At 73.4% G+C, this 56,008-nt stretch carries 53 protein-coding genes; 28 read left to right on the top strand and 25 right to left on the bottom strand.

Annotation, left to right across the window (positions count from 1 at the left end; translation table 11 throughout):
- Positions 1 to 33: 33 nt before the first annotated feature.
- The 4 genes from OTB16_RS25160 (at position 34) to OTB16_RS25145 (ending at position 3,645) form a co-directional block, all read left to right on the top strand.
- Positions 34 to 732 carry an ABC transporter permease gene (locus OTB16_RS25160; protein WP_267723070.1) on the top strand — a complete coding sequence of 233 codons (699 nt, stop codon included), beginning with the start codon at positions 34 to 36 and terminating at the stop codon, positions 730 to 732.
- Between the two features lie 4 nt (positions 733 to 736).
- The gene (locus tag OTB16_RS25155) at positions 737 to 1,405 is read left to right on the top strand and encodes an ABC transporter permease (RefSeq protein ID WP_267723069.1); all 669 of its coding nucleotides are present in this window, start codon (positions 737 to 739) and stop codon (positions 1,403 to 1,405) included.
- Between the two features lie 33 nt (positions 1,406 to 1,438).
- A complete protein-coding gene (locus tag OTB16_RS25150) occupies positions 1,439 to 2,425 on the top strand; it encodes an ABC transporter substrate-binding protein (RefSeq protein WP_267723068.1) in 987 nt (328 codons plus the stop codon).
- A gap of 98 nt (positions 2,426 to 2,523) precedes the next feature.
- Positions 2,524 to 3,645: a hypothetical protein gene (locus OTB16_RS25145; protein WP_267723067.1), complete on the top strand. Its 1,122-nt coding sequence runs from the start codon at positions 2,524 to 2,526 to the stop codon at positions 3,643 to 3,645.
- Between the two features lie 94 nt (positions 3,646 to 3,739).
- Here OTB16_RS25145 and OTB16_RS25140 read toward each other — a convergent pair whose 3' ends face one another.
- From OTB16_RS25140 to OTB16_RS25130, 3 genes are all read right to left on the bottom strand, one after another.
- Complete coding sequence (locus tag OTB16_RS25140; RefSeq protein WP_267723066.1) at positions 3,740 to 3,955, bottom strand: hypothetical protein; 216 nt, start codon at positions 3,953 to 3,955, stop codon at positions 3,740 to 3,742.
- 69 nt (positions 3,956 to 4,024) lie between these two features.
- On the bottom strand, positions 4,025 to 4,375 hold the full coding sequence (locus OTB16_RS25135; protein WP_267723065.1) for an arylamine N-acetyltransferase family protein: 351 nt from the start codon (positions 4,373 to 4,375) through the stop codon (positions 4,025 to 4,027).
- Between the two features lie 36 nt (positions 4,376 to 4,411).
- Complete coding sequence (locus OTB16_RS25130) at positions 4,412 to 5,554, bottom strand: NADH-quinone oxidoreductase subunit D (RefSeq protein ID WP_267723064.1); 1,143 nt, start codon at positions 5,552 to 5,554, stop codon at positions 4,412 to 4,414.
- A 77-nt stretch (positions 5,555 to 5,631) separates the two neighbouring features.
- Between OTB16_RS25130 and OTB16_RS25125 the strand changes: the two genes are divergently transcribed.
- The gene (locus OTB16_RS25125) at positions 5,632 to 6,123 is read left to right on the top strand and encodes a PH domain-containing protein (protein WP_267723063.1); all 492 of its coding nucleotides are present in this window, start codon (positions 5,632 to 5,634) and stop codon (positions 6,121 to 6,123) included.
- A gap of 26 nt (positions 6,124 to 6,149) precedes the next feature.
- On the top strand, positions 6,150 to 7,457 hold the full coding sequence (locus OTB16_RS25120; RefSeq protein WP_324290879.1) for a PH domain-containing protein: 1,308 nt from the start codon (positions 6,150 to 6,152) through the stop codon (positions 7,455 to 7,457).
- Between the two features lie 143 nt (positions 7,458 to 7,600).
- On the opposite strand, the gene OTB16_RS25115 is transcribed toward OTB16_RS25120, so the two are convergent.
- Both OTB16_RS25115 and OTB16_RS25110 read right to left on the bottom strand, forming a co-directional pair.
- Positions 7,601 to 8,278 carry a response regulator gene (locus OTB16_RS25115; protein WP_267723059.1) on the bottom strand — a complete coding sequence of 226 codons (678 nt, stop codon included), beginning with the start codon at positions 8,276 to 8,278 and terminating at the stop codon, positions 7,601 to 7,603.
- Positions 8,279 to 8,325: 47 nt separating this feature from the next.
- Positions 8,326 to 9,525: a sensor histidine kinase gene (locus OTB16_RS25110; RefSeq protein WP_267723058.1), complete on the bottom strand. Its 1,200-nt coding sequence runs from the start codon at positions 9,523 to 9,525 to the stop codon at positions 8,326 to 8,328.
- 106 nt (positions 9,526 to 9,631) lie between these two features.
- Between OTB16_RS25110 and OTB16_RS25105 the strand changes: the two genes are divergently transcribed.
- Positions 9,632 to 10,621 (top strand): SAM-dependent methyltransferase, encoded by a 990-nt coding sequence (locus OTB16_RS25105; protein WP_267723057.1) that lies wholly within the window; start codon positions 9,632 to 9,634, stop codon positions 10,619 to 10,621.
- 140 nt (positions 10,622 to 10,761) lie between these two features.
- On the opposite strand, the gene OTB16_RS25100 is transcribed toward OTB16_RS25105, so the two are convergent.
- Together OTB16_RS25100 and OTB16_RS25095 are read right to left on the bottom strand one after the other, a co-directional pair.
- Positions 10,762 to 12,315, bottom strand: a complete 1,554-nt coding sequence (locus OTB16_RS25100) for a M28 family metallopeptidase (RefSeq protein ID WP_267723055.1) — start codon at positions 12,313 to 12,315, stop codon at positions 10,762 to 10,764.
- Positions 12,316 to 12,553: 238 nt separating this feature from the next.
- On the bottom strand, positions 12,554 to 13,678 hold the full coding sequence (locus OTB16_RS25095) for a DUF5937 family protein (protein WP_267723054.1): 1,125 nt from the start codon (positions 13,676 to 13,678) through the stop codon (positions 12,554 to 12,556).
- A 199-nt stretch (positions 13,679 to 13,877) separates the two neighbouring features.
- On the opposite strand from OTB16_RS25095, the gene OTB16_RS25090 reads away from it, so the two are divergent.
- A complete protein-coding gene (locus OTB16_RS25090) occupies positions 13,878 to 14,114 on the top strand; it encodes a hypothetical protein (protein WP_267723053.1) in 237 nt (78 codons plus the stop codon).
- Between the two features lie 16 nt (positions 14,115 to 14,130).
- Here OTB16_RS25090 and OTB16_RS25085 read toward each other — a convergent pair whose 3' ends face one another.
- From OTB16_RS25085 to OTB16_RS25065, 5 genes are read right to left on the bottom strand one after another with little or no spacing between them, the layout of a single operon-like run.
- Positions 14,131 to 14,940, bottom strand: coding sequence for a type III pantothenate kinase (locus tag OTB16_RS25085; RefSeq protein ID WP_267723052.1), 810 nt, complete (start codon positions 14,938 to 14,940; stop codon positions 14,131 to 14,133).
- A 3-nt stretch (positions 14,941 to 14,943) separates the two neighbouring features.
- Entirely contained in the window at positions 14,944 to 15,921 is a 978-nt protein-coding gene (gene nadC / locus OTB16_RS25080; protein ID WP_420717794.1) for a carboxylating nicotinate-nucleotide diphosphorylase, read from the bottom strand.
- On the bottom strand, positions 15,918 to 17,672 hold the full coding sequence (locus OTB16_RS25075; RefSeq protein WP_267723050.1) for an L-aspartate oxidase: 1,755 nt from the start codon (positions 17,670 to 17,672) through the stop codon (positions 15,918 to 15,920). Before OTB16_RS25075 ends, nadC begins: the two co-directional genes overlap by 4 nt.
- On the bottom strand, positions 17,669 to 18,658 hold the full coding sequence (panC, locus tag OTB16_RS25070; RefSeq protein WP_267723049.1) for a pantoate--beta-alanine ligase: 990 nt from the start codon (positions 18,656 to 18,658) through the stop codon (positions 17,669 to 17,671). Before panC ends, OTB16_RS25075 begins: the two co-directional genes overlap by 4 nt.
- Positions 18,655 to 19,557 carry a Rossmann-like and DUF2520 domain-containing protein gene (locus OTB16_RS25065; protein WP_267723048.1) on the bottom strand — a complete coding sequence of 301 codons (903 nt, stop codon included), beginning with the start codon at positions 19,555 to 19,557 and terminating at the stop codon, positions 18,655 to 18,657. The genes panC and OTB16_RS25065 overlap by 4 nt, the downstream gene beginning before the upstream one ends.
- Before the next feature lie 99 nt (positions 19,558 to 19,656).
- On the opposite strand from OTB16_RS25065, the gene OTB16_RS25060 reads away from it, so the two are divergent.
- From OTB16_RS25060 to OTB16_RS25030, 7 genes are all read left to right on the top strand, one after another.
- Entirely contained in the window at positions 19,657 to 20,799 is a 1,143-nt protein-coding gene (locus OTB16_RS25060) for a threonine aldolase family protein (protein WP_267723047.1), read from the top strand.
- 331 nt (positions 20,800 to 21,130) lie between these two features.
- The gene (locus OTB16_RS25055; protein ID WP_267723046.1) at positions 21,131 to 21,316 is read left to right on the top strand and encodes a DUF397 domain-containing protein; all 186 of its coding nucleotides are present in this window, start codon (positions 21,131 to 21,133) and stop codon (positions 21,314 to 21,316) included.
- A gap of 79 nt (positions 21,317 to 21,395) precedes the next feature.
- Positions 21,396 to 22,019, top strand: a complete 624-nt coding sequence (locus OTB16_RS25050; protein WP_267723045.1) for a hypothetical protein — start codon at positions 21,396 to 21,398, stop codon at positions 22,017 to 22,019.
- Positions 22,020 to 22,033: 14 nt separating this feature from the next.
- Positions 22,034 to 22,201 carry a hypothetical protein gene (locus tag OTB16_RS25045; protein WP_267723044.1) on the top strand — a complete coding sequence of 56 codons (168 nt, stop codon included), beginning with the start codon at positions 22,034 to 22,036 and terminating at the stop codon, positions 22,199 to 22,201.
- A gap of 118 nt (positions 22,202 to 22,319) precedes the next feature.
- The gene (locus OTB16_RS25040) at positions 22,320 to 22,820 is read left to right on the top strand and encodes a BlaI/MecI/CopY family transcriptional regulator (RefSeq protein ID WP_267723043.1); all 501 of its coding nucleotides are present in this window, start codon (positions 22,320 to 22,322) and stop codon (positions 22,818 to 22,820) included.
- Between the two features lie 11 nt (positions 22,821 to 22,831).
- Positions 22,832 to 23,362 carry an amino-acid N-acetyltransferase gene (locus OTB16_RS25035; protein WP_267723042.1) on the top strand — a complete coding sequence of 177 codons (531 nt, stop codon included), beginning with the start codon at positions 22,832 to 22,834 and terminating at the stop codon, positions 23,360 to 23,362.
- Positions 23,363 to 23,527: 165 nt separating this feature from the next.
- Entirely contained in the window at positions 23,528 to 23,866 is a 339-nt protein-coding gene (locus tag OTB16_RS25030; RefSeq protein ID WP_267723041.1) for a histone-like nucleoid-structuring protein Lsr2, read from the top strand.
- Here OTB16_RS25030 and OTB16_RS25025 read toward each other — a convergent pair.
- Entirely contained in the window at positions 23,845 to 24,423 is a 579-nt protein-coding gene (locus OTB16_RS25025) for an SCO3374 family protein (protein ID WP_267723040.1), read from the bottom strand. The genes OTB16_RS25030 and OTB16_RS25025 overlap by 22 nt on opposite strands.
- Before the next feature lie 463 nt (positions 24,424 to 24,886).
- On the opposite strand from OTB16_RS25025, the gene OTB16_RS25020 reads away from it, so the two are divergent.
- Positions 24,887 to 27,412: an ATP-dependent Clp protease ATP-binding subunit gene (locus OTB16_RS25020; protein WP_267723039.1), complete on the top strand. Its 2,526-nt coding sequence runs from the start codon at positions 24,887 to 24,889 to the stop codon at positions 27,410 to 27,412.
- 709 nt (positions 27,413 to 28,121) lie between these two features.
- Positions 28,122 to 28,751: a M23 family metallopeptidase gene (locus tag OTB16_RS25015; protein ID WP_267723038.1), complete on the top strand. Its 630-nt coding sequence runs from the start codon at positions 28,122 to 28,124 to the stop codon at positions 28,749 to 28,751.
- A 33-nt stretch (positions 28,752 to 28,784) separates the two neighbouring features.
- On the opposite strand, the gene OTB16_RS25010 is transcribed toward OTB16_RS25015, so the two are convergent.
- From OTB16_RS25010 to OTB16_RS24980, 7 genes are all read right to left on the bottom strand, one after another.
- Positions 28,785 to 30,131: a LamG domain-containing protein gene (locus tag OTB16_RS25010; protein WP_267723037.1), complete on the bottom strand. Its 1,347-nt coding sequence runs from the start codon at positions 30,129 to 30,131 to the stop codon at positions 28,785 to 28,787.
- Between the two features lie 103 nt (positions 30,132 to 30,234).
- Positions 30,235 to 31,551, bottom strand: coding sequence for a two-component system sensor histidine kinase CseC (gene cseC, locus OTB16_RS25005; protein WP_267723036.1), 1,317 nt, complete (start codon positions 31,549 to 31,551; stop codon positions 30,235 to 30,237).
- 12 nt (positions 31,552 to 31,563) lie between these two features.
- Positions 31,564 to 32,271 (bottom strand): two-component system response regulator CseB, encoded by a 708-nt coding sequence (gene cseB, locus OTB16_RS25000; RefSeq protein ID WP_267723035.1) that lies wholly within the window; start codon positions 32,269 to 32,271, stop codon positions 31,564 to 31,566.
- Between the two features lie 86 nt (positions 32,272 to 32,357).
- The gene (locus tag OTB16_RS24995) at positions 32,358 to 32,987 is read right to left on the bottom strand and encodes a hypothetical protein (protein ID WP_267723125.1); all 630 of its coding nucleotides are present in this window, start codon (positions 32,985 to 32,987) and stop codon (positions 32,358 to 32,360) included.
- A 38-nt stretch (positions 32,988 to 33,025) separates the two neighbouring features.
- Entirely contained in the window at positions 33,026 to 33,586 is a 561-nt protein-coding gene (locus OTB16_RS24990) for a SigE family RNA polymerase sigma factor (RefSeq protein ID WP_267723034.1), read from the bottom strand.
- Between the two features lie 196 nt (positions 33,587 to 33,782).
- Positions 33,783 to 34,715, bottom strand: a complete 933-nt coding sequence (locus tag OTB16_RS24985; protein ID WP_267723033.1) for an HhH-GPD family protein — start codon at positions 34,713 to 34,715, stop codon at positions 33,783 to 33,785.
- Between the two features lie 29 nt (positions 34,716 to 34,744).
- On the bottom strand, positions 34,745 to 35,353 hold the full coding sequence (locus OTB16_RS24980) for a phosphatase PAP2 family protein (protein WP_267723032.1): 609 nt from the start codon (positions 35,351 to 35,353) through the stop codon (positions 34,745 to 34,747).
- A 170-nt stretch (positions 35,354 to 35,523) separates the two neighbouring features.
- Between OTB16_RS24980 and OTB16_RS24975 the strand changes: the two genes are divergently transcribed.
- Positions 35,524 to 36,348 carry a hypothetical protein gene (locus OTB16_RS24975; RefSeq protein ID WP_267723031.1) on the top strand — a complete coding sequence of 275 codons (825 nt, stop codon included), beginning with the start codon at positions 35,524 to 35,526 and terminating at the stop codon, positions 36,346 to 36,348.
- Between the two features lie 89 nt (positions 36,349 to 36,437).
- On the opposite strand, the gene disA is transcribed toward OTB16_RS24975, so the two are convergent.
- On the bottom strand, positions 36,438 to 37,562 hold the full coding sequence (gene disA / locus OTB16_RS24970; RefSeq protein WP_267723030.1) for a DNA integrity scanning diadenylate cyclase DisA: 1,125 nt from the start codon (positions 37,560 to 37,562) through the stop codon (positions 36,438 to 36,440).
- Between the two features lie 161 nt (positions 37,563 to 37,723).
- Positions 37,724 to 39,136: a DNA repair protein RadA gene (gene radA, locus OTB16_RS24965; RefSeq protein WP_267723029.1), complete on the bottom strand. Its 1,413-nt coding sequence runs from the start codon at positions 39,134 to 39,136 to the stop codon at positions 37,724 to 37,726.
- Positions 39,137 to 39,408: 272 nt separating this feature from the next.
- Between radA and OTB16_RS24960 the strand changes: the two genes are divergently transcribed.
- The gene (locus OTB16_RS24960; RefSeq protein ID WP_267723028.1) at positions 39,409 to 41,274 is read left to right on the top strand and encodes a BACON domain-containing protein; all 1,866 of its coding nucleotides are present in this window, start codon (positions 39,409 to 39,411) and stop codon (positions 41,272 to 41,274) included.
- 103 nt (positions 41,275 to 41,377) lie between these two features.
- Here the strand turns inward: OTB16_RS24960 and OTB16_RS24955 are convergent, their stop codons facing one another.
- Positions 41,378 to 42,208 carry a DUF3109 family protein gene (locus OTB16_RS24955; RefSeq protein ID WP_267723027.1) on the bottom strand — a complete coding sequence of 277 codons (831 nt, stop codon included), beginning with the start codon at positions 42,206 to 42,208 and terminating at the stop codon, positions 41,378 to 41,380.
- A gap of 63 nt (positions 42,209 to 42,271) precedes the next feature.
- On the opposite strand from OTB16_RS24955, the gene OTB16_RS24950 reads away from it, so the two are divergent.
- From OTB16_RS24950 to ilvD, 4 genes are all read left to right on the top strand, one after another.
- A complete protein-coding gene (locus OTB16_RS24950) occupies positions 42,272 to 43,222 on the top strand; it encodes a Ppx/GppA family phosphatase (protein WP_267723026.1) in 951 nt (316 codons plus the stop codon).
- Positions 43,223 to 43,716: 494 nt separating this feature from the next.
- Positions 43,717 to 44,595, top strand: coding sequence for a sugar phosphate isomerase/epimerase family protein (locus OTB16_RS24945; RefSeq protein WP_267723025.1), 879 nt, complete (start codon positions 43,717 to 43,719; stop codon positions 44,593 to 44,595).
- A 59-nt stretch (positions 44,596 to 44,654) separates the two neighbouring features.
- On the top strand, positions 44,655 to 45,311 hold the full coding sequence (locus OTB16_RS24940) for a TetR/AcrR family transcriptional regulator (protein WP_267723024.1): 657 nt from the start codon (positions 44,655 to 44,657) through the stop codon (positions 45,309 to 45,311).
- 126 nt (positions 45,312 to 45,437) lie between these two features.
- Positions 45,438 to 47,288 carry a dihydroxy-acid dehydratase gene (ilvD, locus tag OTB16_RS24935; protein WP_267723022.1) on the top strand — a complete coding sequence of 617 codons (1,851 nt, stop codon included), beginning with the start codon at positions 45,438 to 45,440 and terminating at the stop codon, positions 47,286 to 47,288.
- 179 nt (positions 47,289 to 47,467) lie between these two features.
- Here the strand turns inward: ilvD and OTB16_RS24930 are convergent, their stop codons facing one another.
- Positions 47,468 to 49,636 (bottom strand): protein kinase domain-containing protein, encoded by a 2,169-nt coding sequence (locus tag OTB16_RS24930; RefSeq protein ID WP_267723021.1) that lies wholly within the window; start codon positions 49,634 to 49,636, stop codon positions 47,468 to 47,470.
- Between the two features lie 106 nt (positions 49,637 to 49,742).
- On the opposite strand from OTB16_RS24930, the gene OTB16_RS24925 reads away from it, so the two are divergent.
- The 5 genes from OTB16_RS24925 (at position 49,743) to proC (ending at position 54,141) form a co-directional block, all read left to right on the top strand.
- Complete coding sequence (locus OTB16_RS24925; protein ID WP_267723020.1) at positions 49,743 to 50,069, top strand: peptidase; 327 nt, start codon at positions 49,743 to 49,745, stop codon at positions 50,067 to 50,069.
- Between the two features lie 218 nt (positions 50,070 to 50,287).
- The gene (locus tag OTB16_RS24920) at positions 50,288 to 50,824 is read left to right on the top strand and encodes a hypothetical protein (RefSeq protein ID WP_383913356.1); all 537 of its coding nucleotides are present in this window, start codon (positions 50,288 to 50,290) and stop codon (positions 50,822 to 50,824) included.
- Between the two features lie 720 nt (positions 50,825 to 51,544).
- Entirely contained in the window at positions 51,545 to 52,447 is a 903-nt protein-coding gene (locus OTB16_RS24915; protein WP_420717793.1) for an ABC transporter ATP-binding protein, read from the top strand.
- Entirely contained in the window at positions 52,444 to 53,193 is a 750-nt protein-coding gene (locus OTB16_RS24910; protein WP_267723019.1) for an ABC transporter permease, read from the top strand. The genes OTB16_RS24915 and OTB16_RS24910 overlap by 4 nt, the downstream gene beginning before the upstream one ends.
- 138 nt (positions 53,194 to 53,331) lie before the next feature.
- The gene (gene proC / locus OTB16_RS24905) at positions 53,332 to 54,141 is read left to right on the top strand and encodes a pyrroline-5-carboxylate reductase (protein WP_267723018.1); all 810 of its coding nucleotides are present in this window, start codon (positions 53,332 to 53,334) and stop codon (positions 54,139 to 54,141) included.
- 67 nt (positions 54,142 to 54,208) lie between these two features.
- Here the strand turns inward: proC and trpS are convergent, their stop codons facing one another.
- Positions 54,209 to 55,207 (bottom strand): tryptophan--tRNA ligase, encoded by a 999-nt coding sequence (gene trpS, locus OTB16_RS24900; RefSeq protein ID WP_267723017.1) that lies wholly within the window; start codon positions 55,205 to 55,207, stop codon positions 54,209 to 54,211.
- Positions 55,208 to 56,008 lie beyond the last annotated feature (801 nt).

Here is a 56,008-nt window from a genome sequence, read left to right as displayed (position 1 = left end):
GACGTGCGTTCGATAACGGGGGAGGTGAGGAGCGTGGCGGAGCGGAACTGCCTGGTGGCGAACGACTGGATCTGCTGGGACTACGTGACCTCCCGCTCCCAGGAGCTCACCGACGCCACCCTCGAACACATCTGGATCACCGGCGCCTCGGTCCTCATCGGGATCGCCCTGTCCGTCCCCCTCGCGCTGCTGGCCCGCCGCGGCCGCCGCTGGGCGGCGCCCGTACTGGGCCTGACCACCCTGCTCTACACGGTGCCCTCCCTGGCCATGTTCTCCCTGCTGCTCCCCGTCTTCGGGCTCTCGGCGACGCTGGTGGTGACCGGCCTGGTGCTGTACTCGCTGACCATCCTGGTCCGCAACGTGCTGGCCGGCCTGGAAGCCGTCCCCGCGGAGGTGAAGGAGGCCGCGCGCGGCATGGGCTACGGCTCCGCGCGGCTGCTGTGGCAGGTGGAGATGCCGCTGGCGCTGCCCGCGCTGCTGGCCGGTGTCCGGATCGCGACGGTCTCGACCGTGGCGCTCACCACCGTCGGCTCCATCGTCGGCAAGGGCGGCCTGGGCAACCTCATCGCCCCGGCCGTCAACACCTCCTTCAAGGCGCAGGTGCTCACCGCCTCCGTCCTGTGCGTGCTGCTCGCCCTGGTGGCGGACCTGCTGCTGCTCGGCGTGCAGCGCGTGCTCACCCCGTGGACCCGGGCCACCGGGCGCCCGGCCGCCTCCGGCAAGGGGGCCTGAGGCCGTGGGCGTACTCGAAGGGGCCTGGGACTGGCTGACGAACGGCGCCCACTGGTCCGGGGAGAGCGGCGTCTGGCACCGGCTCGGCGAGCACGTCTACGTCAGCGGGATCGCCCTCGCCATCGCCTGCGCGGTGGCGCTGCCGGTCGGCCTGTACCTCGGCCACCTCGGCAAGGGCGGCGCGCTCGCGGTCAACATCTCCAACATCGGCCGGGCCGTCCCCGTCTTCGCGGTGCTGGCACTGTTCATGGTCTCCCCGCTGCGCAACTCCGGCTATCTGCCGACCATCGCCGCGCTGGTGCTGTTCGCCATCCCGCCGCTGCTGACCAACGCGTACGTGGGCATGCGCGAGGTGGACCGTTCCGTGGTCGAGGCCGCCCGGGGCATGGGCATGTCCGGCGGGCAGCTCTTCCTCCGGGTGGAACTCCCGCTCGCCCGGCCGCTGGTGATGACCGGGCTGCGCTCCGGCGCGGTGCAGGTCATCGCCACCGCCACCATCGCGGCGATGGTCGGCCAGGGCGGCCTGGGCCGGATCATCACCGCCGGCTTCAACACGTACGACACCGCGCAGGTCGTCGCGGGCGCCCTGCTCGTGGCGGCGCTGGCCCTGCTGGTGGAGGGCGCTCTGATCGCGGCGGACCGGCTGCTGCCGCGGGCCGCGACGTCCCGCTGATTTCCTGTCCATCGCCTCGAACGGAGTACCCCCATGAGCAAGACCACGCGCGTCCTCGGCGCGTCCCTGGGCGCCCTCGCCCTGACGGTGTCGCTGGCCGCGTGCGGCGGCGACAGCCTGGAGAAGAGCAAGGACGGCGGCGCGGCCTCCTCCGAGCCCTCCGCGGGAGGCGGCAAGGGCACCCTGGTGATCGGCTCGGCCGGCTTCACCGAGGCCAACGTGCTGGCGGAGCTGTACGCGCAGGTCCTCAAGGACGCGGGCTACAGCACCTCGGTCAAGACGGTCAACAACCGCGAGCTGTACGAACCGTCGCTGGAGAAGGGCGAGATCGACGTCGTCCCGGAGTACGCGGCCACCCTCGCGGAGTTCCTCAACGCCAAGGTGAACGGCGCGAAGGCGCCGGAGGAGAAGCCGGTCGCCTCCAGCGACATCGCGGCGACCGTGGCGGCACTGGAGAAGCTCGCCGGCCCGCTCGGCCTGAAGGCCCTGCCGGCCGGCGGCGCCGTCGACCAGAACGCCTTCGCGGTGACGAAGGAGTTCGCCCAGAAGAACAACCTGAAGACGCTGTCCGACCTCGGCACGTCCGGGCTGAAGGTGAAGATCGCGGCGGGTGACGAATGCGCCGTCCGTCCCTTCTGCGCCCCCGGGCTGACGAAGACGTACGGGATCCAGGTGGCCGGAATCGACCCGAAGGGCGTCGGCACCCCGCAGTCCAAGCAGGCGGTCAAGGACGGCGCGGACCAGCTCGTGCTGACCACGACCACGGACGCCACCCTCGACGGCTACGGACTGGTGCTGCTGGACGACGACAAGAAGCTCCAGAACGCCGACAACGTCCTGCCCGTGGTGAACGCCAAGGACGCGGGCGCCCCGGAGGTCGCGGCCGCGCTGGACAAACTGACCAAGGCGCTCACGACGGCCGACCTGATCGACCTGAACCGCAAGGTGGACGCGGAGCGCGCCAAGCCGGCGGACGTGGCGAAGGCCTACCTGGAGTCCAAGGGCCTCGTGAAGAAGTAGCAGTTACGCGGTTGGTGGAGAAATGTGAGGTACCCGCCCGGTAAGGATTTGCCGGGCGGGCACCCCACGCGGCCTCAACGCCCTGTAAATTTCTGGCCATGCCCCGTGGACGCCACCGCAATCCCGAACCCCTGCACCGGCTGCTCACGCCGACGACCGTGGCCGGCGTCTGCGCCGTCAGCGCCGGCGCGGCCTGGCTCCTCGCGGAACCGCTGGCGCTACGGCTGCTCGTGGCCGTCACGGCCACCGCGGGGATCGCCGGCGCCGTCGTCATGCGCGCCTGGGACCAGTCGGCCGGCCGCCGGGTCGCGGAGCTGGCGCGCGAGCGGGTCAAGGACGAGTGGAAGACGGACGAGCGGATAGCCGAGCTCGAATCCGACCTCGAAGAGGCCCGCGTGCTGCGGGGCAGGCTCGACACCAAACTGCGGGCCAAGCGCGTGGAACTGGCCGGGCTGCGCGGCGAGCACGCGGCGCTCCTGCGCCGGTACGCCACCGCCGAGACCGAGCGGGCGAGCGCCCTTGAGCGCCGCCGGCTGCTGGCCATCGAGGCGGCCGCCGCCCCCGCCGCCGCGGCACCGAAGGAACTCCCCGCCGTCACCGAGGAGCGCACCGCGGCCGGCGCGCCCACCCCGGTCGGCTACGCCCGGGCCAAGGCGGCCCTGGGGGTGCTGGCCCGCAAGGCGAAGACCCCGGCCCTGCCCGCCCCGCCCAGGCCGCCGGCCGCTCCGGTTCCGGCGCCCGCGCCTTCCTCCGCCGCCCCCGCCTCAGCCGCTGCCGCCCAGGTGCCCGCCCAGGCTCCGGCGCCCGCCGCCGCACCGACCGGCCCCGGACCCGTTTCCGGCGCGGCCGCCAGCCATGCCCGTCCGGTGCCCTCCGGCGCGGCCGCGGCGCCCGCGCGCCGGCTGGCGGCGGCCGTCGCCCCGTACGCGTCCCAGCGGCGGTCGGCGTCCCGCGTCGAGGGCGGCTTCGACTTCTTCGGCACCAAGAACGCCGCCCAGGCCCGCGCGGTGATCGAGGCGGTACAGAACGAGGACCTGGCCGACGTGGTCGGCGCCGAGGTCCTCGCCGCCCACAAGGCCGAGGCCGCGCAGACCACCACCGAGCCCCGGTTCAAGCCGGCCACCGCGGAGACCCGCGCGGTGGGCCAGGTCATCGACCTGACCGCCCACGACGAGACCGAGCCGATCGACGTGGCCCGGCTGCGCACGGCGATCTCCTAGAGGTGCCCTGAGCAGAGCCGGCGACGACGCCCTGGCCCCGCTCGGCGGCGCAGGACCTGATCAGCCGGGCCGGATGGGTGCCGGTTGACGGGGATCAGAACAGCGTGAGCTGCCCCGGGTGTTCGGACAGGACGAAGCCGTCCAGGGTCGGCGCGGAGGCCCCGAGCATCACCCTGGCCCGGGAGCCGGGGCAGGACACCAGGTCGCCGCGGCCGCTCGCGCCGGGAGGGTCGTGGCGGGCGATCCGGCCCGCGGTGACGGCGCAGTCGCGGCCGCAGGCGGGGCAGGCCCGGCGAGGGGAGTGGGACATGGCCCCAAGTCTGCCCTGCCGCACCGACATCACCGGGACCGCTCCTCCCACCGGCACCGCCGGGCGGCGTCAGGTGCGCGGTGGTGTCAGGCGCCCTTGGCCCGCCGGGACAGCCACGCCTCGTGGGACCGGCACGCCGCGGCCCACAGCGCCGCCCGGTCCGCCGGGGTCAGATCGTCGAGCCGCCGTCCGAAGACGCCCTCGACCGCAGCACAGATAGCCGCCGCCCCCGGCGGCGACGCGACGCGCCGACCGCTCGGGGTCGATCCCGGGCGGCCGGCCGAGCTGGATGTCGATGTTGTCGTAGGCGACGCGTTCCAGGTGCGCCCGCTGGAGGGCGAACAGCCCCTCGGCGCAGGGCCTGCCGTGACCGGTGACACCGAGCCGCCGCAGGTAGCCCGCGGGTATGCCAGAACTCATCCGGTCACCCTAGGGGGTGTCACCGCGGAGCGGCCGCTACTTGTCGATGTCGCCGACGACGAAGAACAGTGAGCCGAGGATCGACACCATGTCCGCGACGAGTTGCCCGGGCAGCAGCACGGCGAGGGCCTGGATGTTGTTGAAGGAGGCACTGCGCAGCTTCAGCCGGTACGGGGTCTTCTCGCCCTTGGACACGAGGTAGTAGCCATTGACGCCGAGCGGGTTCTCGGTCCAGGCGTACGTGTGCCCCTCGGGCGCCTTGAGCACCTTGGGCAGGCGCTGGTTGACCGGCCCCGGCGCCAGCTCCGCCATCCGGTCCAGGCAGGCGACGGCCAGGTCCAGCGCGTTGTGGGTCTGGTCCAGCAGGACCTCGAAGCGGGACAGGCAGTCGCCCTCGGTGCGCGTGACCACCTTCAGGACGTCCTGGAGTTCGCCGTAGGCGAGGTACGGCTCGTCACGGCGCAGGTCGAAGTCGACGCCCGAGGCGCGGGCGATCGGGCCGGAGACGCCGTACGCGTGGACCGCCTCGGCGGACAGCACCCCGACGCCGCGCGTGCGGCCGCGGAAGATCTCGTTCCCGTGGACCAGTCTGTCGTAGACGTCCATCCGGGTGCGGACGTCGGCGACGGCCGCGCGGGCCCGGCCGAGCCAGCCGGCCGGGAGGTCCTCCTTGAGGCCGCCGACACGGTTGAACATGTAGTGCATGCGGCCGCCGGAGATCTCCTCCATGACGGCCTGGAGCTCCTCGCGCTCGCGGAACGCGTGGAAGATCGGGGTGATGCCGCCCAGCTCGAGCGGGTACGAGCCGAGGAACATCAGGTGGTTCAGCACCCGGTTCAGCTCGGCCAGCAGGGTGCGCATCCACACGGCCCGCTCGGGGACCTCCATGCCGAGCATCCGCTCGACCGCCATGACCACGCCCAGCTCGTTGGAGAAGGCGGACAGCCAGTCGTGGCGGTTCGCGAGCATCACGATCTGCCGGTAGTCGCGGGCCTCGAAGAGCTTCTCGGCGCCGCGGTGCATGTAGCCGACCACCGGCTCGGCACTGACGATCCGCTCCCCGTCCAGGACGAGGCGCAGCCGCAGGACGCCGTGCGTGGAAGGGTGCTGGGGGCCGATGTTGAGCACCATGTCGGTGCTCTCCGCCGCACCGCCGATGCCGACCGTGGTCTCCGTCATGCGGGGCATTGTCTCAGCAGGAAGAGCGCGGCCGTCGATCCGTCCGGATCGACGGCCCGCCCGCCTAGGGTGGACGCATGGAAACGGGGACGACGGGTGGGACGGGCGGGCCCGAATGGGTGGGGCTGCCGGGCGGGCTCCTCACGCTGAGGCGGCTGCTGCTGGTGATCTGGATGACGCTGCTCGCGGCGGTGACCGCGGTCGTACTGGGCCTCGCGGTCGGCCCGGCGTGGGCGGCGGTCGGGGGCTTCTGGCTCGCGGTGCTGGCCTGGGGGTGGGTGCTGATGGGCCGGAACTGGCGGTCGTGGCGGTACGCGGAGCGCCCCGACGACCTGCTGATCAGCCGGGGCGTGCTCTGGCGGGAGCAGACGGTGGTCCCGTACGGGCGGATGCAGCTGGTCGAGGTGACCTCGGGCCCGCTGGAGCGGCGCTTCGGACTGGCCTCCGTACAGCTGCACACGGCGGCGGCGGCGACCGATGCCAAGATCCCCGGGCTGGTGCCGGCCGAGGCGGAGCGGCTCCGCGACCGGCTCACCGCGCTCGGCGAGGCAAGGTCGGCGGGCCTGTGACCCCGGGCCGGACAGGAGACGACCCGGTGGCGGCGGAGCCGGTGGCCTCCGAGCGGCGGTTGCATCCGTTCACCCCGCTGCGCCGGGCCTGGGTGCCGATCGCCGCGACCGTCGGCGTGATCGTCCAGCAGGGCGACCGGGCGGGGGAGTGGGTCGCGGACCTGTCCGCCCTGCTGCGCGTCCTGACCCTGCTGGCACTGGTCCTCGTCTTCGGCCTGTACGGCTTCCTGAGCTGGTGGTTCACACACTTCGCGGTCACCGACACCGAACTGCGCATCCGCACCGGGCTGCTCTTCCGCCGCACCGCGCACATCCGCCTCGACCGGCTCCAGGCAGTGGACGTGACCCGGCCGCTGCTGGCCCGGCTCACCGGGGTCGCCTCTCTGCGGCTCGACGTCATCGGGACCGACGACAAGGACGAGCTCGCCTTCCTCGGGGAGAAGGAGGCCGTCGCCCTGCGCGCCGAACTCCTCGCCCGGGCGGCGGGCTTCACCCCCGAGGAGGCCGTGGCGCTGGGCCAGGCCCCGGAACGGGAGCTGCTGCGCGTCAGCCCCCGCGACATCGCCGTCTCGCTCGCGCTGAGCCTGAGCGTGCTCGCGGCGCTGGCCGGCGGGATCCTCGCGCCGGTGTTCGTGTGGTGGATCAGCTCCAGCCCGTGGGCGGCCGTCGTCACCCTGCTCCCGATGCTCGGCGCCGTCTGGGCGGGCAGCGCAGGCCGGTTCCTCACCGAGTACGACTGGACGGTCGCGGAGTCCCCCGACGGCCTGCGCCTGGACCACGGGCTGCTGGACCGGGCCCACGAGACCGTGCCGCCGGGGCGGGTGCAGACCGTACGGATCGTGGAGCCGCTGTTGTGGCGGCGGCGGAACTGGGTACGGGTGGAGCTGGCCGTGGCGGGCTCCAAGAACGACGTCCTGGTCCCGGTGGCCTCGCGGGACGCCGCGTACGCCGTGATCTCCCGGGTGCTGCCCGGGGTGGACCTCGCGGCGCTGGCCTTCGAGGGCTCCCCGCGCTCCGGGTCGCGCTGGGTGGTCCCGCTGTGGTGGAAGGGCTACGCCCTGGCCGTCTCCCCGGACGTGTTCGCCGCCCGGCACGGCCGCCTGTGCCGCCGTACGGAGATCGTCCCGCACGCCAAGGTGCAGAGCGTCCGCCTCTCCCAGGGCCCCTGGGAGAGGGCCCGGGGGCTGGCCGACGTCCAGGTCGATACCGGCGCCAACGGCACGGTGACCGCCCGGCTGCGGGCGGCGGACGAGGCCGCGGAGCTGCTGCACGCGCAGGCCGCCCGCTCGCGCACCTCCCGGGCCTCGGCCCGCCCGGACCGCTGGATGACGTGAGGCCCGGGCGGGACGGGCGGGCGGGACGGCGGGACGGGCGGGGGACCTGGCCTACGGGGTGTCGTCACCGTCGTTCCGTACGCCCGCGGGCCGGGCCGTGCGTGTCAGACACCGCACGGCAGGAACGAGTGTGGAGGCACCCCCTAGGCCGCCGGGCCGCCGCCCGCGCGGACCAGGCCCGTCTCGTACGCGAGGACGACGACCTGGACGCGGTCGCGCAGCCCGAGCTTGGTCAGGATGCGGCCCACGTGCGTCTTGACGGTCGCCTCCGAGAGGACCAGCCGGGCCGCGATCTCGCCGTTCGACAGGCCCTGGGCGACCAGCAGCATGACCTCGCGCTCGCGCTCGGTGAGCCGGTCGACCTCCTTGTTCCGCGGTTCCTCCGTGGTCGTCGGCAGCATCGGCGCGAACCGGTCCAGCAGCCGCCGCGTCGTGGACGGGGCGACGACCGCGTCGCCGCTGTGCACCGAGCGGATCGCCGCGAGCAGCTCGGCGGGCGGGACGTCCTTCAGCATGAAGCCGCTCGCGCCCGCCTTCAGGCCCGAGAAGGCGTACTCGTCCAGGTCGAAGGTGGTCAGGATGATCACCTTCGGGTGTTCGGGCGGCTCGCAGATCCGCCGGGTCGCCTCGACCCCGTCGAGCTTGGGCATGCGGACGTCCATCAGCACCACGTCCACCGTGGTGGCCCGCAGCACCTCCAGCGCCTCCAGGCCGTTGCCCGCTTCGGCGACGACCTCCATGTCCGGCTGGGCGGCGAGCACCATGCGGAAACCGGTGCGCAGCAGTACCTGGTCGTCGACGAGCATCACGCGGATGGACATCAGTTACCTCGTCCTCTTCGACTTCAAGAACTTCAAGAACTTCACGTTCAACTCTTCTTCAGGGGAAGCAGTGCGCTGATCCGGAAGCCGCCGCCCGGCCGGGGCCCGGTGTCCAGGGTTCCCCCGACCATACCGATCCGCTCGCGCATGCCGATCAGCCCGTGTCCGGCGCCGTCGGCGCCGCCGTCCTCGTACAGCTCGTGCGCGGCGCCCCGGCCGTCGTCCTCGACGAGCAGGCCCAGGCCGTCGTCGAAGTAGACCAGCCGGACGCTGGCCCGCGCCTCCGGGCCGCCGTGCTTGCGGGTGTTCGTCAGCGCCTCCTGGACGATCCGGTACGCCGTCAGCTCCACCCCGCTGGGCAGCTTGCGCGGCGCTCCCTCGACCTCGAAGTCCACCGGGAGCCCGGCCGCCCGTACCTGCTCGACCAGGACCTCGATCTGCTCGACGTCCGGCTGCGGAACGTAGTCCTCGGACTCCTGGGGCTCGCCGGTCCGCAGTACGCCCAGCAGCCGGCGCATCTCGGCGAGGGCCTGGCGGCCGGTGCCGGAGATGGTCTGGAGGGCCTCCTTGGCCTGCTCGGGGGCCACGTCCATGACGTATGCGGCGCCGTCGGCCTGGACCACCATCACCGAGACGTTGTGCGCGACGACGTCGTGCAGTTCGCGGGCGATCCGGGCGCGCTCGGCTGCCACGGCCACCTTGGCCTGGGCCTCGCGCTGGTTCTCCAGCCGCTCGTTGCGCTCGATCAGCTGGGCGTAGTAGGCCCGGCGGGTGCGCAGCGAATCGCCCGCCACCCAGGCGAGGGCGAAGGGGACGATGACGAACAGGGCGAAGAGGACGCTCTCCGGCTTGCTGAGGCCCTTGTCCACGCCGAAGCGCAGGAAGTACAGCGGCGAGGCGAGCAGCCCGACGCCCAGCGCGGTGCGCGAGATCCAGCGCGGGAGGTCGCCCGCGGCCACGGTGTAGAGGATCACGAGCATCGCGGCGTCGGCGAACTGCGCCTCGATGCCGAGGGCCAGCTGGTAGAGGCCGGCGCCGAGGGCCAGCCAGAACATCGCCTGCGTCCACTTGCGGCGCAGCGCCACCACGGCGGTCATCGCCAGGGTCACGGGGACCGCGGCGAGCCGGAGGCCGGTGCTCGCGCTCATCGACGCCACGTTCAGCATCGAGAACCCGAAGAAGAAGACGGCCCAGAAGCTGTCGACGCCCGTCGGGTGTCTGCGGAGGAATTCGTAGAGGCGCTGCACGTAACCCAGCGTAGGGAAAGGAGATAGGTGCTGGAGTCAACCACAGGTGCGACCTTGCACTGGGGGCGTACTCCCGAAGGTGGACCCTGAGCTTAGCCTTGGTGCGATGAGCACCCAGGGTGAACGCGCGATTCCGGTTCGTTGGCGGGCGGCGATGGAGACCGCGCTGTACGGCCCCGGCGGCTTCTACGTGCGTCCGGGCGGCCCGGGGCCCGCCGGGCACTTCCGGACCTCGGTGCACGCCTCCGGGCTGTACGCGGGCGCGGTGGCCCGCCTCCTGCTCCGGGTGGACGACGCCCTCGGGCACCCGCCGGAGCTGGACCTGGTCGACGTGGGCGCCGGGCGCGGGGAACTGCTGGCCGGGGTGCTCGCCGCGCTGCCGGCGCGGACGGCCGCGCGGGTGCGCCCGTACGCCGTGGAGCGGGCGCGGCGGCCGCCGGAGCTCGACCCGCGGATCGGCTGGGGCGCCGTACCGCCCGAGCGGACGAGGGGGCTTCTCTTCGCCAACGAGTGGCTGGACAACGTGCCGCTGGAGGTGGCGGAGGACGGGCGCTACGTCCTGGTCGCGCCGGACGGTACGGAGACCCCCGGCGGCCCCCTCGACGACGCGGACCGGGCCTGGCTGGAGCGGTGGTGGCCGGGCGGCGGCCGCGCGGAGGTGGGCCGCACCCGGGACGAGGCCTGGGCGGCGGCCGCGGCCACCGTGGAGCGGGGCCTGGCGGTGGCGGTGGACTACGCCCACGTACGGGAGGCGCGGCCCCCGTACGGGACGCTGACGGGCTTCCGCGCGGGCCGGGAGGTGCCGCCGGTCCCGGACGGCGGCTGCGACGTGACGGCCCACGTGGCCCTGGACGCCTGTGCGGGGCCGGGCGCGGTGCTGCTGACCCAGCGGGAGGCCCTGACCGCACTCGGCGTCTCGGGGGCCCGGCCCCCGCTGGCGCTGGCCTCCACGGATCCGGCGGCCTACGTCCGCGCCCTGGCGGCGGCCGGCGAGGCGGCGGAGCTGACGTCCCCGGCGGGCCTGGGAGCGTTCGGCTGGCTGGTCCAGCCGGTGGGCATCGCGGCGTGGCCGCCGGGCGGCGGCGCCGGGCCCTGACGGGCGGTGCGGTGTCACGGCCCCGCCGCGCCGCCGCCCCGCCCCGCCCCAGCGGCCGGGCGGCGCCGGGCACGGCGGAGGGGCCGGGACCCCCACGGGATCCCGGCCCCTCCTCACCGACCGCGGGTTACCGCGGGCGGTTACTGCTTGATCTCGTCGTGGCCCGGGTGCAGGCCACCGCCACCGCCGCTGCCGCCGGGGGTCGGCTGCGAGACGACCGGCTCGGTCAGCGGGGCCAGGTCGTGCGCGTAGTGGCCGACCGCGTCCGCGATGACGTCGACGTTGATGTCGAGCGCCTTCTGGTCGATGTTGGTGATGTCGTCACCCTTGCCGTGGTAGTTCACGTCGTAGGCGACGCCCGCCTGACCGCCGAACTTCGCGGCCTCCTCGGGCGTCTTGATGCCCTCGGCGCCGGTGAACGTACCGCCGGACGGGATGCCGACCTCGATGAACGGGCCGTAGTCCGAGCGGCCGGAGAAGTCCGTGCCCGCGTGCGGGATCCGCTTCGAGTCGAGGAAGTCGGTGATCCCCTTCTCCAGCTGGGCCGAGCCCGCCGGGCCGGGGCCCGCGCCGGTCGCGTCCGAGTCGTCGCCGTCGTAGACGAAGTACGCGGCGTTCGGCGAGCCGATCATGTCGAAGTTCAGGTAGAGCCTGATCTGCTTCTTCTCGGCGTCGGTCAGGCCGGCGACGTACGCCTCGGAGCCGAGCAGGCCGAACTCCTCGGCCGACCACCAGGCGAACTTGACCTTGTTCTTGATCTTCGTCTGGCTGCTCGCCAGGCGCTGCGCGACCTGGAGGATGCCGGCCGAGCCGGAGCCGTTGTCGTTGATGCCCGGGCCCACCGCGACCGAGTCGAGGTGCGCGCCGAGGAAGACGGTGTTGTCCGCGTCGCCGCCGCGGGTCTCGGCCACCACGTTGTACGTCTTGCGGTTCTCGCGCAGCTCGCGGATGTCGAGGGTGACCTCGACCGGGCCGGCCGCGGCGTCGGCGGTGAGCTGCTCGCCCTCGGCCTGGGTGACGCCGCCGGTCGGGACCTTGCCCGCGGCCGGGTCGCCGAGGGTGCCGTTCAGGGCGCCCGCCGTGTTGTTGAAGATGACCGCGCCGACCGCGCCGGCCGCCGCCGCGTTCTCCTGCTTGACCGCGAAGGTGCAGCCGCCGCGCTTGACCAGGGCTATCTTGCCGGTGAAGGCGCCGGCGGCGAAGTCGCCGGGCTCGCAGCCGTTGGTGCCGTCGGCGTCGACCGGGGCGACCGCGAGCTGGGCCGTGACGCCCCCCTCCGGGCCGCTCTTCGTGTACGTCATCAGGTGGATCGGGACGTCGCGCCCGTTCGAGCCGTTCACCGTGAGCGTCTCGGCGACGGCCTCGACGTACACGAAGTCGAACTCGTTCCTCGTGACCTTGTACCCGGAGGCGCGCATCACGGCCTCGACGTACTGGGCGGACTGCACGTGGCCCTTCGAGCCGGCCACGCGGGTGCCCTTGTTGTAGTCGGCTATCGCCTGGAAGACCTTCAGGTGGTTGTTGGCTCCCTTACCGGTCGCCTCCTTGACCAGCTTCCTGGCGAGCGCGTCACCCTTGGCGCGGTCGCTCTGCGGGCCGCCGGTGGCACCGGCCGGCCCGGCGAGCAGCAGGGGCGAGACAAGGGCCGCGGCCGCCAGGGCGGCGGTGGCTGCGGCTATACGGCGTGAGGGCATGTAGGTCCTTCCACGACAAAAGACGAGCAGAGCAGGTCAGGCGGAGCGGTGGGACGGAGTACCGTGCGCGTGGGTCGGCGGCAGCGGTGGTCGCACGTTAAACAGCAAGTGGCCACTCTGGCCAGAGTTTTCACTGATTCCGGTTTATGAATTCCGTATATCGGTGAATCTGTGCCGATCGAAACAGGCCATCTTCAGGCCTGGTCCGGCCACGGCCGGGCCGCACTCGGCCGGGGCCTCAGCGCAGGATGCCCTCGATGAAGTCCGACCCGATGCGGGCGACGGCGGCCAGGTCCAACTGGTGCTGGACGTAACGCCCCTGACGCCGCGTGTGCATCAGGCCGGCCTTCTTCAGGAAGGCCAGGTGCCGTGACACCTCCGGCGCGGTGATCCCGTACACGACCGCCAGCTCGCTCGTCGTGTACGGGGCCCGGGCCAGGCTCCGGCACAGCCGCATCCGCAGGGGATGCGCCAGCGCCTCCATCCGCAGCTGGAGCAGCTCCACCGACCCCGGCGCCGAGGCCGGTCCGGGCGAACCGAGCGGATAGTGGATCACCGGCAGCCAGCCCGGTGCGTGCAGCACGAGCAGGTGCGGCCAGCCGAAGTCGGTCGGTACGAGGACCAGGCCGCTGCCTATTCGGGGGTCGGTGGCGGTGGTCGAGCCGTTGGCCATCTTGTCGGCGGTGACGGTGGTCAGCGCCTCGTCGACGCTCAGCGCGGAGGAGACCTCCTTGAGCGCCGCCGGCAGGCCCTTGCGGCGCAGCACCTCCGCCTTGTGCCGGGCGTCGGCGCTCTGCCCGGGCCCGATCCGCTTCCAGGTCTCCGCGAAGAAGGCCTCGTCGCAGTCCTCCAGGAGCCGACGCATCCACACCCGGACTCCGGCGGTGTCGTCCAGCAGCCGGACCGAGAAGGCCAGCTGGCGCGGTCCGCGGGCGGCGGCCGCCTCCAGGGCCCTGGTCCGGGCCGCCGGGTCGGTGAGCGGCGAGGCCCCGCCGCCGACGTCGTAGAGGGCCAGCCAGCAGTGCTCCAGGGCGGCCATCACGAACTGCTCGTCGTCCATGCGGTCGAGCACGTCCAGCTCCCCGGCCAGGGTCGCCCCGGGCCGGCCGCTCCCGCCGGGGGTGCCGGCGAAGGCCATGAAGATGTCGGAGAACGAGCTCCGCCACATGAAGTCCGCCTCCAGCAGCCGGTCCGCGAGGTCCGGGTCGAGCGCGGCGGTGGTGGCGGTCGTCCAGGAGGTCAGCCGGGGATGGTGGGAGGGCTGCGCGAGCGCGTGCAGGGACATGCGGAGCTCCGCGAGCGGAGAGGGCGCGAAGACGATCCGCTCCGCGGGGAGGCCGGCGATGTCGATGGTGACGCTCATCAGCCCATTCTGCCGGTGCCCCCGCCACCGGCGGCGCGGGGGCGGGGCCGGACGGCCTACCGGACGGCCGGCGTCCCCGCCCCCGGGCGGTCGGCGTGCGTGACCCCCGGACGGTCCGCGTGCGGGCCCCCGGGCCCGTCGATTGACGGCGGCCGTCAGTCGACGCGCGAGGGGTCCGCGGCGGGGTCAGGGTGGATGCATGAGCGCCATCGAGCAGTACCTCATCGACACCTACCGGGCGTCCCAGCACGGCGCCCCGATGCCCCCGCCGCCCGGACGGGACGACGTCGCCACCCTCCGCGCGGTCCGGACCCACGCCCAGGCCGAAGCCGTCCTGGAGGGACGCCCGGCCGGCCACCCGTGGCTCGCCGCCCTGCTGCGGCTGCTGCGGCACCCCGGAGGGCCCGGCGGGGCCTGCGCCACCCTCCGGGGGTGACGCGGGCGACGCCCGGCTACTCGAAGTTGGGCGCGTTGCGCTCGTACACCAGCCGCAGGCCGATCAGGGTCAGCCACGGCTCGTGGTCGTCGATCACCGCGGACTCGCCGAGGACGATCGGCGCCAGGCCGCCCGTCGCGATCACCCGGACGTCGTCCGGGTCGCCGTTCGGGCCCGCCAGCTCCTTCGCCATCCGGGCGACGATTCCGTCGACCTGGCCCGCGAAGCCGTAGACCACGCCCGACTGCATCGCCTCGACCGTGGACTTGCCGATCACGTTCCGCGGCCGGGCCAGCTCGATCTTCCGCAGCTGGGCGCCCCGTACGCCGAGGGCCTCCATCGAGATCTCGATGCCCGGGGAGATCACCCCGCCCACGTACTCGCCCTTCGTGGACACCGCGTCGAACGTGGTCGCCGTGCCGAAGTCCACCACGATCGCCGGGCCCCCGTAGAGCTCGACCGCCGCGACCGCGTTGATGATGCGGTCCGCGCCGACCTCCTTCGGGTTGTCCATCAGGATCGGCACGCCCGTCTTGATCCCGGGCTCCACCAGCACCGCCGGCACGTCCCCGTAGTAGCGGCGGGTGACCTCGCGCAGCTCGTGCAGGACCGACGGCACCGTCGAGCAGATCGCGATGCCGTGGATGCCGTCGCCCAGCTCGGTGCCGAGCATCGGGTGCATGCCCATCAGGCCCTGCATCAGCACGGCCATCTCGTCGGCCGTGCGCCGCGGGTCGGTCGAGATCCGCCAGTGCTCGACGATCTCGTCACCGTCGAACAGGCCCAGGACCGTGTGGGTGTTGCCTACGTCGATGGTGAGGAGCACGGGTTACACCGCCTCGCGCAGATCGAGACCGATGTCCAGGATCGGGGAGGAGTGGGTCAGCGCGCCCACCGCCAGGTAGTCCACGCCGGTCAGGGCGTAGTCGCGGGCGGACTCCAGCGTCAGGCGGCCGGAGGACTCCAGCGTCGCGCGCCCGGCCACCAGGGCGACGGCCTCGGCGGTCCGCGTGACCGTGAAGTTGTCCAGCAGGATCAGGTCCGCCCCGGCCTCCAGGACCTCGCCGACCTGCTCCAGGGTGTCGACCTCGACCTCCACGGGCACGTCCGGGAAGGCCTCCCGCACGGCCGCGAAGGCCTGCGCGACGCCGCCCGCCGCGATCACGTGGTTGTCCTTGACCAGCGCCGCGTCCGAGAGGGACATGCGGTGGTTGACGCCGCCGCCGCAGCGCACCGCGTACTTCTCCAGCGCGCGCAGGCCCGGGGTGGTCTTGCGGGTGTCGCGGACCTTCGCCGTGGTGCCGTCCAGCACGTCCGCCCAGCGGCGGGTGGCCGTCGCGATGCCCGACAGGCGGCACAGGATGTTCAGCGCGCTGCGCTCCGCGGTCAGCAGGTCGCGGGTGCGGGCGCGGACCGACAGCAGCAGCTGCCCCGCCTTGACGGCGTCGCCGTCCTCCGCGTGCCGCTCCACCTCGAAGGCCTCGGTGCAGACGACGGAGAACACGGCCTCGGCGATGCGCAGGCCGGCCACGACGCCGTCCTCGCGCGCCACGAAGTCGGCGACGGCCTCGGCCTCCTCGGGCACGGTCGCCACGGTGGTGACGTCCACCCCGCCGTCCAGGTCCTCGGAGAGCGCCATGTGCGCGATGTCCTCGACCTCGATCGGGTCCAGGCCGGCGTCCGCCAGCAGCTGCGCCAGCGCCGGGTCGAGGCCGGTCTCCTCGCCGTCGCCGCAGCCGCAGTCGTCGCCGCAGCCGCCTTCGTTGCCGTCGATCAGGGGGAGTTCGTCGGGGGTGCTCACGGTCACTGCTCCAGGCTCTGGGTGGTGAGGGGGTGTCGTACGGACGGGAAGTCCGCGGAGTCGGTGGGGATGACGACCAGGGCCCGCTTCCGCGTCGCGGAGAGCCGGACGACGAGGTGGCGGCGCCAGTCGGCGTCGTCCCGGTCGGGGTGGTCCTCGCGCCAGTGGCAGCCGCGGGTCTCCACCCGCTGCCGGGCGGCGGCGACCAGCACGCGGGCCACGCACAGCAGGTTCGTGGCCTCCCAGGTGTCGACGCCCGGCTCGGCGGTCTTGCCGTGCGCCTCCAGCTCGTTCAGGGCGGTCGCGTACAGCCCTTCGAGGGCCTCGGCCGCGGTCCGCAGCGAGTCGGCCGAGCGGAGCACGCCCGCGCCGTCCGTCATGATCCGCTGGATCTCGTACCGCGCCCCGGAGGGCTGGAGCGGTCCGGTCGCGGGGACCGGGACGCCGGGGCCGCTGCCGGCCGGCGGGGCGGCGACGATGTCGTCGGCGATCCGCTCGGCGAAGACCAGGCCCTCCAGCAGGGAGTTGGAGGCCAGCCGGTTCGCCCCGTGCACGCCGGTGCAGGCGACCTCGCCGCACGCGTACAGGCCGGGGACCGTGGTGCGCCCCTGGAGGTCCGTGCGGACGCCGCCGGACGCGTAGTGCGCGGCGGGCGCGACCGGGATCGGCTCGGTCACCGGGTCGATGCCGTGCGCGCGGCAGGCGGCCAGGATCGTCGGGAAGCGCTGCTCCCACATCTCGGCGCCGAAGTGCCGGGCGTCCAGGTACATGTGCTGGACGCCCTGCTCCTGCATGCGGCGCATGATGCCCTTGGCGACGATGTCGCGCGGCGCCAGCTCGGCCAGCTCGTGCTGCCCGGTCATGAAGCGCACGCCGTCCGCGTCGACCAGGTAGGCGCCCTCGCCCCGCACCGCCTCCGACACCAGCGGCTGCTGCCCCTCGGCATCCGGGCCCAGGAAGAGCACCGTCGGGTGGAACTGGACGAACTCCAGGTCCGAGACCTCGGCGCCGGCCCGCAGCGCGAGCGCCACCCCGTCGCCGGTGGACACCGACGGGTTGGTGGTGGCGGAGAAGACCTGCCCCATGCCGCCGGTCGCCAGGATCACGGCGGGCGCGTGGACGGCGCCCACCCCGTCGTGCTGGCCCTCGCCCATGACGTGCAGGGTGACGCCGGCCGTACGGCCCCGCGCGTCCTGCAGCAGGTCCAGTACGAGCGCGTTCTCGACCGTCTCGATGCCCGCGGCCTGCACCGCCCCGACCAGCGCCCGGGAGATCTCGGCGCCGGTGGCGTCGCCGCCCGCGTGCGCGATCCGGCGCCGGTGGTGGCCGCCCTCCCGGGTCAGCTCGATCTCGCCGGTCTCGGCGGAGGTGTCGAAGACGGCGCCCTCGGCCATCAGCCGCCGCACCGCGCCCGGGCCCTCGGTGACGAGCAGCCGTACGGCCTCCTCGTCGCACAGGCCCGCGCCCGCGACCAGGGTGTCGTCCAGGTGCTGTTCGGGGGTGTCGCCGTCGCCAAGGGCGGCGGCGATGCCGCCCTGGGCCCAGCGGGTGGAGCCGTCGTCGAGCCGGGCCTTGGTGACCACGACGGTACGGCGGCCCCCGGCCGCGCAGCGCAGCGCGGCCGTCAGGCCCGCGACGCCGGAGCCGACGACCACGACGTCCGCGTCGAGGGACCAGCCGGGCGCCGGGGCGTGCAGCCGTATGCCGGTACCGGCGCCGGTGCCGGTGCCTTCGGTGCCTCTGCCTGGGGTGCTCACGAGTGTGCTCCGAACTCCAATGGGATGTTGTCGATCAGCCGGGTCGTGCCCACCTTCGCGGCGACGGCCAGGACGGCCGGCCCGGTGAACCCGGGGGCGGCCTCGGTGAAGTCCCGCGGGTCCACCAGCGCCAGGTAGTCCAGGACGAGCGGCGGCTCGTGGCGGCCCGCCTCCTCCAGCACGTGGCGCGCGGCGGCCCGTACGGCGTCCGGCAGCCCGGCGCCCGCCGCCGACACGGCGTGCGCGTCCGCGGAGGCGCGGATCTCGCCCAGCCTCGCCAGCGCCGAGGCCCGCTCGTCGCTGGCCGGGGAGGCCTCGGCGCGGGCCCGCAGCGCCGCCTGCGCGGCGAGCCGGTCCCGCCCGGCGAACAGGGCGCGGGACAGGGCCAGCGCGGTGCGCCGCTCGGCGGGGGAGAGGTAGCGGTTGCGGGAGGACAGCGCGAGCCCGTCCTCCTCGCGGACGGTCGGTACGCCGACCACCTCGACGGGGAAGTTCAGGTCGGTCGCCATCCGCCGGATCAGCGCCAGCTGCTGCGCGTCCTTCTGGCCGAAGAGGGCGAGGTCGGGGCGGGTGAGGTGGAGCAGCTTGGCGACGACGGTCAGCATCCCGTCGAAGTGCCCGGGGCGGGTGGCCCCTTCGAGGCGCCCGCCCATGGGCCCGGCGCTGACCCGCACCTGCGGGTCGCCGCCCGGGTACACCTCGTCGACGGCCGGGGCGAACACCGCGTCGGCGCCCGCCTCCCCGGCGAGCGCGAGATCGGCGTCGAGGGTGCGCGGGTAGCGGTCGAGGTCCTCGCCCGCCCCGAACTGAAGCGGGTTGACGAAGACGGTGACGACGACCTGGCCGCCCGGCCCGGCCTGCTCCCGCGCGGTGCGGATCAGAGTGGCGTGGCCCTCGTGCAGGGCGCCCATGGTCATCACCACGGCCCGGCGGCCGGTGCGCGGCAGCGCGTGGAGCTCGGCGGCGGTGTGCAGCAGCGGGCTCATCCGGTGCCGTCCTCGTCCGCGAGCACCCCGAGGAGGTCCTCGGCGAGTTCGGGCTTGAGCAGACCGTGCGCGAGCGCCCGGTCGGCGGTGGTACGGGCCATCGCCAGGTACCCGGCGACCGCGCCGGGCGCGTGCCGGCGCAGCTCCGAGACGTGCGCGGCGACCGTACCGGCGTCACCGCGGGCCACCGGGCCGGTCAGGGCGGCGTCGCCGGAGCGCAGGGCGTTGTCGAGGGCCGCGCCGAGCAGCGGGCCGAGCATCCGGTCGGGGCGCTCGACCCCGGCCTTGCCCAGCAGCTCCAGCGACTGGGCCACCAGGGTGACCAGGTGGTTCGCGCCGAGGGCGAGGGCCGCGTGGTAGAGCGGGCGGTTCTCCTCCGCGATCCACTCGGGCTCCCCGCCCATCTCGATGACCAGGGCCTCGGCGGCGAGGCGCAGTTCGTCGGGGGCGGTGATCCCGAAGGAGCAGCCGGCCAGCCGCTGCACGTCCACCTCGGTGCCGGTGAAGGTCATCGCGGGGTGCAGGGCCAGCGGCAGCGCGCCCGCGCGCCGCGCCGGGTCGAGCACGGCGGTCCCGTACCGCCCGGACGTGTGGACGAGGAGCTGGCCGGGCCTGACCGCGCCGGTTTCGGCGAGGCCCTCGACGAGCGAGGGCAGCGCGTCGTCGGGGACGGTGAGGAGCACCAGGTCGGCCCGCTCCAGCACCTGCGCGGGCGGGACAAGCGGTACGTCGGGCAGGAGCCGTGCGGCGCGGCGCACGGACGCGTCGGAGACTCCGGACACGGCCACGGGCACGTGCCCGGCCTGCTGGAGCGCACGGGCCAGCGCGGGGCCGACCCGCCCGGCTCCGACGACGCCGACGGCCAGCCGGGCAGGGCGGGGCTGCTGTGATGGGTTCACGCGGGGAGGGCCTTCCGTTCCAGTCCGCGGGGGGTACCGGACGTTACGCCGCCATGCTAGCCCCTGGCCCTTCTGGCCGGTCGGCGATGATCGGGAGCTATGAACGAGGACAACGGCGAGCACGACGAGGACACCGCACGCGCGAAGCGGCTGGTGGCAGCCTGGCGGGGGGCGGACCGCACCCTGTCCCGGAGCCTCCTGGAGCCGACGGTGGGGGAGCTGCTGGACCTGCTCCGGGACGCCCCGTACGCCATGGACGAGCCGGCCGACGTGTACGGCGACGGGGTGGTCGCCGAGCTGGAGCGCCGGGTCGCGGAGCTGCTGGGCACCGAGGACGCCGCGTTCTTCCCGACCGGGACGATGGCGCAGCAGGTCGCCCTGCGGTGCTGGGCGGCCCGGACCGGCAACCCGGTGGTGGCCCTGCACCCCATGTCCCACCCTGAGCGGTGGGAGGGCGGCGCGCTGTCGGCGGTCTCCGGCCTGCGGGTGGCGCACCCGACGGTCGAGCCGCGCCAGCCGACGCCCGCCGAGGTCCGGGACCTCGCGGAGCCCTTCGGCACGCTGATGCTGGAGCTGCCGCTGCGGGACGCGGGCTTCCTGCTGCCCTCGTGGGAGGAGCTGGAGGCGCTGGTGGCCGCGGCCCGGGAGCGGGACGCGGTCGTCCATTTCGACGGGGCCCGGCTGTGGGAGTCGACGGTGCACTTCGGCCGCCCCCTCGCGGAGATCGCGGCGCTGGCGGACTCGGTGTACGTGTCCTTCTACAAGTCGCTCGGCGGCCTCAGCGGCGCCTGCCTGGCGGGCCCGCGGTCCTTCGTGGAGGAGACCAGGGTCTGGCGCCATCGCTACGGCGGCCAGGTCTTCCGGCAGTTCCCCCAGGCGCTGTCGGCCCTGGCCGGGCTGGAGCGGGAGCTGCCACTCCTGCCGGAGTACGTCGCCCAGGCGCGGATGGTGGCGCGGGAACTGCGGGACGGCTTCGAGGCGGCCGGGATCCCGTGGTTCCGCGTCCACCCGGAGGTGCCGCACACCCACCAGTTCCAGGTGTGGCTCCCGTACGGGCCGGACCGGCTGACCGAGGCGGGCGCGGCGCTGGCGGAGGACACCGGCCGGGTCCTGTTCCGCCGCTGGTCCACCGACGGCCCGCCGGGCCTGTCGATGACGGAGCTGGAGGTGACGGAGCCGGGGCTGTCGTGGACGCCGCAGGAGGTCGAAGAGGCGGTCGCCGCCTTCACGGCCCGCCTGTAGCCGGCGGCCAGCGGCCGGCACCCGGGCACGGGCCGGCACCGGGCACCGGGCGGCACTGGGCACCAGCCGGCACCGGGCACCAGCCGGCACCGGGCACCGGGCGGCCCGGCGCGGCGCGCGGTACCGGCGCGCGGAGCGGGGCTGACCAGCGCGCGGCCCCGCCCGGCTCCGCGCGCCGGTCAGCCCCGGTCCGGCCGCCCGCACCTCCGGGCGTGCGACCGCCGCGCCGGGGCCGACGCACCGAATTCCGCCAATGTGACCGGCCCGAAGCCGCCGCGGCGTTACCTTCCCTTCACAGGAATGACCGGCGACCGCGCCCGGAGGAGACCCCATGACCGCTCAGCCCGTGTGGCAGAAGTCCTCGTTCTGCGACGAGGGGGACGCCTGCGTCTACGTCTCCGCGACCCCCGGTTCGCTCGTGCGCGTCGCCGACCACGCCGATCCGGCGCACCTGGTGCTCGCCACGACCCAGGCCGCCTGGGCCGACTTCCTGCGCGCCGTCAAAGAGTCCGGCTGACCGGAGGCGTCGGCGCCCCGCCGCGCCGACGCCGCTCACCGTCAGAGGATTTTGTCCGATTAGCGCGTATCTTCGGCCCATGCCCACGCCCTACGGATCCCGCGGCGGCATGGCGTTCAGCCCTGCCGAGCTGCACGTGCTCAGGCGCTCGCTCGCCCACGCCCTCCAGTCCTCCTCGGCCCCCCTGTCGGCCGCGGAGGTCCAGGACTGCCTGCGCCTCGCGCGGTCGGTGGACGACGCGGCCTCGGAGGCCGCCCGGCTCAGAGCCTTCCTCCTCGAGGACCTCGCGCGCTACCGGGGCGCTCTCCCCGGCAGCCTCTCCGGCTACCTGGTGCTGCTCCAGGACGCCCTGGCCGCCGGCTACGAGCCGGTGCCGGACGACCTCGCCGCCCTGCGTGCCCTGCGGGCCAACCCGCTCGCCGCGGCGGTGCTGGACCGGGCCCAGGCCGTCGCCGAGCGCTCCGTACGCCGACGGCTCCGGACCGCCCCCGCGCCCCGCACCCGGCTGCTGGCCCTGGCCGGCGGGCAGGGCGGCGGCCAGGGCAGCGGCCAGGGCAGCGGTCAAGGCGGGCGGCCGCCCGTCCCGGCGCCGCAGCCCAAGGACCGGCCGAAGCCGGAACGCCCCGTCCCCACCCCCGGCGAGGCGTTCCCGCCGCGCCGCAAGCCCGGCCCGCCCCCGGCGGAGGGCCGGGCCGCCGGGTAGCTAGGCTGAGGGGCATGGACTACGTTTCCGCGCTCGTGCCCCCCATCGTGATGGCCGCGTTCTTCATCGCTCTCGTCGTGACGATCGTGAAGACCCAGGGCGGCGCCAACAAGGCCAAGGAGGACGCGGCGGTCGACGCCGTGCTCGCCCGGGCCGAGGCCGCCCAGCAGCCCCGGAAGTAGCACCGCAGAGCCTTCGGGCACCACGGGCGTACGGCCACCGCGGCCGTGCGCCCGATTTGTTGCGCGTTGCCGCCGGAATGGTCGGGCAATTCACCGCAATCCGCACTATCGTGCTGGTGTGCCTCGCCCCTTGGGAGATCTCGAAGACGCCGTCATGACGCGGGTGTGGCAGTGGAACCGCCCGGTCACCGTTCGGGAAGTCCTGGAAGACCTCCAGCAGGAACGGTCCATCGCCTACACCACGGTCATGACCGTTATGGACAATCTTCACCAGAAGGGCTGGGTCCGCCGTGAGGCGGAAGGACGCGCCTATCGATATACGGCGGTCTCCACCCGCCCCGCGTACTCGGCCGCACTGATGAACGAAGCCTGGGCGACGAGCGACAACCCCGCGGCCGCCCTCGTCGCCTTCTTCGGCATGATGTCGGCGGAACAGCGAGAAGCCCTCCGGGACGCCGTCCGGATCGTCCAGCACGACGACGAGGCCGCGGGTACGGTCACTGCGGCGGCCGACGCCGTCGCCGCGGCTGCGGAATCCTCGGAAGTTCCGGCCTCCGCCCCCGCCGCGGGCGAAGGGGAAGACGGCTCCGGCGAGCGCCCCGCCGGTCCGGGGCGATAGCGTCCGGACCCATGGGAGAGTTTTCCGCTGCACCCGCAGAAACAGTGACGATCCGCCGTGCCCGCACCCGTGATGTTCCCGCGCTGCGCCGCCTGCTCGACCAGTACGTGCAGCAGCGGATCCTGCTCGACAAAGCCCCGGTGGTCCTTTATGAGGACATCCAGGAGTTCTGGGTCGCGGAACGCGACTCGGACCACGAGGTGGTCGGCTGCGGCGCTCTCCACGTGATGTGGGAAGACCTCGCCGAAGTGCGCACTCTCGCCGTGGACCGCGAGTTGAAGGGCGGCGGCGTCGGCCATCGGGTGCTGTCGCAGTTGTTGGAGACCGCGCGGGCGCTCGGGGTGAGCCGGGTTTTCTGCCTGACCTTCGAAGTGGACTTCTTCGCGAAGCACGGGTTCACCGAGATCGGCGAGACGCCGGTCGAGACCGATGTGTACATCGAGCTCCTGCGTTCCTATGACGAGGGTGTCGCGGAGTTCCTCGGTCTCGAACGAGTGAAGCCGAACACCTTGGGCAACAGTCGCATGCTTCTGCACCTCTGATCGATCACCACGGCTTTTCCCGTGTCCCACACACCCGCGGCCTATGTCCGAATCGCGTACGTTTCCCGCCCTGTTGCGGTCTCGAACCTCTCCCCGGGGGTTTGTGTTTTTCCCGCAAAAGCGGTTTCCTTTCCGCGTACTGCTTTTCGATGAAAGGAAATCCCGGTGGCACAGAAGGTTCAGGTCCTTCTTGTCGACGACCTCGACGGCGGCGAGGCGGACGAGACGGTGACGTTCGCTCTGGACGGCAAGACCTACGAGATCGACCTCACCACCGCCAACGCTGAAAAGCTCCGCGGTCTGCTCGACCCGTACGCCAAGGGCGGCCGCCGCACCGGTGGCCGCGCCAACGCCGCCCGCACCAAGGGCCGCGCCTCGGCGACGACCGGTAACCCGGATACCGCGGCGATCCGCGCGTGGGCCAAGGAGAACGGTTACAACGTGAACGACCGCGGCCGCGTCCCGGCCGAGATCCGCGAGGCCTACGAGAAGACCCAGGGCTGACGGGTCCGGTGCGTACGCCGCAATCGCGCCCGGTGGCATTCCGTCGCCGCCGCCGCGACCAGGCGTACGAGATCGGGCCCGCCCGCGGGCCCGGCGCCCTTCCCGGGAGCGGGCAGGGACGGCAGGAGCGCCTCGCACCCCTTCTCGGGGGGCCGCAGCCAGACGGCGGCCTCCCGGGGGCCCTCCCCGGAGGGAGCCCCGGGCGGCTTCGGAGCGGTGATCCGGCCACCCTCACCCAGGGCGGCGAGATCCAGGGCGACCCCGCCCCACTCCAGCCAGTCGAGCAGCCCGTCCAGTTCGTCGGCGCTCCCGGCGGCCACCAGGAACCGCATCCGGCGCCCCATCAGGGCCACCGGCCCGGTGGCGACCGGCCCGCGCAGCAGGGCGGCCCCCGCGTCGGACGGCAGTTCCAGGACGTCGAACCGGACTCCGGTGACGAGCTGGGCAGGCGGTCCGCCGGCGACGGTCCAGCCGAGCACCCGCTCGTACCAGGAGGCGTACGCGTCCTTGCCGGGCGGTACGCGGGGCGACGGGACGGTGACGCTGCTGACGGCCATGCCCGGAGCAACTCCCGAATGCCCGGGGGGTTACGGGCGGTGTGACGCACCGCACGCGGATCAATGCGGAACGTAAAGATCCGCGGTGGTGGAGTCTCACATTCGGGACGCAACCGTGTTCGCCCTTAGCGGAGTGGACCGGTGCCACCGGCATGGAGTGTCCGTCACGGCGGGTAAGACATTCCTAGTGGATCGGGGCGACACGCTGATTTGTGCGGCTCCCGTTCGCCATCGGCGTACACGCGTGACGGGTATCTGCCTGGCCTGCGGGAACATCGTCTCCCACTATCGGGTTGGAGCAGTTGTCGGCTGTTCAGGCCGGTTTTCCTCACCGACGTGGGGGTGAGCCGCGGACGGATGTCGGCAGTTGGAATGAGCTGTCCCGCCCCGCGGGACTAGCATGCGGAAGGACAGGGCGGGGACCGACCCCGAACTGCCCGACCGCTCTGAGGAGCGATAAACGATGTTCGAGAGGTTCACCGACCGCGCGCGGCGGGTTGTCGTCCTGGCTCAGGAAGAAGCCCGGATGCTCAACCACAACTACATCGGCACCGAGCACATCCTCCTGGGCTTGATCCACGAGGGTGAGGGTGTCGCCGCTAAGGCCCTGGAGAGCCTCGGGATTTCGCTCGAGGCTGTTCGCCAGCAGGTTGAGGAGATCATCGGACAGGGGCAGCAGGCCCCTTCCGGCCACATCCCCTTCACCCCGCGGGCGAAGAAGGTCCTGGAGCTGTCGCTCCGAGAGGCCCTCCAGCTCGGCCACAACTACATCGGCACCGAGCACATCCTGCTCGGCCTGATCCGCGAGGGCGAGGGCGTCGCCGCCCAGGTCCTCGTGAAGCTGGGCGCCGACCTCAACCGGGTCAGGCAGCAGGTCATCCAGCTGCTCTCCGGCTACACCGGGGGCGGCAAGGAGTCGGCCACGGCCGGCGGCCCGGCCGAGGGCACGCCCTCGACCTCGCTCGTCCTGGACCAGTTCGGCCGCAACCTCACGCAGGCCGCCCGCGAATCCAAGCTCGACCCGGTCATCGGGCGCGAGAAGGAGATCGAGCGGGTCATGCAGGTCCTGTCCCGCCGGACCAAGAACAACCCGGTCCTCATCGGCGAGCCCGGCGTCGGCAAGACCGCCGTCGTCGAGGGCCTGGCGCAGGCGATCGTCAAGGGCGAGGTCCCCGAGACCCTCAAGGACAAGCACCTCTACACGCTTGACCTCGGTGCCCTGGTCGCCGGTTCCCGCTACCGCGGTGACTTCGAGGAGCGCCTGAAGAAGGTGCTCAAGGAGATCCGCACCCGCGGCGACATCATCCTGTTCATCGACGAGCTCCACACCCTCGTGGGTGCGGGCGCCGCCGAGGGCGCGATCGACGCGGCGAGCATCCTCAAGCCCATGCTGGCCCGTGGTGAGCTCCAGACCATCGGTGCCACGACGCTGGACGAGTACCGCAAGCACCTCGAGAAGGACGCGGCCCTCGAGCGCCGCTTCCAGCCGATCCAGGTGGCGGAGCCTTCCCTCCCCCACACGATCGAGATCCTCAAGGGCCTGCGGGACCGCTACGAGGCCCACCACCGCGTCTCCATCACGGACGAGGCCCTCGTCCAGGCGGCGACGCTGGCGGACCGGTACATCTCGGACCGCTTCCTCCCGGACAAGGCGATCGATCTGATCGACGAGGCCGGATCCCGGATGCGCATCCGCCGGATGACCGCGCCGCCGGACCTCCGCGAGTTCGACGAGAAGATCGCGAACGTGCGTCGCGACAAGGAGTCGGCCATCGACTCCCAGGACTTCGAGAAGGCGGCTTCCCTCCGTGATTCGGAGAAGCAGCTGCTGGCGGGGAAGGCCAAGCGCGAGAAGGAATGGAAGGCCGGCGACATGGACGTCGTCGCCGAGGTCGACGGCGAGCTCATCGCCGAAGTCCTCGCGACCGCGACCGGCATTCCCGTCTTCAAGCTCACCGAGGAGGAGTCCTCGCGACTGCTCCGCATGGAAGACGAGCTGCACCGTCGGGTCATCGGCCAGAAGGACGCCATCAAGGCGCTCTCCCAGGCGATCCGCCGTACCCGTGCGGGTCTGAAGGACCCGAAGCGCCCGGGTGGCTCGTTCATCTTCGCCGGTCCGTCCGGTGTCGGTAAGACCGAGCTCTCGAAGACGCTCGCCGAATTCCTCTTCGGCGACGAGGACGCGCTGATCTCCCTCGACATGTCGGAGTTCAGCGAGAAGCACACGGTTTCCCGTCTCTTCGGTTCGCCCCCCGGCTACGTGGGCTACGAAGAGGGCGGCCAGCTCACCGAGAAGGTGCGCCGCAAGCCGTTCTCCGTCGTGCTCTTCGACGAGGTCGAGAAGGCCCACCCGGATATCTTCAATTCCCTTCTCCAGATCCTGGAGGACGGTCGTCTGACCGACTCCCAGGGCCGGGTCGTGGACTTCAAGAACACGGTCATCATCATGACGACCAACCTGGGTACGCGGGACATCTCGAAGGGGTTCAACCTGGGCTTCGCGGCACAGGGCGACACCAAGACCGGATACGACCGGATGAAGGCGAAGGTCAACGAAGAGCTCAAGCAGCACTTCCGGCCCGAGTTCCTCAACCGTGTCGACGACACGGTCGTCTTCCACCAGCTCACCGAGGAAGACATCATCCAGATCGTCGACCTCATGATCGCCAAGGTCGACGAGCGCCTGAAGGACCGCGACATGGGCATCGAGCTGAGCGGTGACGCGAAGCTCCTGCTCGCCAAGCGCGGCTACGACCCGATCATGGGCGCCCGCCCGCTGCGCCGGACCATCCAGCGCGAGATCGAGGACCTGCTCTCGGAGAAGATCCTCTTCGGCGAGCTGCGTTCCGGTCAGATCGTGGTCGTCGGCAAGGAGGGTGAGGGCGACGACGCCAAGTTCACCTTCCGCGGCGAGGAGAAGACGGCTCTGCCGGACCTCCCCCCGATCGAGGCCACGGGCTCCGGCCCGGACCTGTCGAAGGGCGCGTGACCGCCGCCTGGCGGCAGCGGTACGCATGAAGGGGCGGCCCCGGAACCGAACGGTTCCGGGGCCGCCCCTTTCGCGTGCGCGGGGTGGACCGGGTGCCGCGTCGCGCGTGCCGCGTCGCACACATGCCGAGCGGCACGTGCGGCCCGGGAGGCGCCGTCAGGGCCGTGCGTACGGCGTCTGGGCCGCCCTGCGGCCGCCGGTGGGGCCCCCGGGAGGTGCGGCCGCGCCCAGGGGCGGGCGTACGGCGGCCTGCGGCGGGCCGGGGGACTGAGTAAAGGCGGCCAAGGGGCGGCGACCGCGGTGGGCAAGACAAGGGCGGCCAACGGCGGTCAAGGGAAGGTCGGCCACCGCGGGCGAGGGTGGGCGAGGGGGCGCGGAAGGCGGCGCGAAGGGTCGGCCGATGGTCCCGGACCGGGCTGCCGGAGGCCCTCCGCCGGTGACAAGCCACACAGAACAAAACGGACGTACTAGCCCGATTCGTAGATCCAAAAGTGCCCAAACCGGACCTCCGCCCCAGCAGGGGGGCGGTCAACAGGGCGGAGCGCCCCGGCTCGGCTACGAGCCCGGGTAGTAACGGAGACGTTTGGGGAACGCCGGGGGCGCGGGTTACCAAGGATGAGCCAGCCCGGCACGTGCTTGATCGTGCCGGGTCACTTCATGCCCCAAGAGGGCGTGACCCGTCCTGTCCCCGGCCCCGGAGGTCTATTTCATGTTCGCGAAGCGCGTCTCTACCCGTCGTACCCGCATTGCCGTCGGCGTAACCACTCTCGGTGCGGTGCTGGCCCTCGGGGCCGGGACGGCCGCCGCGTTCGCCGACACGACGCAGACCGCCCTCACCGGCACCGCCCAGCTGGTCGCCGAGCAGGCCTCCGCCCAGGCCGCGGCCGCCAAGGGTGCGGCCGCCAAGGGCGCGAAGACCGGCCTGTGGGACAAGCCCGTCGAGAAGTACACGCTGACCGCGACCTTCGGCAAGGGCGGCAACATGTGGTCGCACAAGCACTCCGGCCAGGACTTCGCCGTCCCCGTCGGCACCCCGGTCAAGGCCGCGGGCGCCGGCACCGTCGTGAAGGCCGGCCCCAACGGCGGCGGCGACGGCCCGGCCTACGGCAACGCCATCGTGATCAAGCACGCGAACAAGACGTACTCCCAGTACGCCCACCTCTCGCGCATCCAGGTCAAGATCGGCCAGAAGGTCTCCACGGACCAGCGGATCGCCCTCTCCGGCAACACCGGAAACTCCAGCGGCCCGCACCTGCACTTCGAGATCCGCACCACCCCGAACTACGGCTCGGCCGTCAACCCGGTCGCCTTCCTGCGCAACGCCGGCGTCACCCTCTGACCAGGAGGACGACGGGCGCGTCGGCCGGCCCGCTCAGAGCAGGACCCACGCGCCGCTCGGCTTGACCGACGGGGACAGCTTGTTCTGGCGGACGGCGGCGACCTGCTCCGGCGACAGGGCCACTCCGAAGGCGCGCATGCTGTCCATGGCGCCGTTCCAGGAGCCGGTCCAGTTGCCCTCGTGGCGGGAGCGGGCCAGCTGGAGCGGGCCCGGGGCGTTGTAGACGCCCGTGACCTGCCCCTCCGAGGCCTTCTTGCCGTTCACGTACAGGGTGATCGTCTTCTTCTCGGCGTCGTAGGTACCCGTCAGCGTCGTCATCGTCTTCGCCATCTTCAGGCCCTCCGCGGCGATGGTCTGCGTCGTGGAGTCGGCCCCCTGGTCGCTCGTCTGGACCCGGAAGATCCACGCCGGCTTGCCGTTCACCTCGTCCGAGCCCAGCTCGAAGCCGAAGGTCTTGTCGTTGCCCTGGCTGACGGCTATCTGGCGCCCCTTCGGGGCGCGGTTCCAGACGCGGGCCGAGACGGTGAAGCTCTTGGACGCGTCGACGACGCGCTTCTCGGCCTCGGCGTACGACTTCTCGTTGCCCTTGGTCCGCAGCTCGTAGTGCTTGTCGATCGCGAAGACGCCCGCCTCGGTGCTCATCTTCAGGTGGTCCTTGCCGCTGTGGTCGCGGATCAGGGTCGGGTCGCTGGCGACGGTGGGGGACTTGTCGACCGGGGCCTTGCTCTTGGAGCCCTCCGGCTTGGGGGAGGCCGACCCGGTGGCCGCGGGGGCATCGTCCGCGACGTCCTCGGCCTTGTCGTCCCCGCCCAGCAGCAGGAACGTTCCGCCGCCGGCGAGCAGGGCCAGTACGGCCGCCACGCCGCCGATCGTCCACAGCCGCTTCTTGCGCCGCTCGGCAGCCGAGCGGTCGGCGAGCGCGTCCCAGTCCGGCTGACCGGACTGCTGCCGCGCGAACGGCGCGGGCTGCTGCGCACCCGCCGGCGGCCACGCCCCGCCCGGATCGGCCGGCCCGCCCGGATCGGCCGGCCCGCCCGGGTCGCCCGGTCCGCCCGGGGATGCCGGGGCGCCGCCCGGGAACTGCTGGTAGGAACCCGGCCGGTACGGTCCGGGCAGGTCCTGCTGGTACGGGTTCGGGTGGCTCTGCCCCTGCCCCTGGTCCTGCCCCTGGTCCGCCGGGTAGCCGTAGCCGCCGCCGGACTCGGGCGGCGGCGGTGCCGGGTAGCCGTAGCCCGCGCCCGGCGAGGGCCGCGGGCCCTGGTCGGCCGGGTAGCCGTAACCGCCGGACGCGGGCGGCCCCGGCGGGAACCCGTAGCCGCCGCTCCCCGGGGCGGGCTGCTCGGGCTGCGGGCTGCTGGGGGGATTCGTACCGTCGGTCATGCCACGGATGCTAAGTCACGCGCCCTGCGGGGCCTACGGCCCGGTACCGGTCCGGCCGCGCACCGGCCCCGCACCGGCCGGGCCCCGCACCGGCCGCGGCCGCTCAGGCCTGCGGCAGTTTGACGACCGGGAAGCTGCCCGTCGCCGTCGGCGCGTGTTCCGGCAGCCACAGCACCGCCACCGCGCCCGCCGCCGTGCCCTCGCGCTCGAAGCCGCCCGGGGCCGCCACGTTGCGGAACGTCAGCCGGGCGCCCAGTACCCGCGCCTGCCCCTCCGCGATCGTCAGCCCCAGCCCGTGGCCCACGCCCGCACGGTCCGTGGACCCGGTCCGGAACCGGCTCGGCCCCTCGCGCAGCAGTGCCTCGGGGAAGCCGGGCCCGTGGTCACGGACCCGTACGACCCGCCCCTCGACGTCCACCTGGATCGGCGGCTGCCCGTACCGCGTCGCGTTGGCCAGCAGGTTCCCCAGGATCCGCTCCAGGCGCCGCGGATCGGTGCTGACGATCTCGTCCGCCACGACCCGTACGGAGGCCTCCGGCATCAGCGCCCGCACCCGCCGGCTCACGAACTCGCCCAGCGCCACGTCCTGGAGCTCCGCCCGCTCGGACGCGCTGTCCAGCCGGGCCACCTCCAGTACGTCCTCCACCAGGGCGCGCATCGCCTGCGCCCGGTCGCGGACCAGCTCGGTCGGCCGCCCGGGCGGCAGCAGTTCCGCCGCCGTCAGCAGTCCCGTCACCGGCGTCCGCAGCTCGTGCGCGATGTCCGCGGTCACCCGCCGCTCGGCCTCCAGCCGCTGCTGGAGCGCGTCGGCCATGGCGTCCACGGCCCGCGCGAGGTCGTCCGTCTCGTCGCGTACGAGGCCCCCGACGGCGTCCCGGACCCGTACCTCGGGATCCCCGTGGGCCACCCGCTGCGCGGCCGCGGCGGCCTTGCGCAGCCGGCGCGAGATCTGGCCCCCGATGAGCACGCCGAGCGCCGAGCCACCGATCACGACGGCGAGCGAGCCGACGACCAGTGCCCGGTCGAGGTCCCGGACCATGTTGGCGCTCTCCCGGAACTGCGTGTGCAGCGACAGCACCTGCCCGTTGCCGAGGGGCACCGCGGCCCACACCTCGGGCGTGCCCTTGCGGGTCTCCTGCACGTACGTACCGCGCCTGCCGGAACGTGCCTTCTCGCGCAGCTCGGCGGGCAGCTCCGGGTCGTTGAGCTTCGCCACCATGGGCGGCTTGCGGCCGGCCTCGGCGACGCCGGCCATGAACTGGACCCGGTCGAGCTGCGTCTCGCGGGCGCTCTCCAGCATCGACACCCGGGCAGCGCTGTGCACCACCAGGCTCAGCGCCACCGCGGTGAGCGCGCCGACCGCGGCGATGGCGAGGGTGATCTTCCAGCGGATCCCCGTACGGAGGGTGAAGCGCCTCATGCCGTCCGGGCCTCAGGCCTTCAGCTTGTATCCGAAGCCGCGGACCGTTTCGATCCGGTCCTGGCCGATCTTGGTCCGCAGTCGCTGGACGTGGACGTCGACGACACGGGTGTCGCCGCCCCAGTCGTAGTCCCAGACCCGCTCCAGCAGGCGGTCGCGCGAGAGTACGGTGCCGGGCGCGGAGGAGAACTCCAGCAGCAGCCGCATCTCGGTCGGCGTCAGCGCCACGGCGGCGCCCGCCTTGCGGACCTCCATGCCCTCGGTGTCGACCTCCAGGTCGCCGAAGGCCAGCACCCCGCGCTCGCCGGAGTCGTCCTCGTCGCCGGACCCGCCGTTCTGCGGGCCGCCGGCGTGGCCGAAGCGGCGCAGCACGGCGCGGATGCGGGCGACCAGCACGGAGCCGTCGAAGGGCTTGGTGACGTAGTCGTCGGCGCCCGCCTCCAGGCCCAGCACCACGTCGATGGAGTCGGCGCGTGCCGACAGCATGATCACGGGGACGGTGGACTCGTCGCGGATGCGGCGGCACAGGCTCACACCGTCCATGCCGGGCACCATCACGTCGAGCAGCGCGATGTCGGGGCGGTCGGCCCGGAAGGATTCCAGACCGGACAGCCCGTCGGGCATGGCGGTGACCACGAACCCGTCGCGTTCCAGCGCCAGGGTGGTGGCCTCGCGGATGACGTCGTCGTCCTCCACGAACAGGACATGGGTCTCGGCCATGCGGGAGCCTCGCCTCGGTTCTTCTCTTCGCTCGCTACTGCGGTGGTCAGGTGGGTGGGCGGTCGGGCAGTCGGGCGGTCGGGCGGTCAGTTCTTCGGCGTGACCACCGGTGCGGGCTGGCCCCCGCCGTCGACCACGTTGCTGTACTCCGAGTGCACCCGGTCGTGCTCGACGAACTTCTCCCCGTTCCAGCGGTACGTGATCACGTCCTCGCCGGACGGATAGGCGAGCGCGTCGCTCTTTCCGTAGACCTGCTTGGTGACCACCAGGTCACCCCGGTCGATCTCCGCGTAGACGGGCGGCTGCTCGTCCGAGAACACATTCTCGTACTTTCCGCCGTCCTCCCGGTACACGAACGAGCCGCGGCCCAGGGCGTCGGCGCAGGACAGCACGTTGACGACGACGTCCACGACGGGGCTGCCGGTGACCCGGCCGTAACTGACGTCGACCGGGTACTCCTTGCCCGTGCAGGGCTTGAGGTCGCGCTTGATCGCGTTGCTGACCTTGGGGTCCGCCATGAGGAGCCGGACCGGGTCCACCTTCGCCGCCGGCTTCCCCGACGCCGTCGAGGAGGGGTCGGCCGAGGAAGGGGACGGGGCCGTCTTGGCCACGGTGTCGGTGCGCGCCGGGCCGCCGTCGCGCAGGCCGGTGCCGCCGGTGGCGCAACCGACCGCGAACACGGCTGTGCCGACGAGGACGACCGTCCCCGCCGACATCAGCACCAGCGACCCACCGCTGCTCAAACCCTGGCCTTTCAGGCCGCGCACCGCTCACGCCCCTCGTACCGCATGGTGTGGTCACCGCGTTCCAGCGCGCGCATGTCGAGGTCCCGGCTCTCCAGCTCCTGCCGGAGGCGGGCCAGTGCGCGGTGCAGGGTGCTCTTCACGGTTCCCGCCGACATCCCGAGCGCCGCGGCCGTCTCCTCGGTGCTCATCTGCTCCCAGTGTCGCAGCACCACCACGCTGCGCTGCTTGGGCGCGAGCACCTTGAGGATGTCCATCAGCAGGGCGCGGTCGGCGCGCTGGTCGGAGCCGTCCTCGACGGAGGCGTCGGGGAGCTGCTCGGTGGGGACCTCGTCGAGCTTGCGGGCGCGCCACCACTCGGTACGGGTGTTGATCATGACCCGGCGGAGGTAGGCGTCGGCCAGGGACTTGTCGGCGATGCCGTCCCAGCGGCCGTAGGTGCGGACGAGGGCGGTCTGCAGGAGGTCCTGCGCGTCGGTGGGGTCCGGGACCAGGCGCCGGGCACTGCGCAGCAGCGCGTCCTGCCGAGTGCGTACGTACTCTTCGAATTCGAGTACCTCGCCGTGCGCCATCTCAGACCGCCTCCGTTCCGTCCAACCACTCAACCGCTGCCTTACGGACCTGAAGGTACGGAGGGGTTGTCACGGGCCTGTGCGGGTCAGCCTTCGGTGGGCGCACGGACACCCATAGGTTGTGTAACAGTGCCCGTGAGCTGCGGTTTCCCGGTCCGGAAGCGGAATTGGGCAGTCAGCTCCGGACCGGTTCCCGTCAGGTCTGCGGGAGCCGGTACAGGCCGCCCTCGAGAGGCTCCACGAGCCCGTCGGAGACCAGCCCGTCCAGCGCCCGGGCGCGCTGCACCGGTTCGTCCCAGACGGTGTCGAGCACCGCCTGCGGAACCGCGCCCACCGCATCCCGGAGCACCGCCAGGAGCTTGCCGCGCACCTGCCGGTCCGTGCCGGCGTACGTCTGCCCGCGCCGCGGCGGCCCGTCGTGCGCCGGCTTCCCGGCCAGCCGCCAGGCGCACAGCCCGGCCACCGGGCAGCGGTCGCAGTCCGGGCTCTTGGCGGTGCACACGAGCGCGCCGAGCTCCATCGAGGCCGCCGCCCAGCGGGCCGCCGTGTCCTCGTCCGGCGGGAGCAGGGCCCGGGCGAGGCGCCGTTCGGCCGCGGTGGTGGCGTTCGGCGGGTACTCGACCCCGGTGGAGGCCCGCGCGAAGACCCGCCGGACGTTGGTGTCCAGCACGGCGTGCCGCTGCCCGTACGCGAACGAGGCGACGGCCGCCGCGGTGTACTCCCCGATGCCGGGCAGCGCGAGCAGCTGCGCGTGGTCCCGCGGTACGTCGCCCCCGTGCCGTTCCGTTATGGCCAGGGCCGCGCCGTGCAGCCGCAGGGCCCGCCGGGGGTAGCCGAGCCGCCCCCAGGCCCGTACGGCCTCTCCGGGGGCGTCGGCGGCGAGGTCGGCGGGCCGGGGCCACCGGGCGAGCCACTGCTCGTACACCGGCAGGACCCGGCTGACGGGGGTCTGCTGGAGCATGAACTCGCTGACCATGACCCCCCAGGGGCCGGCCTCGGGGCGGCGCCAGGGCAGGTCGCGGGCGTGCTCGTCGAACCACGCGATGACGGGGGAGTGCAGGGCGGAGGTCGCGGCGGCGTGTGACGCGGACGTCCGTGCCGCGGAGGTCTGTGATGGGGATGCAGTCATGGCAGACGGCATCCTGACACGTTTCGCCCCTACCGCGCCGGGCCCGGACCGGTGAACCAGACAGCGGCGCGGACCCCGCTCGCCCGCATGGCCGCCGTGATCGTACTGATCGGACCGGTGAGGGCCAGGACGGCGAGGGCGGCCACCGCGCCGCCCAGCAGCAGGCCGACCGCCACGTCGTGCGGGTAGTGCACGCCGACGAAGACGCGGGAGAAGGCCATCAGCAGGGCCACCGGCACGGTCAGCAGCGCCAGGCGGCGCACGGCGAGGGCGAGGGCGACGGCGGCGGCCCCGGCGATCGACGAATGGTTGCTGGGGAAGGACCAGTCCCCGACCGGGGGGCACGCGAGCAGCGAGGCGGCCGCCCCGGTGACGGCGCGGCAGGGCCGGTCCTCGTCCATCGTGGACTTCAGGGCCTCGGAGGTGACGTACGCGAGGGCGGTGGCCAACGGCGCGAGGACGGCGAGGGCGACCGTCCGGGGGCTGCGCCGGCTGCGCGAGCGCCACCAGACGGATATGAAGAGCACACCGAAGAGGAGGAGGCCGTACTCCGTCCATATCTCGAAGGCCGACTGCACCCAGCCGGGCGTCGAGCGGGCGAAGTCGGTGATGTCGCGATAGAGGTCGGAGCTGTCCATGGTCACCGACGGTACTCAAGGAAAAAGGGCACCCGCGTCAGACTCCTGGCTGATTCCGGCCGCTTGTGACCGGGTTCGCGGGGTTCGGCAGGCTGATGATCGGCAAATCAAGCCCGTCGCACGGCATGTGGGGCACGGAACGGAGCGCGGACTCTCGTAAAGTTCCGTCCGTGGGATCTCTGCGCAATCCGGTCGGGCCGCTCCCCTCCTCCATCTACTGGCGACGGAGGGCTGTGCTGGCGTCCGTTGCCGCGCTCCTCGCGATTCTCGCCGTGTGGGCCGTCAGCTCCGGCGGGAACGGGTCGAGTACGAACGGCAAGGGCCAGGGCCGCCCCGGCACCATCACGATCACCCCCGGCCCCTCGGGCACCGGGCCGGCGATCAGTCAGGCCCCGGGCGGCCGGGCCGATTCGGGCGGGGCCGGCACGACCGGCGCCGGCACGACCGGGGCCGAGGGCGGTGGCTCCGCGGGCACCGGCAAGAACGGCGAACCGGGCTCGTCCCCCGGCGCGGGCGCCGGCGGCGCCGCGGCGGCGGGTGCCGGGGGCGCAGGCGGTGGCGCGGCGCAGGTTCCGGCCGACTCCGCGCTTCCCACGTGCGCGGCGAGCGCCCTCCAGTGGGAGGTGAAGAGCGCGAAGAACGAGTACGAGGCGAACGAGAAGCCTCGGCTGGAACTGATCGCCCGCAACGTCTCCGGAACCACCTGCAAGGTCGACCTCGGCCCGAAGCAGGCGATCCTGACGATCCTTCAGGGACGCGACAGCAAGGCGGTGTGGTCCTCGGCGGACTGCCCGCCCGGCGCCGGCAACGTCTTCTTCCGCGTCTCCGCGCAGGGCGAGACGAAGCACGTCCTCGAATGGGACCGCACGTTCAGCGCTCCCAACCAGTGCCAGACGCCTCCGGCGGGCAGCGCGACCGCGGACACGTACGTGGTGGAACTCAAGTCCCCCGGCATGCCGGTGGCCAACACCTCGTTCGTCCTGAAGCAGGACTGACGGTCCGTACCCCTCCGTCCCCCTCCGGCCCCGGCCGGAGGGGGACGTTCGGCGGGACGGCCGTGCGGCCGTCCCGCGTGGAGCACGTCCTAGACGTAGCGCTCCAGGATGGACGATTCCGCAAGGCGGGACAGGCCCTCGCGGACGCTCCGCGCCCGTGCCTCGCCCACGCCGTCGACCGTCTGGAGGTCGTCCACGCTGGCCGCGAGCAGCTTCTGCAGGCCGCCGAAGTGCTCCACCAGGCGCTCGATGATGGCCCCCGGCAGCCGCGGCACCTTCGCCAGCAGCCGGTAACCGCGCGGCGACACCGCCGAGTCCAGGGTCTCCGGCGACCCGGTGTAGCCCAGGGCCTTCGCGACGATCGCCAGTTCCAGCAGCTCCGGATGCGTCAGCGCGTCCAGTTCGGCCAGGGCCTCGTCCACCGTGCGGGAACGCTTCGCCGTCGGCTCCGGCACGTAGTCCCGGATGACCAGCTCCCGCTCCTGCTCGATCCCGACCGTCAGCTCGTCCAGCTGGAGCGACAGCAGACGCCCGTCCGTGCCCAGTTCGATCACGTACTCGGCGATCTCCGTCGCGATCCGGCGCACCATTTCCAGCCGCTGGGCGACCGCCGTCACGTCACGGACCGTGACCAGGTCCTCGATCTCCAGCGCCGACAGCGTGCCCGCGACCTCGTCGAGGCGCAGTTTGTACCGCTCCAGCGTGGCGAGGGCCTGGTTCGCGCGCGACAGGATCGCCCCCGACTCCTCCAGGACCCGCCGCTCACCGTCCACGTACAGCGCGATCAGCCGCATCGACTGCGACACCGACACGACCGGGAAGCCGCACTGCTTCGAGACGCGGTCCGCCGTGCGGTGCCGCGTGCCCGTCTCCTCCGTGTGGATCGACGCGTCCGGCACCAGCTGCACGCCGGCCCGCAGGATCTTGGTGATGTCCTTGTCGAGGATGAGCGCGCCGTCGAGCTTGCACAGCTCGCGCAGCCGGGTCGCGGTGAACTCCACGTCCAGCACGAAGCCGCCCGTGCACATCGCCTCGACGCTCTTGTCCATACCGAGCACGATGAGCCCGCCGGTGTTGCCGCGGACGATCCGTTCCAGCCCGTCACGCAGCGGCTGACCAGGTGCGACCGCGCTCAGCGAAGCACGCATCATGGCTTCCTGCTTGGAGCTCGCGCCCGACTTTCCGGATGCTGCTGCCCCGTCCTTGGCTGCCACTGCACTCCTCGGGTCGCGGGTTGCGCCGCCTGCGTAGGGCCGGGCGGACCATCCGGAAGTCTACCGGCGCGCGCCACGGCCCCGCCGTTGCTTGCGCGGGTCCGCCCGGCGGGGAGCTCGTATAGACCCCCTGACCAGGGGCTCCGCCCGCTACTCGGCCGCTACTCGGCCGCCCGGTCCTTGGCCGGCGTACGGGAGCGCCCGCGCGGCAGCACGCGCAGGGCGTCACCCATGTCGGCGACCTCCACGACCTTCATCCCGGCCGGGACCTTGCCCGGATCGCACGGTACGAGGGCGTGGGTGAAGCCGAGCCGGTGCGCCTCGGCGAGCCGGCGCTGTACGCCCGTCACCCGCCGCACCTCGCCGGCCAGGCCGACCTCGCCGATGGCGACGAGGTTCTTCGGGAGCGGCACGTCGCTGGCGGCCGAGGCCAGGGCCAGCGCGATCGCCAGGTCGGCGGCCGGCTCGGTCAGCTTCACCCCGCCCACGGTCGCGGAGTAGATGTCCCGCTTGCCGAGCGCGGTGATCCGGCCGCGCTGCTCCAGCACCGCCAGCATCATCGACACCCGCGAGGTCTCCAGCCCGGAGGTCGTACGCCGGGGCGAGGGGATCTGCGAGTCCACCGTCAGCGCCTGTACCTCCGCGACCAGCGGGCGCTTGCCCTCCAGGGTCACCGTCAGGCAGGTGCCCGGAACGGCCTCCGCGCGCCGGGTCAGGAACAGCCCGCTCGGATCGGCGAGCCCGGTGATCCCCTCGTCGTGCAGCTCGAAGCAGCCGACCTCGTCGGTGGTGCCGTACCGGTTCTTGATGCCGCGCACCAGCCGAAGCCGCGCGTGCCGGTCGCCCTCGAAGCTCAGCACCACGTCGACCAGGTGCTCCAGGAGCCGGGGGCCGGCGATGGCCCCGTCCTTCGTCACGTGTCCCACGAGGAGGGTGGACATGCCCCGCTCCTTCGAGGCCCGGATCAGCGCCCCGGCCACCTCGCGCACCTGGGCCATGCCGCCGGGCGCGCCGTCGATCTCGGGGGAGGCGACGGTCTGTACGGAGTCCAGGATCAGGAGGGAGGGCTTCACGGCGTCGAGGTGCCCGAGCACCGCCGAGAGGTCGGTCTCGGCGGCGAGGTAGAGGTGGTCGCTCAACGCGTGGATCCGGTCGGCGCGCAGCCGCACCTGGCTCGCGCTCTCCTCGCCCGTGACGTACAGCGTGCGGTGCTCGTCGCTGGCCGCCTTCGCCGCCACGTCCAGCAGCAGCGTCGACTTGCCGACGCCCGGCTCCCCGGCGAGCAGCACGACGGCGCCGGGCACCAGGCCGCCGCCGAGGACGCGGTCCAGCTCGTCCACGCCGGTGCTGCGCGCGGTCGCCGTCCGGCCGTCGACCTGGGCGATCGGCACCGCGGGGGTGGAGACCCGGCCGGCGGCGGTGGTGCGCACGGCGGGCGTGCCCATCTCCTCGACGGTCCCCCACGCCTGGCACTCGGGACACCGCCCGAGCCACTTCGCGGTGGTCCACCCGCACTCGGTACAACGGTAGGACGGCCGGTCCTTGGCGGATGAACGAGCGGTGCGGGCAGCCATGCGCCCCACCGTAGCCGCCCCCACCGACAACGCCGGCGGGGCGGGTGGGACAGACCTGCTCGTCGCTCGCTGCCTGCCTTGCTGCCTTCCTTGCTGCTCCTCCCCGGCCGGCCCGGTGCTCGTTCCGGGTGCTCGTTCCCGCTCCTTCCGGAGGTGTGCCGGAACGACCGCGTCAAGGCTCGCGTCAGCGCGTCGCCGATCTGTTCACCCGTAAGGGCTAAAACTGCTGGAGGCTTCCGGGCCGTCACCGGCGCGCCGCCTACGGTCGCGAGGTGAACAGCAGCAACCAGGCACACCCTTCATCGCGCACCGGCGCACACCCGGCGCACGGGCGTACGCCCTCAGAGGGTTCGGAGGAGGGTCCCGCGGGTTCCCGGGGTTCCGGGGTTCCTGGGGGTTCCGGGGGTCTCGCGGGGGAGCGGCAGCCGCCCGAGCCGCCGCCGTTCCGGCACGAGCCCTACCTGGACGGCCTGTTCACCTACTGCCTGTCGGTGCTGTGCGACCACGACACCGCCACCGAGGTGCTCGGCGACGCCCTCGCCGCGGCCGAGCGGCACCCCGGCCGCTGCCCCGACGAGGGGGACCGGCGGGCCTGGCTGTACGCCCTCGCCCGCTGGGGCTGCCTGCGCCGGCTCGCCGAGAAGCGGCGCGACCGGCAGGGAGCGCATTCCGCCCGGCGCACGCCGGAGCACATCGACGGCACTCATGCGCCGGGGGGCGCGACCCCCGGCCCGGACGGCGGCGAGCGCGTCCCCGCCGCCCGGCGCACCCTCGACGTGAGCGCGTACCGCCGTACCGAGCTGGCCCGGCTCGCCTGGCCCGAGGCCGCCGGAACCACCCCCGAGCAGCGCGAGGCCCTCGAACTCGCCGTACGCCACCGCCTCGGCGTCACCGAACTCGCCGCCGTCCTCGGCACGCCGCCCGCCGCCGCCCGGGAACTCCTGTCCGGGGCCGCCTGCGAGGTCGAGCGCACCCGCGCCGCCCTCGCCGTCGTGGAGACCGGCGGCTGCCCCAGCGTGTCCCGGCTCACCGGCGACGGCCAGGTGCTGCTCTCCACCAGCCTGCGCGCCGAGCTCGTCCGGCACGTCGACGACTGCCCGCGCTGCCGCCGCGCCGCCGAACGCGTCGGGGCCGGCTCCCCCTGGCCAGGCTCCGGCATCGACACGGCCGCGCTCCCCCTGGTGCCCGCCCCCCGTACCGCCGTCCACGCCGCGATGCTCCGCTCCGGCCGGCGCCGCGGCGCCGGACCCGGCCCGCGCTTCGACCGCACCGGGTTCCCGATGGACCCCAAGGACCACGCCGCCCGGCGCGACCGGCTGCGCGCCCGGGCGGTGACCACCACCGTCGTCGCCACCGTCGTCGCGGCCCCGGTCCTGGCGCTGTGGGCGGCGTACCGGGGCGCCCCCAGCACCGGCGAGCCCGTCGGCGCCGACGGCACCCGCATCTCCGCCGGCGAGTCCGAGATCTCGCCGGACGCCGGGGGCCGCCCGCTCGCCGCCTACGAGAACGCCGGCAACGCCGCCAGGACCACCGGCGGCCCCGGCTTCGCCCCGGGCAGCGCCGAACCCGACGTGTTCGTCGAGGTGATCAGCACCGGCCCGCCGGCCGCCGCCGACCCGGAGCGCCCCGGCGCCCCCGGCCGCATCACCGCCGCCGCGTCCTCCCGTGGCGCCACCACGCTGCTCACCCTCACCGCCTCCGGCGGCGGGCCGGTGGACTGGCAGCTGTGGTCCGACGCCCCGTGGCTGCGGGCGAGCCGGACCGCGGGCACGCTGGCCCCCGGAGAATCGGTCACCCTGCGGATCACCGTGGACACCGGTGCCCAGCCCGTCGGCGCCTGGACGGCCCGCGTAGGGGTCGACCCGGGCGGCGCCGTCGTCGCCATCCAGGGCCGCGGCCGCCCTGCGCCGCCGCCCGCCGCGACTCCGCACCCGCCCGCGAGCCCGCGGCCCCCGTCGGCGGAGCCGACCCAGCCGCCGGCCACCCCGGCCCCGACCCCCACGCCGACCGAGCCGACGATCCCGCCGTCACCCACCCCCGCGCCGTCGGCGGAGCCTACGGACGGGACAGGAGGAACGGTTTCCCCGCCCCCGTCCCCGCCCCCGCCGGCCTCCGACCCGCCGGGCCCGGGGTCCTGAGCCTCACCTCGCGCTCCTGAGCCCGCCGGGCCCGCGTGCTCGTCCCGTCGGCCTCGGGGTCCCGCAGCCTCGGGGCGCGGCGGGCCTCGGGGCGCGGCGGGCCTCAGGGCGCGACCGGGTCCGCCGGGTGCGGGGCCATCGGCAGCAGCGAGGCGAGCCGCGCCTCGCAGAGCCGTACGAGCTCCTCGTACCCCTCCTTGCCCATCAGCTCCGTCAGCTCGGCCCGGTACGTCACGTACACCGGGTCCCCGGCGCCGTGCGCGGAGGTCGCCGACGTGCACCACCAGTGCAGTTCGTGGCCGCCCGGCCCCCAGCCACGGCGGTCGTACTCGCCGATCGACACCTGGAGGACGCGGGTGTCGTCGGGCCGGTCGATCCAGTCGTACGTCCGGCGGACGGGCAGCTGCCAGCAGACGTCGGGCTTGGTCTCCAGCGGCTCGCGCCCCTCGCGCAGCGCCAGGATGTGCAGCGAGCAGCCCGCTCCGGCGGCGAAGCCGGGCCGGTTCTGGAAGATGCACGAGCCTTCCCAGCGGCGGGTCTGCTTCTCCCCGTCGTCGTCGAGCTGGGTCCAGCCGGTTTCGCTGCCGACGTCGTGGAACTGCCACAGCTCGGGCGTCAGCCGGGCCACGTTCTCCGCGACGCGCTTCTCGTCGTCCTCGTCGGAGAAGTGCGCGCCGAGCGTGCAGCAGCCGTCGTCCGCCCGGCCCGCCTGGATGCCCTGGCAGCCGCTGCCGAAGATGCAGGTCCAGCGGGAGGTCAGCCACGTCAGGTCGCAGCGGAAGACCTGTTCCCCGTCCGCGGGATCGGGGAACTCCACCCAGGCCCGGGGGAAGTCGAGCCCCTTCTCGTCGGGTACCGCGGGCTTGCGCTTGCCCTTGGCCTTGCCCGCGTCCTTCTTCGACCGGGTCGTGTTGGCCTTCTTCGTATTTGGCACAAACCAAAGCCTAAGCGCCCCTCACGCGACCACCCGTCCTTCGCCGCAGTAGCGTTTCCCCCTATGAGACTCGGTGTCCTTGACGTGGGTTCGAACACGATCCATCTGCTGGTGGTCGACGCGCACCCCGGTGCGCGCCCCCAGCCCGCGCACTCGCACAAGGTGGACCTGCGCCTGGCGGAGCTCCTCGACGAGCACGGCGCGGTCACGCCGGCGGGCGTCGAGCTGCTGGTGTCGGTGATCGGCGAAGCGGTGCAGGCCGCCGAGGACAAGGGCTGCGAGGACCTCGTCCCCTTCGCGACCAGCGCCGTCCGCGAGGCCACGAACGCGGACGAGGTCCTGGCGCGCGTCAAGCTGGAGACGGGCATCGACCTGCCCATCCTCAGCGGTGACGACGAGGCCCGGCTGACGTTCCTCGCGGCGCGCCGCTGGTTCGGTTGGTCGGCCGGGAAGCTGCTGGTCCTCGACATCGGCGGCGGCTCGCTGGAGATCGCGTACGGGATGGACGAGGAGCCGGACCGTGCCGTCTCCCTCCCGCTCGGCGCGGGCCGGCTCACGGCGGGCTGGCTGCCGGGGGACCCGGTGGACTTGGCCGACGTCCGCGCGCTGCGGCGCCACGTACGGGCCCAGATCGCGCGCTCGGTCGGGGAGTTCAGCCGCTTCGGCGCCCCGGACCACGTGGTGGCCACGTCGAAGACCTTCAAGCAGCTGGCCCGCATCGCGGGCGCGGCCCGCTCGGCGGACGGCCTGTACGTCCAGCGGGACCTGACCCGCAAGTCCCTGGAGGAGTGGGTCCCGCGCCTGGCAGCGATGACGACGGCCCAGCGGGCGGCCCTCCCGGGGGTTTCGGAGGGGCGGGCGAACCAGATCCTGGCGGGCGCGCTGGTCGCGGAGGGCGCGATGGACCTCTTCGGCGTGGAGGAACTGGAGATCTGCCCCTGGGCCCTGCGCGAGGGCGTCATCCTGCGCAGGCTCGACCACCTGCCGCCGTTGGGGGAGCCGGACACCCCCTAACCCCCTGGGGTGCGCGCATGCCGATCGCGGCGAGGACCGTGCCGGGCACCCCCTGGCGGGCGGGCTCCGCCGCGGCCGCGGCCCGGGCGCGGGGCCCGTACCGGGTGCGGGGCCCGTACCGGGCGCGTACGAGTGGGATGCCCAGGAAGGCGGCGGCTGCGATCAGCAGTTGGACGGCAGCGGTGAAGCCGTCCACGGTGGTCCCCGTGGTCCCCTTCTCTCCGCTCTCTCCGCGCGGCCGGAGCGGCCGCGGTCCGGCCGGTCCGGCAAAGTCGGCCTGCCCGGTCCGGCGGGTGACCCTCGTGACATCCCGCACCGGGCCGCGCCCCCCTGACAGAGCGCGTCGAGCCGGCTGGCAGCCCCCGTATCCCCAGCTCGGACCGGCCGGTGCGCGGCCCGGGCCGTGAGGGCGCGCGCCGGAGCGGGGGGCCCGGCCCGGGCGCCCCTTCCCCCTGCCCGGGCCGGGCGCCGCGTCGGCCCCGTACCCTGTGTCCGTGGCAGAACCAGTCCGCGTCCCGACCGCGAAAGTCGCGCTCTCCACGGCCTCCGTGTATCCGGAGTCCACGGCGACCGCCTTCGAGATCGCCGCGCGCCTCGGTTACGACGGCGTCGAGGTGATGGTCTGGACGGACCCCGTCAGCCAGGACGTCGACGCCCTGCGCCGCCTCTCCGACCACCACCAGGTGCCGATCCTCGCCGTCCACGCGCCCTGCCTGCTCATCACCCAGCGCGTCTGGTCCACCGATCCGTGGACCAAGCTCCAGCGCGCCCAGGCCGCGGCCGAACGGCTCGGCGCCTCCACCGTCGTCGTGCACCCGCCGTTCCGCTGGCAGCGCCAGTACTCCCGGGACTTCGTCTCCGGCATCTGGCGGATGGCCGACGAGACCGACGTCCGCTTCGCCGTCGAGAACATGTACCCCTGGCGTTACCGCGACCGCGAGATGCTCGCGTACGCGCCGGAGTGGGACGTCACCAAGGACGACTACCGGCACTTCACCGTCGACCTCTCGCACACCGCGACCGCCCGTACCGACGCCACCGCGATGATCGACCGGATGGGCGACCGGCTCGCGCACATCCACCTCGCCGACGGCAACGGCTCGGCGAAGGACGAGCACCTCGTCCCCGGCCGCGGTACGCAGCCCTGCGCCGAGCTGCTGGAGAGCCTGGCCCGTACGTCCTTCGACGGCCACGTCGTCATCGAGGTCAACACCCGGCGCGCGATGTCCGCCGCCGAGCGCGAGGCCGACCTCGCCGAGGCGCTGGCCTTCACCCGGCTGCACCTCGCGACCGCGCCCGGCGCCCCCGGCGTACCCGATGCCCCCGGCGCCCCCGGCGCCCCCGCCGCCCGGCCCCGGGCCCGGCGCACGTGACGGAGCCGAAGGAGTCACCGGAGCCGGGGCCGGAGCCGTCCGGGCCCGGGGACCGGCCGGTGCCCGAGCCGACCCCGACGACCCCGCCCCCGCCCGCCCCGGCGCCCGCGCCGCGCCGCCGTCGCGGCCCCGGACGGCCGCGCCACGACGAGGCCGACGAGGGCCCCGGCACGCAGGAGCGCATCCGGCTCGCCGCCCGCTCCGAGTTCGCCGCGCGCGGCTACGACAAGACCTCCGTACGCGGCATCGCCAAGGCCGCCGGGGTGGACCCGGCCCTGGTCCACCACTACTTCGGCAGCAAGGACGACCTGTTCGCCGCCGCCATCGAGGTCAGCATGGAGCCGGCGCTGGTGATCCCGGCGATCCTCGGCGAGGGGCCCGACGGCATCGGCGAGCGCCTCGCCCGCTTCTTCCTCGGCGTCTGGGAGAACCCGGCCACCCGCGCGCCCCTCCTCGCGGTGATCCGCTCGGCCCTCACCCACGAGGCGGCGGCCGCCGTGCTGCGCCGGCTCGTCCTGCGCCGCCTGCTGGAGCGGATCGCCGCCGACCTCGACGTCCCGGACCCGACGTTCCGCGCCGAGCTCGCCGCCTCCCACATGGTCGGCATCGCGATCCTGCGCTACGTGGTCCAGGTCGAGCCCCTCGCGTCGGCGGACCCCGAGGACATCATCAGACTGGTCGCGCCCACGCTCCAGCGGTACCTGACCGAAGAATGAGCCCCGCGTCCCGGCATCCGGACAGGGTGTCCGCATCGCGGGCGAGGGGCGTAGCCTCGTAACTGCTTCATATCTACAGTCGCGGCCGAGTCCGTACGGCCGGCCACCCCATGGGGAGTGAACCCGATGCCCGAGCTGAGGTCCCGCACCGTCACCCACGGCCGCAACATGGCGGGCGCACGTGCCCTTATGCGCGCTTCGGGCGTAGCGAGCGCGGACATCGGGAAGCCGATCATCGCGGTCGCCAACTCGTTCACCGAGTTCGTCCCCGGCCACACCCACCTGGCCCCGGTCGGCCGGATCGTCTCCGACGCCATCCGCGAGGCCGGCGCGATCCCCCGCGAGTTCAACACCATCGCGGTCGACGACGGCATCGCCATGGGCCACGGAGGCATGCTGTACTCGCTGCCCTCGCGGGACCTGATCGCGGACAGCGTGGAGTACATGGTCGAGGCGCACTGCGCGGACGCCCTGATCTGCATCTCCAACTGCGACAAGATCACCCCCGGCATGCTGATGGCCGCCATGCGCCTCAACATCCCGGTCGTCTTCGTCTCCGGCGGCCCGATGGAGGCCGGCCAGGCCACCCTCGTCGACGGCACCGTCCGCAAGCTCGACCTGATCGACGCCATGGTCGACGCCGCCAACGAGAACGTCTCCGACGAGGACGTGCTGCGGATCGAGGAGAACGCCTGTCCCACGTGCGGCTCGTGTTCGGGCATGTTCACCGCCAACTCGATGAACTGCCTCGCCGAGGCCATCGGCCTCGCCCTCCCCGGCAACGGCTCGGTCCTCGCCACGCACACCGCCCGCCGCGCCCTGTACGAGGACGCCGGCCGCACGGTCGTGGAGATCACCAAGCGCCACTACGAGCAGGACGACCACTCGGTCCTGCCGCGCAACATCGCCACCCGCGAGGCCTTCGAGAACGCCATGGCCCTCGACATCGCCATGGGCGGCTCGACCAACACGATCCTGCACCTGCTGGCCGCCGCGCAGGAGGCGGGCCTGGAGTACGACCTCACCGACATCGACGAGGTCTCGCGCCGCGTCCCGTGCCTCTCCAAGGTCGCGCCCAACGTGGCGCCCGGCGGCACGTACTACATGGAGGACATCCACCGCGCCGGCGGCATCCCCGCCATCCTCGGCGAGCTGCACCGCGGCGGACTCCTGAACAAGAACGTCACCAGCGTCCACTCCGACGGCCTGGAGGACTGGCTCGCCGAGTGGGACGCCCGCTCGGGCACCGCCTCCGACACGGCGATGGAGCTGTGGCACGCGGCCCCCGGCTGCAAGCGCTCCGCCAGCGCCTTCTCCCAGTCCGAGCGCTGGGAGACCCTCGACCTCGACGCCGAGGGCGGCTGCATCCGCTCGGTGCAGCACGCGTACTCCAAGGACGGCGGCCTCGCCGTCCTGCGCGGCAACATCGCGGTCGACGGCTGCGTCGTGAAGACGGCCGGCGTCGACGAGTCGATCTGGACGTTCGAGGGCCCGGCGGTCGTCTGCGAGTCGCAGGACGAGGCCGTCGACAAGATCCTCCGCAAGGAGATCACGGCGGGCGACGTCGTCGTCATCCGCTACGAGGGCCCGCGCGGCGGCCCCGGCATGCAGGAGATGCTCTACCCGACGTCCTTCCTCAAGGGCCGCGGCCTCGGCAAGGTCTGCGCGCTGGTGACGGACGGCCGCTTCTCCGGCGGCACCTCGGGCCTGTCCATCGGCCACGCCTCCCCGGAGGCCGCCTCGGGCGGCACGATCGCGGTGGTCGAGGACGGCGACCGCATCCGGATCGACATCCCGAACCGCTCCATCGAGCTGCTCGTCGACGAGGCGACGCTCGCGGCCCGGCACGAGGTCCTCGGCGGCGTGTACGCCCCGAAGAACCGCGAGCGCAAGGTCTCGGCGGCCCTGCGCGCGTACGCCGCCATGGCCACCAGCGCCGACAAGGGCGCGGTCCGCGACGTGTCGTTGCTGGGCTGAGCCCCACCACCGCTGTGACGGGACCCCGCCGGGCGCGCCGCCCGGCGGGGTCCCGTCTTGTACGCGTGCCATCCGGCGGGCGCGGGACCCGGAACCGCCCGGTCGGCCGGAACCCGCCAGCCGGTACCGTCCGTCGGCCGGAACCGTCCGGCCAGCCGGTGGCGGCCCGGTCGGCCCGGTCAGCCCGTGTCGCCGGGGTCCCGTACCGACACCGCGAACACCGACCCGTCGGGCGCGGCCGCGTACACCCGCCCGTCGGCGACCACCGGTGCGGGCAGGGTCGCGCTGAACACGGCCTGACCCACCCCCACCCGGGGCTCGGTCTGTCCCGCGAACCGCCCGGCCGCCGCGTCGACCGTCAACAGCCGCCCGTCCTGCGCCGTCAGGTACACGCGCCCGTCGGCGGCCACCGGCCGGGAGGCGGCACCCGCGCCGGTCTCCAGCCGCCACCGCTCCTTGTCCGGTCCGACCGCCACGAGCCCGCCCCGGGCCTCGACCGCGTACACCGTGCCGTCCGCGCCCACCGACGCCTCCACCTCGTACAGCGGGGCAGCCAGCCGCACCCGGTGGACGGCGCGGGTCGCCGCGTCCACCCGTACGACGCCACCCGTCCGGGCGCCCGCGTCGTTGTCCAGCAGGTACACCGCGCCGCCCGCCACCCCGACCGGCCGCAGCCGCCCGGCGGTCCGCGTCTGCCAGCGCACGGCCCCGGTCGCCGGATCCACCTCCGCCAGCAGGGTCGACCCGGCGCCCGCGTCGGGCGTCGCCGCGTAGAGCACGGGCCCGCCCGCACCGGCGGTACCGCCGCCCCACCACACGGAACCCGCACCGCCGATCCGCTTCGTCCAGCGCTCGGCGCCGCCCGCAGCGTCCAGGGCGGTGACCGTGCCGTCGGCGGCCACCGTGAGTACGTACGGTCCTGCCGTCACCACCCGCACCCCGCCCGGCAGTTGGCGCCGCCAGCGCTCCGCGCCCGACGCCGGGTCCAGCGCCTGCAGCAGTTCGCTGCCGGGCGCCACCGCGAGGACCACCCCGCCCGCGTGCAGCGGCGTACTGTCGGTGACCGCCCCGGGGGCGGGCGCGCCCGTACGGACCGACCACAGCACCGAGCCGTCCGCGGGGTCGAGCCGTGCGGCGGCCAGCCCCCGCCCCGAGCAGTACAGGCCGCCGCCGGAAGCCTCCGCCGAACAGGACGCGGCGTGGCCGCCCAGGGACACCGCCCACGGCGAGAACGGCTTGCCCGCGGCGCCCGCGGTCCCCGGGGCCGGCGTCCCGGACGCGGGCCGCCCGGGAGCTTCGGCGCCCGTACCGGACCAGGCGTACCCGGTCACCGCCCCCGCCGCGAGCAGCAGCCCGAGCGCGGCGCCGAGCAGCACCGGCCCGCGCCGCCACCGGCGCCCGCCCGCCGCGGCGGGCGCCGCGGCGGGCGGCGCGGGCCGCTCCCGCCGGTGCGTGACCTCGTCGCCGGACGCGGGCCGCTCGGCCACCGGCAGGCGCGCCCGGGGAATGAAGGCCTGGGTGTCCTCGGCGGTCGGATAGGCGACGGCGCGCATCTCCGAGATCAGCGCGTCGGCCGTCGGCCGCCGCGCGGGGTCCTTCGCCAGGCAGCGCGCGACGATCGGGGCGAGCCGCTCCGGCAGCCCCGTCAGGTCGGGCTCGCTGTGGACGACCTGGTACGCCACCAGGTAGTGGCTGTCGGAATCGAAGGGCCCCCGCCCGGTCGCGGCGTGCACCAACAACGCCCCCAGCGCGAACACGTCCGCCGCGGTCCCCACCTCCCGGGGCCGCTGGAACTGCTCCGGCGCCATGAACGGGGGCGTCCCGATCAGCTTGCCCGTCTCGGTCCGCAGGTCGCTGTCGGCCGGGCGCGAGATGCCGAAGTCGATGACCCGCACCCCGTCGGGGGCCATCAGTACGTTGCTGGGCTTCAGGTCCCGGTGCACGACGCCCGCCCGGTGGATGTCCCGCAGGGCCTCCGCCAGGCCCGCGGCGAGCCGGGTCAGCTCGACGGGGTCCAGCACCCGCTCCCGTACCCGCTCGGACAGCGTCGGCGCGTCGATGAAGAGGGTGGCCATCCACGGCCGCTCGGCATCCGGATCGGCGTCCACGACGGGCGCGGTGAACGCCCCGCTCACCCTCCGCGCGGCCGCGACCTCCTGCCGGAACCGCGCCCGGAACTCCGGATCCACCGCGTGCTGGGCGTGCACGACCTTGACGGCGAGTTTCAGCCCCGAACTGGAATCGGCGAGGTGGACCACACCCATGCCGCCGGAGCCGAGCACGGATTGGAGCCGGTACCGCCCGGCGTACTCCGGAAACCCCGCGTAGTCCGCGCGCAGCGAATGCACGGCTCACCACCCCCGCCGGAGCCTAGTCCATCGGCCATACGCACACCCAAGGGCTTGGTACCCTGCGCGCGTTGCGCAGAGCAACACCCAAGGGGGGAGTTTCCACATGTCCATTGAGAACGATTCCAGCCAAGTCCAGGCCGCCGCCGCCGTTGTAGCCACTGCCACCACCGCCGAGGCGGGCCTGCCGACGTTCCCGCTGGCGCCCGGCAGCCGGGTCAACGTCCGCAGCGGCCCGGGCACCAACTACTCGATCATCGACGTCCTGCCGGTCGGCGGGTACGTCACGATCCGCTGCCAGTGCCCCGGGACGAACATCAGCGGCCCGTACGGCACCACCAACATCTGGGACTGCATCGGCAACGGTCGATTCGTCTCGGACGCCTACGTGAAGACGGGCACCGACGGCTACGTGGCCGGCCGCTGCGCGTAAGGCGCCCCTCTCGGATCCGGCCGGGTCCGCGCCGTCCGCCTCCGGACGGCGCGGGCCCGGCCCCATCCCCGCCCGGCGTCCGCCCCCCGAGCCCGCACGGCGCGCACGGCGCGCACGGGCCCGCGACGGCCCACACCAGTCACAGGAACCCCGGGGCCACCGTCCCGCCCCGCGAGACGCACCCGGCCCGTCCGGCCCGGCGGGGGATAATCGCCGGTGTGAGCGACGAGCAGCGAGACCAGACCCCCGCCGAGCCGGCCGCGGCCCCGGCAGCGCAGGAGCCCACCGGCCCCGAGCCCGAGCCGATCCCGTTCTTCGGCACCACCTGGGTGAAGCACGACGGCGGCTACGCCCTGCGCCGCGCCGCCATGTCCGTGGGCTCCCTGCTCACCGCCGTCGCGGCGGCCGTCCTGCTGCGCCTGTCGTACGAGGGCCTGGAGATCGGCAACGTCGGCCCCTTCCTCAGCATCTCCGTCGTCGTCCTCTTCGCCATCGCCAGCTCCATCGCCTTCGCCAAGACCTGGGACTCCTTCAGCCGCCGCGCCGCCCCGTCGTCCGACGAGACCGCGCTCAAGGGCCTCAAGACCATCGGCTTCATCGGCTCCCTCATCGCGTACTTCATCCGCTGCTTCTTCGAGGCCCCGGGGGAGAAGCTGCGCCGCGCCGAGTACGAGCGCGCCACCACCGAGTACGCCCGCCGCCGCAGCTCCCGCACGGGCAACCCGGCGGCCCGCCGCCCCAAGCGCAAGAAATGACCCCCCCCGCCCGAGGCAACGCCACCTCCGACGCCTGAGCCCCCCCCGCGCCTGAGCCCCCCCGCGCCTGAGCCCCCCCGCGCCCGCGCTGCCCGCGCCCGCGCTGCCCGCGCCCGCGCTGCCCGCGCCCGCGCTGCCCGCGCCCGCGCTGCCCGCGCCCGCACCGCCCGCGGCCACGCGGGCCCGTCCGGGACCCCGTGTGCGCCGTGCCGCTGCCCACGCGGTGCGTTCCGGGACCCGCCGCCCGCACCTGAGCCGCCCGCGCTAGTCGCTGCCTGCGGCGACGCCGCCTGCGCTGATGGGGCCCGCACCGCCCGCACCGCCCGCACCGCCCGCGGTCACGCGGCCCCGTTGCCTGCTGCCCGCGGGGAACCGCCCCCCGGCATGCGCGTTCCACCGCGGCCACCACGCCGCCCGGCACTCCGCCGGAGGTCGCCGCCGGGCCGTCGGCCCACTGCGCCCGTCCCGGGCCACCGCCCCACCGCGCCCGTCCCGGGCCACCGCCCCACCGGGCCCGTCTTGGGCCACCGGGCCACCGCCCCACCGCGCCCGTCCCGCCCCGCAGGGCCATCGGCCCACCGCGCCCGTCCGGGCCCACCGCCTCGCCCCCGCCCTCGCCCCCGCCCCGGCGGGCATCCGTACTCGCCTCCCGGGGCCCGCCGGGGCCGAATTCCGTCCCGCCGATTGACGACCGGCATCGGCGGGAGCATTATTCATCACATGATGAATAACTCGGCCGAGGGAGCCCCGGCCCGCACCCCGGCCCGCACCCCGGCCCGTACCCCGGCCGCCATCCACGCCCACGGCCTCACCGTGCGCCGCGGCACCGGCCGCACCCCCCGTACCGTCCTCGACTCCATCGCCTTCGACGTCCCCCGCGGCCGCATCACCGGCCTCCTCGGCCCCTCCGGCTGCGGGAAGTCCACCCTCATGCGCGCCGTCGTGGGCACCCAGGCCCACGTCACCGGCACCCTCGACGTCCTCGGCCGCCCCGCCGGTCACCCGGAGCTCCGCTCCCGCGTCGGCTACGTCACCCAGGCGCCCTCCGTCTACGACGACCTCACCGTCCGGCAGAACCTCGACTACTTCGCCGCCGTCCTCGACCCCGGCCGGGCCGCCGCCGACCGCCGCTCCGCAGCCGTCGCCCGCGCCATCACCGACGTGGACCTCTCCTCCCGCGCCGGAGCTCTCGCCGGAGCCCTCTCCGGCGGCCAGCGCAGCCGCGTCTCCCTCGCCGTCGCCCTGCTCGGTACGCCGGAACTCCTCGTCCTCGACGAACCCACCGTCGGGCTCGACCCCGTCCTGCGCCGCGACCTGTGGAACCTCTTCCACGACATCGCCGCCACCCGCGGCGCCACGATCCTCGTGTCCTCCCAGGTCATGGACGAGGCCGAGCGCTGCCACGACCTCCTCCTCATGCGCGAGGGCCGGATTCTCGCCCAGGACACCCCCGACGCCCTGCGCACCCGCACCGGCTCCGCCACCGTCGAGGAGGGCTTCCTCCGCCTCGTGGACGAAGCCAACGCCGCCGCGAAGACGAGCACGGCGACCACCCCTGCCGCAGGGACCCCCACCACCGCAGCACCCCCCGCCCCCACCACCGCCGGGGAGCAGAGCCGATGAACGCCGCCCTGAGTCCCGCCCGCACCGCCGCCACCGCCGCCCGCGTCCTGCGCCAGCTCCGCCACGACCCCCGCTCCATCGCCCTGATGCTGCTGGTCCCCGTACTGATGCTGACGCTGCTCCGCTTCGTCTTCGACGGGAACGCGCAGACCTTCGACGGCATCGGAGCGTCGCTCCTCGGGATCTTCCCGCTCATCACGATGTTCCTGGTGACCTCCATCGCCACCCTGCGCGAGCGCACCTCCGGCACGCTGGAACGCCTCCTCGCCATGCCGCTCGGCAAGGGCGACCTCATCGCCGGCTACGCCCTCGCCTTCGGCGCCGTGGCCGTCGTCCAGTCCCTCCTCGCCACCGGTCTCGCGCTCTGGGTGCTCGGCCTCGACGTCGTCGGCTCCCCCTGGCTGCTCCTGCTCGTGGCCCTCCTCGACGCGCTCCTCGGCACCGCGCTGGGCCTCTTCGTCTCCGCCTTCGCGGCCTCCGAGTTCCAGGCCGTCCAGTTCATGCCGGCGGTGATCTTCCCCCAGTTGCTCCTGTGCGGCCTCTTCGCCCCCCGCGACACCATGCAGCCCGTCCTCTCCGGCATCTCCGACGTCCTGCCCATGTCCTACGCCGTCGACGGCATGACCCAGGTCCTCACCCACCCCGACATGACCGCCGCCTTCGTCCGCGACGCCGTCATCGTCGCCGCCTGCGCCGTACTCGTCCTCGGCCTCGGCGCCGCCACCCTCCGCCGCCGCACTCCCTGACGCACCCCGCGACCCGGCCGGAAACCACGGACCACGGACCACGGACCGGACACCCGCCCGCCACTCCGCCCCCGGGTGCGAGGATGAGGACGTATCCCCAGCACGCGTGCAAGAGAAGTTCGGCGAGGTGAATCGGGCATGACCCAGACAGTCGCAGTCCTCGGTACCGGCAAGATCGGAGAGGCCCTCGTCAGCGGGATGATCCGCGGCGGCCGGCCCGCCTCGAAGCTCCTCGTCACGGCCCGCCGCCCGGAACGCGCCGAGGAGCTGCGGTCCCGCTACGGAGTCGAGGCCGTCTCCAACGCCGAGGCCGCCAAGCGCGCCGACACCCTCATCCTCACCGTCAAGCCGCAGGACATGGGCAGGCTCCTCGACGAGCTCGCCCCGCACGTCCCCGCCGACCGCCTGATCATCAGCGGCGCCGCCGGCATCCCGACCTCCTTCTTCGAGGAACGGCTCAGCCCCGGTACCCCCGTCGTCCGCGTCATGACGAACACCCCCGCCCTCGTCGACGAGGCCATGTCCGTCATCTCGGCAGGCAGCCACGCCACCGCCGCGCACCTCCTGCACACCGAGGAGATCTTCGGCGGCGTCGGCAAGACCCTGCGCGTCCCCGAGTCCCAGCAGGACGCGGCCACCGCCCTCTCCGGTTCGGGGCCCGCGTACTTCTACTTCCTCGTCGAGGCCATGACCGACGCCGGCATCCTCCTCGGCCTGCCCCGCGCCCAAGCCCACGACCTGATCGTGCAGGCCGCAGTCGGCGCCGCCGTGATGCTCCGCGACAGCGGCGAGCACCCAGTCAAGCTCCGCGAGGCCGTCACCTCCCCGGCCGGCACCACCATCAACGCCATCGTGGAGCTGGAGAAGCACGGCGTACGCGCCGCCCTGATCGCCGCCCTCGAAGCGGCGCGCGACCGCAGCCGCGAGCTGGCCTCCGGCAACAGCTGACCCCCGGTCCGAGCGGTACGGGCCCCCGCCCCCGGGGGCCCGTACGCCGTTTACGGGCCGTCGCCGTTCACCTGCCGAGCAGCCCGATGGCCGCGTACGCCCGGTCCACCACCGGCCGCGCCAGCTCCCGCGCCCGCCCGGCCCCGGCCCGCAGCACCCGCTCGACCTCCGCCGGATCCGCGGCCAGCTCCGCGTGCCGCTCCCGCACCGGCCGCAGCAGCTCGACCACCGCGTCGGCGACGTCCCGCTTCAGTGACCCGTACCCCTGGTACCCGCCGGCCAGCTCCCCCGGCTCACCGCCGGTGCAGGCGGCGAGGACGTCCAGCAGGTTCGCGACCCCGGGCCGCGCCTCCCGGTCGTAGACCACGCCCCCGTCCCCGCTGTCGGTGACGGCCCGCATCACCTTCTTGCGGACCACTTCCGGCTCGTCGAGCAGGTAGACGATGCCCGCCCCGCTCTCGTGGGACTTCCCCATCTTCGACGTCGGATCCTGAAGGTCCATGACCCGCGCGGCCACCGCCGGATGCGTCGCCCTGGGGACGGTGAACGTGTGCCCGTACCGCTGGTTGAACCGCACGGCCAGATCCCGGGTCAGTTCGACGTGCTGCCGCTGGTCCTCGCCCACCGGCACCTCCTGCGTCCCGTACGCCAGGATGTCGGCGGCCATGAGCACGGGATAGGTGAGCAGCGACAGCCGCACACCGTCCCCCGCGGCTTGCGCATTCGCAGCCTTCTCCTTGTACTGGATCATCCGCCGCAGCTCGCCGTCCGTGGCGGTGCACTCCAGCAGGTACGCGAGCCGGGTGTGCTCGTCGACGTGGCTCTGCACGAAGAGCGTGCACCGCTCCGGATCGAGCCCCGAGGCGAGCAACAGCGTCGCCGCCTGCCGGCTGAGTCTGCGCAACCGCGCCGGCTCGTGCTCGACGGTCAGCGCGTGCAGGTCGACGACGCAGAACAGCGCCTCGTCCGGCTCCTGGTCGGCGGCGACCCACTGCCGCACGGCCCCCAGGTAGTTTCCCAGCGTCAGATGCCCGGTCGGCTTGACCCCGCTGAAGATCCTCGTCATGTCCGCTCTCCCTCGTTGAGTGGTGTGTACGAGGCCACCGCGTCGGCGACCGAGCCACTCCCGGGGAGGGGAGAAACGAAAACGGCCGCCGAGGCGGCGGCCGTGAGCGCGTGCGTGCTCGCGTGAAGGTCCGGCCGCCGTCAGGCGGCCCACCAGCGAAGGCTGAGCGTGAGCACGTGCGTAGTCATGGCTCCAGCGTAGACCGCGGGGGGTGAGGACGAGGTGAGATCCGGGACCTCCGTGTGGCCGGACAGCCGGGGGTTGACACACCTGTGCCCGGTCCGTAAGGTTCTTCGAGTTGTCCGAAGTGAGCGCCGACCCCGGTCGGTCCCCGGACAGCCATCCCGCACTACCCATTCGAACGCGCGACTCGCTTTGTCGTCCCGTTTTCATGTGTATTTGCGAATGAGGAATCCGCGTCCGAGGACGCAGCCGCCGATTAGGTTCGGGGGCAGGGAATCCGCTACTGTCTCACTCGCCGGAAGGGCCGAACAGCCCGGAAGGCAAAGCCCGCTGACTGGGAGTCAGGCCCGAAAGGTTCTGATAGAGTCGGAATCGCCGGAAAGGAAAACGCGAAAGCGAATACCTGGAAAGCACCGAGGAAGTCAGGCCCGAAAGAGTCTGATAGAGTCGGAAACGCAAGAACAGAACGAAAGCCCGGAGGAAAGCCCGAAAGGGTGAGTACAAAGGAAGCGTCCGTTCCTTGAGAACTCAACAGCGTGCCAAAAATCAACGCCAAAAGTTGATACCCCGTCCATTTCGGTGGATGAGGTTCCTTTGAAAAAGTCCTGTGGGGCTCCG

This window comes from Streptomyces antarcticus (genome assembly GCF_026627255.1).
In the GTDB taxonomy this organism is placed as follows: domain Bacteria; phylum Actinomycetota; class Actinomycetes; order Streptomycetales; family Streptomycetaceae; genus Streptomyces; species Streptomyces antarcticus.
This window is presented reverse-complemented; position numbering and strand designations above follow the sequence as displayed.

Bases quoted from the DNA above. Each gene is read 5' to 3' on its own strand.
- OTB16_RS25150 (WP_267723068.1), top strand. From the start codon at position 1,439: ATGAGCAAGACCACGCGCGTCCTCGGCGCGTCCCTGGGCGCCCTCGCC.
- OTB16_RS25145 (WP_267723067.1), top strand. From the start codon at position 2,524: ATGCCCCGTGGACGCCACCGCAATCCCGAACCCCTGCACCGGCTGCTC.
- OTB16_RS25140 (WP_267723066.1), bottom strand. From the start codon at position 3,955: ATGTCCCACTCCCCTCGCCGGGCCTGCCCCGCCTGCGGCCGCGACTGC.
- OTB16_RS25135 (WP_267723065.1), bottom strand. From the start codon at position 4,375: ATGAGTTCTGGCATACCCGCGGGCTACCTGCGGCGGCTCGGTGTCACC.
- OTB16_RS25130 (WP_267723064.1), bottom strand. From the start codon at position 5,554: ATGACGGAGACCACGGTCGGCATCGGCGGTGCGGCGGAGAGCACCGAC.
- OTB16_RS25125 (WP_267723063.1), top strand. From the start codon at position 5,632: ATGGAAACGGGGACGACGGGTGGGACGGGCGGGCCCGAATGGGTGGGG.
- OTB16_RS25115 (WP_267723059.1), bottom strand. From the start codon at position 8,278: ATGTCCATCCGCGTGATGCTCGTCGACGACCAGGTACTGCTGCGCACC.
- OTB16_RS25105 (WP_267723057.1), top strand. From the start codon at position 9,632: ATGAGCACCCAGGGTGAACGCGCGATTCCGGTTCGTTGGCGGGCGGCG.
- OTB16_RS25100 (WP_267723055.1), bottom strand. From the start codon at position 12,315: ATGCCCTCACGCCGTATAGCCGCAGCCACCGCCGCCCTGGCGGCCGCG.
- OTB16_RS25095 (WP_267723054.1), bottom strand. From the start codon at position 13,678: ATGAGCGTCACCATCGACATCGCCGGCCTCCCCGCGGAGCGGATCGTC.
- OTB16_RS25090 (WP_267723053.1), top strand. From the start codon at position 13,878: ATGAGCGCCATCGAGCAGTACCTCATCGACACCTACCGGGCGTCCCAG.
- panC (WP_267723049.1), bottom strand. From the start codon at position 18,658: ATGAGCCCGCTGCTGCACACCGCCGCCGAGCTCCACGCGCTGCCGCGC.
- OTB16_RS25060 (WP_267723047.1), top strand. From the start codon at position 19,657: ATGAACGAGGACAACGGCGAGCACGACGAGGACACCGCACGCGCGAAG.
- OTB16_RS25055 (WP_267723046.1), top strand. From the start codon at position 21,131: ATGACCGCTCAGCCCGTGTGGCAGAAGTCCTCGTTCTGCGACGAGGGG.
- OTB16_RS25050 (WP_267723045.1), top strand. From the start codon at position 21,396: ATGCCCACGCCCTACGGATCCCGCGGCGGCATGGCGTTCAGCCCTGCC.
- OTB16_RS25045 (WP_267723044.1), top strand. From the start codon at position 22,034: ATGGACTACGTTTCCGCGCTCGTGCCCCCCATCGTGATGGCCGCGTTC.
- OTB16_RS25035 (WP_267723042.1), top strand. From the start codon at position 22,832: ATGGGAGAGTTTTCCGCTGCACCCGCAGAAACAGTGACGATCCGCCGT.
- OTB16_RS25025 (WP_267723040.1), bottom strand. From the start codon at position 24,423: ATGGCCGTCAGCAGCGTCACCGTCCCGTCGCCCCGCGTACCGCCCGGC.
- OTB16_RS25020 (WP_267723039.1), top strand. From the start codon at position 24,887: ATGTTCGAGAGGTTCACCGACCGCGCGCGGCGGGTTGTCGTCCTGGCT.
- OTB16_RS25015 (WP_267723038.1), top strand. From the start codon at position 28,122: ATGTTCGCGAAGCGCGTCTCTACCCGTCGTACCCGCATTGCCGTCGGC.
- OTB16_RS25010 (WP_267723037.1), bottom strand. From the start codon at position 30,131: ATGACCGACGGTACGAATCCCCCCAGCAGCCCGCAGCCCGAGCAGCCC.
- cseC (WP_267723036.1), bottom strand. From the start codon at position 31,551: ATGAGGCGCTTCACCCTCCGTACGGGGATCCGCTGGAAGATCACCCTC.
- cseB (WP_267723035.1), bottom strand. From the start codon at position 32,271: ATGGCCGAGACCCATGTCCTGTTCGTGGAGGACGACGACGTCATCCGC.
- OTB16_RS24995 (WP_267723125.1), bottom strand. From the start codon at position 32,987: ATGTCGGCGGGGACGGTCGTCCTCGTCGGCACAGCCGTGTTCGCGGTC.
- OTB16_RS24990 (WP_267723034.1), bottom strand. From the start codon at position 33,586: ATGGCGCACGGCGAGGTACTCGAATTCGAAGAGTACGTACGCACTCGG.
- OTB16_RS24985 (WP_267723033.1), bottom strand. From the start codon at position 34,715: ATGACTGCATCCCCATCACAGACCTCCGCGGCACGGACGTCCGCGTCA.
- OTB16_RS24980 (WP_267723032.1), bottom strand. From the start codon at position 35,353: ATGGACAGCTCCGACCTCTATCGCGACATCACCGACTTCGCCCGCTCG.
- radA (WP_267723029.1), bottom strand. From the start codon at position 39,136: ATGGCTGCCCGCACCGCTCGTTCATCCGCCAAGGACCGGCCGTCCTAC.
- OTB16_RS24950 (WP_267723026.1), top strand. From the start codon at position 42,272: ATGAGACTCGGTGTCCTTGACGTGGGTTCGAACACGATCCATCTGCTG.
- ilvD (WP_267723022.1), top strand. From the start codon at position 45,438: ATGCCCGAGCTGAGGTCCCGCACCGTCACCCACGGCCGCAACATGGCG.
- OTB16_RS24925 (WP_267723020.1), top strand. From the start codon at position 49,743: ATGTCCATTGAGAACGATTCCAGCCAAGTCCAGGCCGCCGCCGCCGTT.
- OTB16_RS24915 (WP_420717793.1), top strand. From the start codon at position 51,545: ATGATGAATAACTCGGCCGAGGGAGCCCCGGCCCGCACCCCGGCCCGC.
- OTB16_RS24910 (WP_267723019.1), top strand. From the start codon at position 52,444: ATGAACGCCGCCCTGAGTCCCGCCCGCACCGCCGCCACCGCCGCCCGC.
- proC (WP_267723018.1), top strand. From the start codon at position 53,332: ATGACCCAGACAGTCGCAGTCCTCGGTACCGGCAAGATCGGAGAGGCC.
- trpS (WP_267723017.1), bottom strand. From the start codon at position 55,207: ATGACGAGGATCTTCAGCGGGGTCAAGCCGACCGGGCATCTGACGCTG.